Below are 42310 nucleotides of genomic sequence, written 5' to 3' on the forward strand. Positions count from 1 at the left end.
AGGCCCAGGCCCAGGCCCATGACCTTGGGTACCCCGCCCAGATCGCGGCACACTGCACCCCATTCCCGGTTCTCTGCAGTTCGCCCGCCATGCCTGTGTCCACGCCCCCGTTCTATCGCACCGCCTTGCCCGAGGATGTGCCGGCCTGCATCCGCCTGCGCGGCCTGACGCGTGAGAACGCGGTTTCCGAGCAGCGCCTGGCGGAACTCGGCATCACCGCCGAGTCCTGGTCCCAGCAGGTTCGCGAGGGCCGGCTGCCCGGCGTGGTGGCTCAGGTGGGCGGCGAGGTCGTGGGCTATTGCTTCGGCGACACCGGCAGCGGCGAGGTCGTGGTGCTGGCCTTGCTGCCCGACTTCGAGGGCCGTGGCATCGGCCGCGACCTGCTCGCCCAGGTCGTCGCCATGCTGCGCGCCCATGGCCATCGCCGCTTGTTCCTGGGCTGCTCCGACAACCCGGGATCACGCTCCTGGGGCTTCTATCGCCATCTCGGCTGGCATCCCACCGGGCGCAGGGACAGCCACGGAGATGAGGAGCTGGAGTATCTGTGTGGGGTGACGGGAAGGGGCTGAGTTGCCGCGCTGAGGCGCGACTTCAAGGCACTTGGGGCTCGCTGGCCTTGCTGGCCTGACTGGCCTCGCTACTTTGTTGAAGGCATGGTTCCGTCTTGATGACCTGGTTCCGGCCTGGCGGCCGGGTAACTTTCTTCTGAGGGCCCAGAAGAAAGTCACCAAAGAAGAGGGCCTTGAATGCGATTTGACCGAGGACCGCGCTGGGCACTGAGCCCCAGCCCGACGACCACCCGGGCCACCCCACCGCTCAGGCCTTGAGTCGCTCGCCGGGTACGGCTCGACTCCACACCGGGCCTCTTGCCAAGATGTCTGCCGATGCTTGTGGCTCCATGCCACGAACATCGGAGGTATTCGGGCCGAGCGCCGGGCCGCCCCAAGCCGGCCTATGTGGCGGTACGGGTGGCTGAATGCCGCCCGTATCGACGTCCCACCGGGGGAGAAAGTGCCGCGGCTCCAATCCCGCCTGAGCGGGATTGGACGGCACGAGCGCCACCGGCGTCTCGCCGGTGGCCAGCCAGCGTACCCGCTGCCCGAGGGGCCTACTTCAGTCCGCCACTGAGGAATGCCTTCAGGCGCTCGCTCTGCGGCCGCACCAGCACCTCGCGCGGGTTGCCTTCCTCGACGACCCGGCCCTGGTGCAGGAACATGGTGTGGCTGGAGACTTCGCGCGCGAAGCCCATCTCGTGGGTCACGACGATCATGGTGCGGCCCTCGGCGGCCAGGTCGCGCATCACCTTGAGCACCTCGCCAACCAGCTCGGGGTCCAGCGCCGACGTGGGTTCGTCGAACAGCATCACCTCGGGCTCCACGGCGAGCGCGCGCGCGATGGCCACGCGCTGCTGCTCGCCACCGGAGAGCTGAGCTGGATAGACCGACTTGCGGTGACCCACGCCCACGCGCGCCAGCAGCGCCTCGGCCTTTTCCAGGGCCTGGGCCTTGGGCACGCCCAGCACATGGATGGGGGCTTCGGTCACGTTCTCCAAGACGGTGCGATGGCCCCAGAGGTTGAAGTTCTGGAACACCATCGCGAGCCGGGCACGCCAGCGCTGAAGCTGCTTGGGATCGGCGGCGCGCAGGCTGCCGTCGCGGTCGCGCACCAGCTTGAGTTCGTCGGCGCCCAGCTTGAGGCTGCCTTCGTGCGGCTGCTCCAGCAGGTTCAGGCAGCGCAGAAATGTGCTCTTGCCGGAACCGCTGGATCCGATCAGCGTGATGACGTCGCCCGGCTTGGCGGACAGTGAAACGCCCTTGAGCACTTCGCGATCGCCATAGCGCTTGTGCAGGTTGTCGACGACCAGACTCTGAGACATCAGCGCGCTCCCAACAGCTTGCCGCTGCGCAGCACTTCGCGCCCGGCCACTTTCGCGACACGGGCGCCGGCCGTGACCATGCGCAGGTTGTCGCGGGCAAAGAACAGGCCGTCCACCGGGCTCTTCAGCTCGGTCAGCTGGCCGCTGATGGGATCAATCACATGCGCGAGCACCTCGCCGGCCGCGACGTTCTCGCCGACCTGGCGCACGAAGGTCAGCAGGCCGCCCACCGGCGCCTTGATCGGCATGCAGCCGGCCAGCGGACGGGCGTCGCCCTGCGGCTCGGGCTGCGGCGGCAGCGGGCCGTCCACGGCGCCGCGGAAGCACAGGTAGTCGAGGATGGCCTGCGCATCGGCGCTGGCCAGGCCATGTTCGACGTCGGCCTGCCCGCGCAGCTCCACGGTCACCGACAGGCAGGCCTGCGGGATGGGGAAGCGTTCGCCGAAATGGCGCGCCCATTTCCACCACACCTGCGAGCAGGCCTCGTCGAAGGGGCTGTCGCCCGAGTCTGTGGCCAGCAGGGTCACGCGCGCGCCCAGATAGCGCGCCAGCGGCTCGCACTGCGGCCAGCAGGGGCTCTCGGTGTACAGGTGCATGACCGCCTGTGCGTCGCAGTGCAGGTCCAGCACCACGTCGGCGTCGCAGGCCAGCAGCATCAGGGTCTTGCGCAGCGTCTGCAGCTCGGTCTCGGCCGGCGCGGCCTGTACCGCGGCCTTCAGCGCGGTGCGCAGCACTTGCACGTTGTGCGGCGCGTCGGTCGCGCTCAGGCGCGGCTCGGCATCGAGCGCGGCGGCGCCGATGTAGTCCGGGTAGTGTCGGTTGAAGTTCTCGCCCGACAGGCTCTCGAAGCGGCCCAGGTGCGACTGCAGCCACCATTGCGACAGGCCGATGGGGTTGGCCATGGGCACGAGGATGATCTCGCCGCGGATGGCGCCCTGGGCCTCCAGCGCGTCCAGCTTCTTGCGCAGATGCCAGGCGGTGAGCATGCCCGGCAGCTCGTCGGCATGCAGCGAGGCCTGGATGTAAATCTTGGGGCCGCGGCCCGGCGTGCCGTAGTGCAGCGAGACCAGCTCGCGCGAGGTGCCCGGCGTGGGGCTGGGCAGGGCGTGTGTCTTGGTTTGCATCGTGGATGGGGCGGTCTTCAGCGCGGCATCAGCGGTTTGAGCCAGCGCGCCTCGGCCTTGTGGAACAGGCCCACCAGCACCAGCGTCATCGCGAAATAGAAGATGGCGGCGGTGATGAAGGCTTCGAAGGGGATGTAGTAGGTGGCGTTGACGGTGCGCGCCACGCCGGTGAGGTCCATGATGGTCACGATGCTGGCCAGCGAGGTGCCGTGCAGCATGAAGATGGCCTCGTTGCTGTAGGCGGGCAGCGCGCGGCGCAGCGCCGAGGGCAGCACGATGCGGCGCAGCATCACCCAGCGGCTCATGCCCAGAGCCTTGGCGGCCTCGATCTCGCCGGCCGGCAGCGCGCGTATGCTGCCCGCGATGATCTCCACCGTGTAGGCGCAGGTGTTGAGCACGAAGCTCAGGCAGGCGCAGAACCAGGCCGAGCTGAACCAGGGCCACAGCGCGCTCTGCTGCATCCATTCGAACTGGCCCAGCCCGTAGTAAATCAGGAAGAGCTGCACCAGCATGGGCGTGCCGCGGAACACATAGGTGTAGAGCCAGATCGGCCGCGAGATCCACGGCGACGGCAGCGAGCGCAGCACCGCCAGCGGAATCGCCAGCAGCAGACCCAGCGCCAGCGAGATCAGCAGCAGCTGCGCGGTCAGCCAGGCGCCGTCCAGGTACTGCGGGAGGTTCTCCAGGATGGTGTCCAGATTCATAGCTGGTGGCCCCTGACGCCCACCGAGAAGCGCTTGTTGAGGCGGTCGAAGACCAGCTCGGACACGGTGGTGAAGGCCAGGTAGATCAGCGCCACGGCCAGATAGAAGACAAAGGGCTCGCGCGTGTTGCCGGCGGCCTGGGAGCCGCGCGTCATCAGGTCGTGCAGCCCGATCACGGAGACGATGGCGGTGCTCTTGATCAGCACCAGCCAATTGTTGGACAGCCCCGGCAGCGCATGCCGGAACATCTGCGGCAGCGTGATCCGCCAGGTGACCTGGCGCGGGCTCATGCCGAAGGCAAGCCCGGCCTCGCGCTGCCCGGGCGGCACGGCGAGAAAGGCGCCGCGGAAGGCCTCGGTCAGGTAGGCCCCGAAGATGAAGCCGATGGTGATGACGCCGGCCAGGAAGGGGTCGATGTCGATGTAGTCCTCATGCCCCAGCGAGGTCGCGATGGCATTCACCGCGACCTGGCCGCCGAAGAAGATCAGCAGCATCAGCACCAGGTCCGGTACGCCGCGGATCAGCGTGGTGTAGATCGTGGCCGGGATGCGCGCCAGCCGCCATTTCGACAGCTTGGCGAGCGCGCCCAGCAGACCCAGGGCCATGGCCAGCGCCATCGAGGCCAGCGCCACGCCCAGGGTGATCACAGCCCCCTGCAGGAGGCTGGGGAGATAGCCGTGAAGCGTCATCTTCTTCGGTGTCCGATGGGGGATGAGGCCGGGGGCTTACTTGGTCGAGATGTCGTACTCGAAGTACTTGTCGTTCAGCTTCTTGAACGTGCCGTTGGCCTTGACGGCGGCGATCGCGTCGTTGAACTTCTTGGCCAGGGTCTTCTCGTCGGCCTTGCGCATGCCCACGCCGCTGCCGACGCCGAAGTACTTCACGTCGTCGTACTTCGGACCGACGAAGGCATAGCCCTTGCCGCCTGGCGTCTTCAGGAAGCCCACGTCGGCGGCGACCATGTCGGCCAGGGTCACGTCCACGCGGCCGGACTTCAGGTCCAGGAAGGCCTGGTCCTGGGTCGCGTAGCGCACGATCTCGCTCTGCTTGAAGGTGTCGGCGGCGAACTTTTCGTGGATGGTGGCGCGCTGCACCGCGATCTTCTTGCCCTTGAGGCCGGCGGGCGTGGCGTCCAGCTGCACGCCCTGCTTGGCGGTGAAGCGGGCCGGGGTGTTGTAGTAGGGGTTGGAGAAGGCGATGACCTTCTTGCGTTCGTCGGTGACGGACATGGACGCGATGATGGCGTCGATCTTGCGCGACTGCAGCGCCGGGATCAGGCCGTCGAAGTCCTGCTGCACCAGCTGGCACTCGGCCTTCATTTCCGCGCACAGCGCCATCGCCAGGTCGATCTCGAAGCCCTTTAGCTTGCCGTCCGGCCCCACCTCGGAGAACGGAGGGTAGGCGCCTTCGACGCCGATGCGGATCTTCTTCCAGTCGGGGGCCTGGGCCAGGACGGCCGTGGCGCCCAGCAGGGCGGTCAGGGCCAGCGCGCTGCGCGCGATCAGATGGCGACGTTGCATAAGGGCTCCTTGGTGGGAAAGTGGACGATGTTGCGCCGCGGGGCTGCCGCGCTCCATCAGGGTTTGAGCGAGTTCAAAAACGCCAGAACCGGGCGCACGGTGGACTCGGGGTCTTCTTCCTGTGGCACATGCCCCAGTCCGGGAAAGACGGTCAGCTGGCTGCCGGCGATGCGGCGCTTGAACTCTTCGGCCAGCGCGGGCGGGATCAATCGGTCTTGTTCCCCCCAGAGTATCAGCGTCGGTGTGCGCAGCCGGTCCAGTTCGTCCGCATGTCGCCCGGGCTCCAGCTGGGCGAGTCGCTGAATCAGGGCTTGCCGGTTGCCTTCGCGCAGGGTCAGTTCGAAGTAGCGGTCCACCAGCGCCGCGCTGACCCGGGACGGATCGCCGAAGACGCTTTGCACGCTGCGCTGCACCAGCGGGCGCGGCAAAAAGCTGCCGGCCAGCGTCTGCAGCCAGGGCGAACGCGCCACCTGGAAGCCGGGAGGCACCGATTCGCTCTGGAACACGAGGCCGCTGGCGTCGACCAGCACCAGCCCGCGCACGCGGCCGGGCCAGCGCGCGGCGAACTGCCAGGCAATTTGCCCGCCCAGTGAATTGCCGCCGATCACGACCGGCCCCAGCTTGAGCCGGTCAAGCAAGGCCGCGACGAAGTCCACGTAGGCTGCGTCGCGGTAGTCGCCCGAAGCCGACGGGCCGGTGAGCCCGAAGCCGGGCAGGTCCACGCTGATGACGCGATGCTCGCGGCTGAGTTGGCGCACCCAGCCTTCCCAGGTGTGCAGGCTGGCGGCGGTGCCATGCAGCAGGACCAGCGGCGGGCGTTCGCTGCGCGGCCCCTGGTCGCGCAGATGCACCAGCTGCGTGCTGCCGCCAGGCAGGGCCAGTTCGATGAATTCGGACGGCGGCGGGGCCCAGCGCGCCACCAGGCTTTCCAGCGATCGATCCGGCGCTCGAAAGGCCATGGCCAGCAGCGCCAGCGCCAGCACCGCGAAGCCCAGCAGCTTCAGCAGGACCGCGGTCGGGGATCGACGCTCACTCATGCGCCGGGCGTCCTTCGCGCACCGCGGGCAGGGGCCGGATGCGGCGCCCGTGCGGCGCGGCCGACGGGCTGGGGGCGGACGTTGTCGAAAACCTGGGGCATGGCGCCGGGAACATCCCGCAAGGCCTCAAGGGCGCGGGTCAGTACGGAAGCCGCGCATTGTAGGGCGGTTGGCGCACACGAATGGACAGCCACCGCCCGCCGCTCACGGCTTGTTGCGAACTGGCGCCGGCGCGCTGCAGATCTCGGTGTGGCCGGGGCTGTGGACGAACCAGCCGCCGCGGTAGCGGCGCGCGTCCAGCAAGGCCTTCCAGGCCTCGCCATCGGTGCGCAGCACCTGCAGCGCGGGCCGCTGCTCGGCCGGCAGCGTCGCGGCCAGCTGCACCGAGCGGATGGCCAGGCGCTGTTCCGGCTTGTCGTAGAAGCCCATGTTCTGCCCGCCGCGCGGCAGCGCGGCCAGGTGCTCCATGCCGCGCAGCACGCGGCCAACGACGGTGATGTTCAGGTCCAGTCCGCGCGGCGCATGGCCGATCACGGCGTAGAGCTCGGCGCCGGTGCTGGAGTCGACCGCGTCGCCGCGGCCCGCGCCCACCATGCCGTAGCAGTGCGCCAGCCAGGCCTGGCCGGTCTTGGGGTCGGCGGCCACGGGGAAGCCCTCGACATGGCCGCTGCGCGGCGCCCAGCCGTCCACGTCGGGCAACGCGTTCAGCGGCAGGCCCTTCAGCGCGACCGAGAACTCGGCCGGGAGTCTGGCCTGGGCGCCGGCCGGGAAGGCGCGCGCCTTGTCCGGCGTATCGGCGTCGGGATCGCCCCATTGGGTGACGAAGTTGTCCTGCACGCGGACGATGGCCAGCCCGTCGTAATAGCCGCCGCGCGCCAGCGCGCGGATGTTCTGCGCATGGCGCGGAGCGAAGCGCGGTGCCAGCTCGATCAGCACCTGGCCCTGGGGCAGGGTCATCAGCAGCAGGTTCTCGGGGTCCACGTCGCGCCAGTCGGCGGCGCTGGTGGCGGCGAGGATCTCGGCACTGCTGCGCGCCGGCTTGGCCGGCGGCTTCTGCGCCAAGGGTTGCGCGGGCTTCTGGGCCAGCGCGGCCGAGCAGAGCAGGCCAAGGGCCAGCAGGGACAGGGCGGGAAGCTTCATGGCAAGGTCGTCCGGGCCGTAGGCAATGAAAGCGCGCAGCATAGCGGCAGCTCCCCCGGAGCGACCTTGGGTCATCCCTACAATTCGCCCATGACGTTTGTTCACCTGCGCACCCATACCGAGTTCTCCGTCGTCGACGGTACCCTGCGAATCGACGACGCCGCCAAGGCGGCGGCCAAGGATGGCCAGGTGGCGCTGGCGATCACCGACCTGGCCAATATGTTCGGCGCGGTGAAGTTCTACAACGCCTGCCGCAAGAAGGGCGTCAAGCCCATCCTGGGCGCGGACGTCTGGCTGGAGCCCGAGGCCGCGGACAAGCCGCCCAGCCGCGTGCTGCTGCTGGTGCAAAGCACGCAGGGCTATCTGAACCTGTCCGAGCTGCTGTCGCGCGGCTGGATCCAGAACGTGCAGCGCAACCAGGCGCTGCTGAAGCAGGAGTGGATGCAGGAGCTGTCCGAGGGGCTGATCTGTCTGTCGGGCATGCAGTTCGGCCCGCTGGGTCAGGCGCTGGCTGCCGGCGACCGGCCGCGGGCGCTGGAGTGGGCGCAGCGCCTGTCGGCGATCTATCCGGGGCGCTTCTACGTGGAGCTTCAGCGCGCCGGGCTGGCCGGCCAGGAGGCGCTGGTGCGCCAGCTGGTGCCGCTGGCCGCCGAACTGCAGCTGCCGGTGGTGGCCACGCATCCCATCCAGTTCTTGTCCGAGGAAGACTTCGACGCGCACGAGGCCCGCGTCTGCATCGCCGAAGGCGAAACCCTGGCCAATCCCAAGCGGGTCAAGCGCTTCCTGCCGGGACAGTATTTCAAGACACAGGCCGAGATGGAGGCGCTGTTCGCCGACATCCCCAGCGCGATCGCCAACACGGTGGAGATCGCCCGCCGCTGCAGCCTGACCCTGGTGCTGGGCAAGCCGCGCCTGCCCGACTTCCCGACCCCCATCCAGGACGACGGCACGCCGATGCCGATGGACCTGTACTTCCGCCAGCTCTCGTTCGAGGGCCTGGAGCAGCGGCTGCAGCTGCTCTATCCCGACCCCGCCAAGCGCGAGGCCGAGCGCGCGCGCTATGTGGAGCGGCTGGAGTTCGAGCTGGGCACCATCATCAAGATGGGCTTCCCGGGCTACTTCCTCATCGTGTCGGACTTCATCCGCTGGGCCAAGGCCAACGGCTGCCCGGTGGGGCCGGGCCGGGGCTCGGGCGCGGGCTCGCTGGTCGCCTATGTGCTCTCGATCACGGACCTGGACCCGCTGCAATACAACCTGCTGTTCGAGCGCTTCCTGAACCCGGAGCGGGTCTCCATGCCCGACTTCGACGTGGACTTCTGCCAGGGCAACCGCGACCGCGTCATCGAATACGTCAAGGACAAGTACGGCCGTCCCGCGGTGAGTCAGATCGCCACCTTCGGCACCATGGCGGCCAAGGCCGCGCTGCGCGACATCGGGCGCGTGCTGGGCATGGGCTTTGGCCATGTGGATTCGATCGCCAAGTTGATCCCCGCGCCGCCGGGCAAGACGGTGACGCTGGCGCCGGTGCCCGCTGATCCGGACGGCGGCATCATCTACGCGCGCAAAGAAGCCCCCGAGCTGGAGGAGCGCGAGAAGGCCGACGAGGAGGTGGCCGAACTGCTGAAGCTGGCCACCCGTGTCGAGGGCATGGTGCGCAACATCGGCATGCATGCCGGCGGCGTGCTGATCGCGCCGGGCAAGATCACCGACTTCTGCCCGATGTACCAGCAGCCCGGCTCCACCAGCGCGGTCAGCCAGTACGACAAGGACGACGTGGAGGCGATCGGCCTGGTGAAGTTCGACTTCTTGGGCCTGGCCACGCTGACCATCCTGGAGCAGGCCAAGGACTTCATCGTCGAGCGCCATCCGGACCAGAAGGACTTCGCCTTCGAGACCATCCCGCTGGACGACTCGGCGGTGTACAAGCTCTTCTCCGCGGGCCTCACCGAAGCGGTGTTCCAGTTTGAATCGCGCGGCATGCAGGGCATGTTGCGCGACGCCAAGCCCTCGCGGCTGGAGGACCTGATCGCACTGAACGCGCTCTACCGCCCGGGACCGATGGACCTGATCCCCACCTTTGTCGCGCGCAAGCACGGCAAGGAGGTGGTGGAGTATCCGCATCCGCTCACCGAGCCCGTGCTGGCCGAGACCTACGGCATCATGGTCTACCAGGAGCAGGTGATGCAGACCGCGCAGGTGCTGGGCGGCTACAGCCTCGGCGGCGCGGACATGCTGCGCCGCGCGATGGGCAAGAAGAAGCCCGAGGAGATGGCCAAGCACCGCGAGATCTTCCGCAAGGGCGCGGCCGAGAAGGGCATCGACGAGGCCAAGGCGGACGAGGTCTTCGACCTGATGGAGAAGTTCGCGGGCTACGGCTTCAACAAGTCGCACGCGGCCGCGTATTCGCTGCTGGCCTATCACACGGCCTGGCTCAAGGTGCATTACACGGCGGAGTTCTTCGCCGCGAACATGACCTTGGAAATGGATGACACGGACAAGCTCAAGGTCCTGCTCGCCGACGCCAAGCAGTTCAAGATCGAGTTCCTGCCGCCCTGCGTGAACCGCGGCGTGTACCGCTTCATTCCGCTCGAAGACAAGCTGATCAGCTACGGCCTGGGCGCGATCAAGGGCACGGGCCAGGGCGCGATCGAGGCCATCGTCGCGGCACGCGAAGAGGGCGGTCCCTTCAAGAGCTTCTTCGACTTCTGCGTGCGCGTGGACCGCAAGTCGGTGAACAAGCGCGTCGTGGAGGCGCTGATCAAGGCCGGCGCCTTTGACCTGCTGGAGCCCGACCGCGCGCGACTGCTGGCCAGCGTGGCGCTGGGCTACACCTATGCCGACACGCAGGACCAGAACGCCAACCAGGGCGGGCTGTTCGACTTCGATGACACGCATGGGTCGTCCACCGCCGAGCCCGACCTGGTGGAGGCCGCGCCCTGGGGCGTGAAGGAGAAGCTGAGTCTGGAGAAGACGGCCATCGGCTACTACCTCTCCGGCCACCTCTACGACCAGGCGGAGGCCGAGCTGCGCCGCATGGTGCGGCGGCGCATCGTCGACCTGCAGGACAGCCGGGAGCCGGTGCTGGTCAGCGGCATCGTCAGCGAGCTGCGCATCATCAATGGCCAGCGTGGCCGGGTCGCGATCTTCAAGCTGGACGACAAGAGCGACGTGATCGAAGCCGTGGCCAACGAGGAGCTGATCAATGCGAACAAGGACGTGCTGGCCGAGGACGAGCTGATCATCGTCAGCGGCAAGGTGCAGCCCGACCGCTTCTCCGGCGGCCTGCGCCTGAACGTCCAGCAGATCTGGGATCTGCCGGCCGCGCGCGCCCGGCTCGGGCGCTTCATCCGTACCGCGCCGAACTGCCCGCCGGCGACCCTGCAGTCCCTGGTCAAGACCTGGCCCCCCCGCCAGGTGGAGGGCGAGCAGGGGCCCATGGTGCAGGGGCTGGAGCTGCGCGTGCCGATACGCCGCGACGGTGCGGTGGCCGAGCTGGTGCTGGGCAGTGCGGGCAAGTTCTGGCCCTGCGACGAAGCGCTGGCGCGGCTCGCGCCGGCCGAGATTGTTTACGAATCGGGGGGCTGAATGTCCGACAAGCTCATCGTGGTCACGCCGGCGGGCCGCGAACACTATCTGGAGCTGCTCGCTCACTACGTGCTGCGCGATCCTGCGGTGCAGGAGTGGCAGTTGTGGGACAACTGCCGGCGCGAGAGCGACCGCGCCTACCTGCAGAGGCTGGCACAGCGCGACGCACGCATACGCGTCGTCACCATCGCGAACCCCGATGGCACGAACAAGAGCGTGAACCGCTTCTACCGCTACTGCGACGACGCGCAGGCCTTCTACATCAAGGTCGACGACGACGTGGTCTTCATCGAGGATGGCGCGCTCGGCCGGCTGCACCAGGCGGCGCTGGCCCAGCGCAGCGCGGCACAGGCGCAGGGGCTGCCGGGGCCGCTGTGGTGGTCGGCCATGGTGGTGAACAACGCCGTCTGCGCCTGGCTGCTGAAGTACCACAGCCAGGTCGAACTGCCCGAGGAGCTGAGCTGCCAGGCCGCCCACGCGGTGGGCTGGGGCAGCCCCTTCTTCGCGCAGCGGCTGCACGAGCGCTTCCTGGCCCATGCGGCCGACGGCCGGCTGTCGGCCTTCAAGGTGCCGGACTTCCCGGTCTCGCTGTCGCGCTTCTCGATCAACTGCCTGGGCTATTTCGGCGCGGACGTGATCGCGCTGGGTGAGCGCTTCTGTCCGCCGGAGGTGGACGACGAGGAATGGCTGTCGGCCGTGCTGCCGTCGCTGACCGGGCGCAGCGGCGCCATCGTCGGCGATGCGCTGGTCAGCCATTTCGCCTTCTACACGCAGGAGCAGGACCTGTTGCGCAACGGCGTCCTGGAGCGCTACTACGCGCTGGCGGGCCTGCGCACGCCGGCCTACCCGGTCAAGCCCTTGAGTCTGCGGCGCAAGGTCAAGCGCTGGTGGCAGAGCCGCAACGGCGCCGACCCCCGCGTTTGACGGGGTCGGGCCGCTGCTCAAGGGCGGGCGGCGGTCGTAAGCTGCGCCCATGGCGCATCTGCTCTCCGCCGTCCCGTCCCCCGCGCGCACCGGTCTGATCCTGACCGGGGGCGGCGCGCGCGCGGCCTATCAGGTCGGGGTGCTGGCGGCCATCGCGCAGCTGCGCCGCGATGCCGGCATCAGTGGCGGCAACCCCTTCCCGGTGATCTCCGGCACCTCGGCCGGTGCCATCAATGCGGCGACGCTGGCCTGCCAGGCCGACGACTTCTGCTCCGCCGCCGATGGCTTGATGTACATCTGGCAGAACATCCATGTGGAGCAGGTGTACACGGCCGATGCCTTCGGCGTCATACGCACCGGCGCGCGCTGGATGACCATGATGAGCCTCGGCTGGGCGCTGGCGCGCTGGAAGCGCAGCCGGCCGCGCAGCCTGCTGGACAACGCGCCGCTGCGCGCGCTGCTGCAGCGCTGGATACGCATGGAGCGGCTGGAGGAGATGCTGCGCGGCGGTCATCTGGAGGCGCTGGCGGTCAGCGGCTCCAGCTACAGCAGCGGCCAGCACGTGACCTTCTACCAGACGCTGAAGCCGCACGCGCCCTGGTTGCGCTCGCAGCGCATCGCCGTGCCCGCGCGCATCGGCGTGGAACATTTGCTGGCCTCGTCGGCCATTCCCTTCATCTTTCCGGCTGAGCAACTGGAGCTGCAGGGCCGCCCGGAATGGTTCGGCGACGGCACCATGCGCCAGAGCGCGCCGATCTCGCCCGCGGTTCACCTGGGCGCGGACCGCGTGCTGGTCGTCGGCGCCGGCCGCATGCACGAGCCGGGGCAGGTGGCGCACCAGGAGGGTGGCGGGCTGCAGGCGCCGTCGCTGGCGCAGATTGCCGGCCATGCGCTGTCCAATATCTTCCTGGATGCGCTGGCGGTCGATGTGGAGCGGCTGCAGCGCATCAACCAGACCCTGAACCTGCTGACGCCGGAGGCGCGCCAGGCCACGCCGCTGCGCCCCATCGACGTGCTGGTGATCGCGCCCAGCCGCCGCCTGGACGATCTGGCCGCGGAACACCAGGGCAGCCTGCCGCCACCGGTGCGCGCGATGCTGCGCAGCGTTGGCGTCAGCGGCGAGGGCCGCCAGGCAAGCGGCTCGGCCTTGTCCAGCTACCTGCTCTTCGAGCCGTCCTACACCAACGAACTGATCATGCTGGGCATGTCGGACACGCTGGCGCGGCGCAGCGAGATCCAGCGCTTCTTCGGCTGGCCGGCGCAGGCCCCCAAGGCCGACCCGGCGAGCATGCGCCGCCGCGCCGGCGGCTTTGCGGTGCAGGGGCCGGGCGAGCGGCGGCTGCAGTCGGTGGCCTGAGTCCGGCACCTGGCCGCGCCGGAGCGGCTTCAGTGGTTTCAGTGGCTCTGGCCCACCATGCCGGCATAGCTGCCGCCGGCCGCCAGCAGTTCCTCGTGGGTGCCCGATTCGGCCACCTGGCCCTGGTTCAGCACCAGGATGCGGTCGGCACGGCGGATGGTGGACAAGCGGTGGGCGATGACCAGCAGGGTCTTGTGGCCCTGCCATTGCTCCAGGGCTTGCTGCACGGCGCGTTCGCTTTCGGTGTCCAGCGCCGAGGTGGCCTCGTCGAAGATCCACACCGGCGCGTCCTTGTACAGCGCGCGCGCGATCGCCAGGCGTTGGCGCTGGCCACCGCTGAGCTTGCTGCCATTGGCACCCACCGGGGTGTCCAGCCCCTGGGGCAGGGTCTGTACGAAGTCCCACAGCGCGGCGGCGCGCAGCACCTGCTCCAGCCGGGCGTCGTCGCGCAGCTGGGCATAGGCAATGTTGTCGGCGACCGAGGCGTCGAACAGCACGATGTCTTGCGAAACCACGGCGAACTGGCGGCGCAGGTTGGCCTTGGTCAGGTCCTCCAGCGGCACGCCGTCGAGCAGCACGCGGCCTGCGTCCTGCCGCTCGAAGCCCAGCAGCAGGTTGACCACCGAGCTCTTGCCCGCGCCGGACGATCCCACCAGCGCGGTGGTGCGGCCCGGTTCGATCAACAGGCTGAGCCCATCCAGCGCCGGCCGTGTGGCCCCCGGATAGCGCAGCACCACCTGGTCCAGTTCGATGCGGCCGCTGAACTGGCTCAGCTCGGTATGGCCGTGGTCGGGCTCGCGCGGCAGGTCCATCAGTTCCAGGCAACCGCGCGCGACCACCAGTGCATTGGTGATGGGCTGGGCCACGTCGGTGAGGTGGCGCAGCCGCGAGGTCATCAGCAGCAGCGCGGCGACGAAGGCGGCGAACTCACCGACGCCGGCCTGGTTGTGCCGCGCCTGCAGCAGCGCCAGCGCGACGATGAGCGAGATGCCCACGCTGGCCACCAACTGCGACAGCGGCTGCGCCAGCGCGTTGGCGGCCGAGGTCTTCAGCGCGCTGCGCTGCACCTCGCGGGATTGATCGGCGAAGCGCTGGCGTTCATGGTCGGCGGCGTCGAAGCTGCGCACCACGCGCCAGGCGCGGGTGACGTCCTCGACGACCGAGACCAGGCGCAGGTTGGCGTCATAAGCCCAGGTGCCCATGCGTCGAACGCGCTTGTTGACCAGGCGCATCACCGTGGCCATCACCGGCACGGTGACCATGGACAGCAGGGTCAACTGCCAGTTGAGCCAGAACAGATAGCCCAGCATGGCCAGCGCCGGCAGGCCGTCGCGCAGGATGGTGATGACCGAGCCGCCGAGCAAGGTGATCACATGCTGGGGGTCGTTGACCACCTTGGTGACCGCGGTGGCCGGCTGCAGGCTGCTGTAGACGCGCGCATCGGCCCGCAGCAGGCTTTGCAGCAGCGCGGCGCGTATGTCCATCACGGTGCGCGTGATGGTCCGGTGCAGCAGGTACTGGCCCAGGAAGCCGAACAGGCCGCGCATCGCGAACAGGCCGATCAGCACCAGCGGCACCATCCACAGCGAGAAGGGCGCCTCGGCCGGCAGACCCGGCGTGAGCTGGCTGCTCTTGTGGGTGTACTGCGTGAAGCCTTCGCCCAACGCATAGCCCAGCAGCTGGGGAATCATCGGTTCGGTGCAGGCCGCGCCGATGTAGGCCACCAGCGTCAGGAAGAGGCCACCGCGGTGCGGGGCCACATAGCTCATCAGCCGCTTCGCGGTGGGTCTCAGGCTGTCGTCCGGGGAAGGGGTGCTCATGACTGGGGCAGGGGATCAGCGCGCCGCGGCGCGGCGCTGGGTGCGGCGGTAGCGGCGCCTACCGTTGAGGCGACGCAACGCCAGCTTGAGGCGCAGCCACCAGGGCGCCGCATGGCGCGAGACGACGCTGTTGAGTTGGTACTTGCCGGTGAAGCGCCGGCCCTCCAGCCCGTACTCCTGCAGCAGGCGCTCCTCGTCGCGGCGCGGATCCATCTCGGGATTGTTGCGGTAGAGATCGCCGCCCAGCGGTCGGGTGTGCTTGACCGGCGTGGCGTCGATGATCGCGATCGCGTCCGGGCGACCGCGGCCGGCCAGCGTGGGCCAGACCCAGTCCAGGCCCCAGCCGCTGCGGCTCTTCGAGAAGGTCCCGACGCAGGCACGCAGCGCGCTGCGCTCGAACAGCGGCGCCATGACCTCGACGAAGGCCACATGGCGGACCAGGAACTCGGGCCGCTGCAGCAGGGTGTCCCAGCTGTAATAGGAATCGGGGGTCAGCGCCGGCTGCGCGAGTGCGAGGTTCAGGCCGTGGAAGAGCGCGAACATGCGGTTCAGCGACTCGGTGGTTGCGGCCAGGTCGTCGTCGGGGAACCAGAAGGCCTCGTAACGGTCCAGCAGCGCGGGGTTCTCGGCCAGCAGTTCGGCGATGCAGGACCACTTGGGCCCGGGGCGATGCTCGTAGTAGTCGGCCTCCGCCTCGTGCGTACCCGGCTGCTTGCCGTAGTAGCTGATCAGCAGGTCGAAATCGCGGTTGGGCTCGGCGATCCAGCCGCGGTGCAGCGAGCCGTCGCCGGCGCGCAGGATCACCAGGTTCTTGCGCGTGTGCGTCGGCGATTTGCTCAGGCGGCTCACCGGGCGGCCTCCGGGGCGGCGCCGGTCTGCAGCAGGTCCTCCGCCGTCTTCAGCGCGGTGGCCACGATCTGGTCCATGTTGTAGTAGCGGTACTGGGCCAGGCGGCCGACGAAGGTCACGCCGGGGGTGGCCTCGGCGAGCGCCTGGTAGCGCTTGTACAGCGCCTCGTTCTCGGGCCGGGGCACCGGGTAATAGGGATCGCCCTCGGCCTGCGGGTACTCGCGCACGATGGAGGTGCCGGCATGGGTTTCGCCGGTCAGGTGCTTGAACTCGGTGATGCGCGTGTAGTCGTGGTCGTTGGGGTAGTTGACCGTGCCCACCGGTTGGAACTGCTCGGTGCCGGCCAGGTGCTCGTGCGCGAAGCTCAGGCTGCGGTAGGGCAGGGCGCCATGGCAGTGGTCGAAGAAGGCGTCGATCGGCCCCGTGTAGATGATGTGCACGCCCGGGAACTGCTCGCGCACGGCGCGGAAATCGGTGCCGGTCTGCACGGTGATGCCGGGATGGTCGAGCATGCGCTCGAACATGCGCGTGTAGCCCTCGGCGGGCATGAACTGGAAGCTGTCGCCGAAGTAGCGGTCGTCGTCATTGCAGCGCGTCGGGATGCGCGCGGCCACACCGGCCGAGAGCTGGGACAGGTCCAGCCCCCATTGCTTGCGCGTGTAGCCGCGGAAGAACTTGTCGCACAGGTCGCGGCCCACCGAGTTCAGCACCACGTCCTCGCTGGTCTGCAGCGGCTCACGCGGCTCGCGCACCGAGTCCAGGTAGGGCTGGACCTCGTCCTCGCCGAGGTTCAGGCCGTAGAGCTGGTTGATGGTGCTGCGGTTGATCGGGATGGGCAGCAGGCGGCCATCGACCTGAGCCAGCACGCGGTGTTCGTAGAAGCGCCAGGTGGTGAAGCGCGACAGGTACTCGAAGACCTTCTTGCTGTTGGTGTGAAAGATGTGCGGGCCGTAGGGGTGGATCAACACCCCATGCGCATCGCGCTGGTCGTAGGCGTTGCCACCGATGTGCTCGCGCTTGTCGATCAGGTGCACGCGACGCCCGGCCTCGGCGAGCACGCGGGCGCAGACGGAGCCGGCAAAGCCGGCGCCGACGATCAGGTAGTCAGGCTTCATAGGCGGTCAGGATCCAGTTCAGGGAAGGGATCGCCCTGGCGCGCGAGGCGCAGGTTCTCCCAGGCATTACGAAAGTTATAGGCCCATTGTCCCCTGGCCTTGCGCCAGCGGCGCGCCCACCAGGATCCATGCGCACGCTGGCCTATGCTGGAAGTGAAGGACTCCTCGCCCAGGCTGATGGGATAGGGGCGCAGGCCATAGAGGCGCAGGCCCGACTCCCACCAGTGGCGCAGGTCCACGTCGATGGGACGGTGGAACGGTTGATGGGTTCGCAGCAGCTTGACCGCGCCCTCCTTGCTGACCAGATACGCGCCGGTCAGGCTGGGAGGCCGTCGATAGCGGATCAGCGAACTTGCCTGGGCGGGCGGTGGCAAGCGCCATGCCCGCAAGCTGCGTTCATGGTCGCGTCCCACGAGCTTGATCATGTCCCACTGCGGCGCCAACTCGTCCATCGCGGCGAGGACCGCCGGCAGTTGCGGCAGCAGCTCCACGTCGTCCTCCAGCACGAGGGCATGGGCATGCGGGCTCGCCGCCAGGTCCTGCCAGACGCGCAGATGGCTGGCATAGCAGCCGATTTCGCCCGGCGTCATGATCTGGTGGTAGCTGCGGCGGTTGCGCGCCTCGTCGTACAGCGAGGCCCGCTCCGCGGCGCCGAGGTCCTTGCCGTACACCGCATCCATGCGCCGGAAGGGAAGCTGCATCGCGTCCAACTGCTGCTGCATCACGCGCAGCCGCTGCTCGTCGCGGGGCAGGTTGATCAGATAGATGGGGCAGCTCATGGGGCCGGCGCTCCAATCACGCGTTCGAAGAGCTCTTCATAGGCTCTCAAAGTCTGGTCCAGCCGGAAGTGTTCCAGGGCCTGCTGTCGGCCACGTGCGGCCATCTCGGCTGCCACCTGCGGGTCTCGCAGCAGCCGAGCCAGCGCGTCGGCCCAGGCCTGAGGGTCGCGGTGCGGCACCAGCCAGCCCGTCTCCTGGTGACGCAGCATTTCGCGCACGCCGGGAACGTCGCTGCCCAGCACCGCGCATCCTGCGGCCATGCCCTCCACCAGCGACAGAGGCATGCCTTCGTAGTGAGTGCACAGCACGGAGAACTGGTGCTCCAGCAGCAATTGGGGCAGCCGCGGATGGTGGCCGAGGAAGCTCACCTGTTCCTGCAGTCCCAGCCGTTTGACCAGGCGCTCGGCCGCGTGCCGAGACAGCGCCGAGCCGCCGCCGGCCAGCAGCAACGGCGGGCGCAATCCATGCTGGTCGCGCAGCAGGGCCAGTGCCTGGATCAGGGTCAGATGGTCTTTCTGGTGCGCGAAACGGGCCGCCATGACCAGGCCCGCCTTGCGCGCGGCAAAGGGATGCTCGGGCGCGCTGACGAAGGGCTCGACGCGTATGCCATTGGAAATCGCGATGCAACGCTCGGCCGGCATGCCCAGGCGCAGCAGGCTTTGGCGCACGCCCTCGGAGCAGCCGACGATGGCATCGGTGCGCCGTGCCAGGCGCCGTGCCTGGAACAAGCGCCAGCGGGTGTAGCGTTCGCGGGTGTTGTGTTCGACGTGGATCATGTGGGGCACGCCCGCCCACAAGCCGGCCCAGCGCGCCAGCAGATGCTCGGGAAAGCCATGGGCGACCAGCAGCTCCGGCTGCCAGCGCCGGCACAGAGAGGCCAGCGACGCGATGGTGGCGAGATGGCTCCAGCCCGGCAGCAGTTGGACGTCCAGGCCTTCGTCGCGCAAGGCCTGGATGCGTGAGGGCGCGGTCTGGCGCTTGCGCCGCAGTGCGATGCCGACCTCGAAGCGGCCCTGCGCACGCCCGGCCCGTGCCAGGTCCAGCGCCACTTGCGTGGCCCCGGAAAAGCCTCCGGTCACGACATGGAGCACGCGGGGACGCTGGGCTTGGGCGTCCGGGCTCATTCCCGCCAATGCTCCGCGATCCATGGCGCCGGCAGCGGCCGGCGCCAGTTGCCATTGCTGCGGCCTTCCAGCGCGTCGGGCGGGTTCACCACGCCGTGGAAGATCAGGATGCGGGCGCCCGCGGGGATGGAGGGCTGGCGGACGTAGTTCAGCGGCCAGCGCGGGATGCAGTGGTACTTGTAGCTGGCGCACCAGCGCGCGTCCCAGTAGCGCAGCTGGCCTTTCTTGTGGATCTCGTCCGACAGATAGGCCTGCTCGTTGCGGAAACGGCGCCGTATGGTCTCGAACTCGGCACGGAATTTGGCCAGCACATCGGCATGCTGGCCGAGTTCGAAGCGGTAGACCGAGGAGTTGCCGGTGATGCGCCAGGGGCGCTTCCAGTCATGAATGATGAGGAACTCGCCCGGCACCTCGAAGAAGGGCGTGATGTCGTCGACGATCACCACGTCCAGGTCCAGGAACAGCGCGGTGCCGCGCAGGCCGTGCAGGTCGGCTTCGAAGGTGGTCAGCTTGGTCCAGCCGCGCTCGGGAATGCCCTCGGGCAGCGCCAGGTCAGGGATGGGCAGGCATTGCACCTCGGCGCGTATGCCCTCGCTGCGGTCGGTCAGGCAGACGAAGCGGAACTCGCCACGCAGATGGCGGGCCACCATCGCATAGAGGCGGTTGACGTATTCGGGGCCGTACTTGGTCCCCCACTTCATGCAGAGAATGGTGCGCATGGGATCGCGGCTCACAGCTCCTCCACCTGGCGGGGCGGGTAGCTTTCCCAGCTGAGACAGCCGGGGCACTGCCAGAAGTAGTGCTGCGACTCGAAGCCGCAGGCGGCGCAGCGGTAGCGCTGCAGCGGCCGCACCGCGCGCTGCAGCGCGGCGCCGACCAGCGGCGCCTCTTCATCGCTCAGACGGGCCTGCGCATGTTGCAGCAACTGCGAGGCCGCGCTCAGCGAGGGCTCCACGCGCAGATGCTCGGCCAGGCGCGCGCGCTGAGCCTCGGGTGCCGGCTCTAGCAGCGCGATCGCGCTCAGCAGGGCCATGCTGGGATGGCGGCGGTACTGGGCCTCCAGCAGCGCCAGCGCCTGAGGCACTTTGCCGGCCGCCAGGGCGGACTGGGCATGGCCACGCGCGGCGAGGTTGAACGCATCGGGGTTGGCCTTGAGCAGTTCGGCGTAGGCCGACATCGCGGCCTCGTGCTGGCCCTTGAGGGCCAGCATCTGGCCCAGCAGCACATGGGCACGCGCACTTTGCGGGGCGCGCTGGCGCGCGCGGTCCAGCCAGCGCCGTGCCTCGTCGTCGTCCTGGCGGGATTGCGCCTCCAGTGCGAGCTCGCAGCTGTAGTTGGCGATGCGCGACGCGAAGGATCCGGCACCGCGCGCCTCCAGGCCTTCGGCGACCTCGGCGGCCTTGCGCCATTCGCGTGAGCGCTCGTACAGCGACAGCAGGGCCAGCATGGCGTCCTGCTCGAAGGTCGTGCCCTTGAGCGCGGCATAGGCGGCTTCGGCACGGTCGAACAGACCGGCCTTGAAGAAGTCCTGCGCCAGCGCATGCTGGGCACGGTCGCGCTCGCTCTTGGGCAGGTCGCCGCGCGACAGCAGGTGCTCGTGCACGCGCACGGCTCGCTCGTACTCGCCACGGCGGCGGAACAGATTGCCCAGCGCGAAGTGCAACTCGGAGGTGTCGGGGTCGGCCTGGACGGCTTCGATGAAGGCGTCGATGGCCTTGTCCTGCTGTTCGTTGAGCAGCAGGTTCAAGCCCTTGAAGTAGGCGCGCGGGGCGTCGCGCTGCTCGCGTTTCCACTGGCGCGAGTCCAGTTTGGAGGCCAGCCAGCCCAACCCGAAGGCGAGCGGCAACGCAATCAGCAGCCAGCGGAAATCAAAGTCCATCGGGCGGAGTCGGAGGGGTGTGTGCGTCAGGCGCGGCCGGTGGATTCGACATGGCCGGCTGTGCGCGTCCGGCGTTGCGGCGGTGCCTCCACCAGGTCGGCAGCATGGCCAGCACGCCCAGCGCGCAGCCCAGGCCGAACACGATCAGCACGACGATCACCAGCGGCGCGCGCCAGCTCTGGCCGAAGAACCAATGAACCACCACCTCCTGGCTGTTGTTGAGCGCGAACGCGAACAGCGTGAAGAAGAGGAAGGCACGGAAGAGCCAGACCAGCACTCGCATGCGGCGATTCTAGGTTCAGTTCGTCGCGTCTTCGGCGACAGGCAGGCGGGTGTCCACGGCCTCGCGCAAGGCCTTGCCGGGCTTGAAATGGGGCACGAGCTTTTCCGGGATCAGCACCTGTTCGCCGCTGCGCGGATTGCGGCCCATGCGGGGCGGGCGGCGGTTGATGGAGAAGCTGCCGAAGCCGCGGATCTCGATGCGGTGGCCACGGGCCAGCGCGTCGGACATCGCGTCCAGGATGGTCTTGACCGCGAACTCGGTGTCGCGCTGGGTGAGCTGGGCGAAGCGCTCGGACAGATGGGTCACCAGGTCGGATCGGGTCATAGTGTTCTTGAATTGAAACAGGCCCGCCGCGGAGACGGCGGGCCTGCCGGTTTCAGCGCCGGACCCAGACTAGCGCAGTCGGGGTCGGGCCAGAACAGGGAATGCCACAGTTGCCGGGGCACGGGCCCCGGCCGCCGGACATCAGCCGTTGTTCTGGTTGTCCAGCTTGGCGCGCAGCAGGGCGCCCAGGCTGGTCGTGCCGGCGTTTTCGCGCTCGTTGGACTGCGACAGGCGCTGCATGGCTTCTTGCTGGTCGGCGCTGTCCTTGGCCTTGATGGACAGCTGGATGCCGCGGGTCTTGCGATCGACGTTGATGATGATCGCGGTGACTTCGTCGCCTTCCTTCAGCACGTTGCGGGCGTCTTCCACGCGGTCGCGGGAGATTTCCGAAGCGCGCAGGTAGCCGGTGACGTCGTCGCCCAGCTCGATCTCGGCGCCGCGGGCATCGACCGTCTTGACCTTGCCGGTCACGGTCTGGCCACGGTCATTGACCGAGACATAGGTGGAGAAGGGGTCCCCATCCAGCTGCTTGATGCCCAGCGAGATGCGCTCGCGCTCCACATCCACGGCCAGCACGACGGCTTCGACTTCCTGGCCCTTCTTGTAGTTGCGCACGGCGGTCTCGCCCGGCTCGTTCCAGCTCAGATCGGACAGGTGCACCAGGCCGTCGATGCCCTGGGCCAGGCCCACGAACACGCCGAAGTCGGTGATGGACTTGATCGGGCCCTTGACCTTGTCGCCGCGCTTGACGTTCTCGGCGAACTCTTCCCACGGGTTGGCGCGGCACTGCTTCATGCCCAGCGAGATGCGACGCTTGTCTTCGTCGATCTCCAGGACCATGACTTCCACTTCGTCGCCCAGCGAGACGACCTTGGAAGGAGCCACGTTCTTGTTGGTCCAGTCCATTTCGGAGACGTGCACCAGGCCTTCGATGCCCGGCTCGATCTCGACGAACGCGCCGTAGTCGGCGATGTTGGTGACCTTGCCGAACAGGCGGGTGTTGGCCGGGTAGCGGCGCGACACGCCGAACCAGGGATCGTCGCCCAGCTGCTTCAGGCCCAGCGAAACGCGGTTCTTCTCGGCGTCGAACTTCAGGACCTTGGCGGTCAGTTCCTGGCCGACCTGCACCACTTCGCTCGGGTGGCGGACACGGCGCCAGGCCATGTCGGTGATGTGCAGCAGGCCGTCGATGCCGCCCAGGTCCACGAACGCACCGTACTCGGTGATGTTCTTGACCACGCCGTTGACGATGGCGCCTTCGGTCAGCGTCTCCAGCAGCTTGGCGCGCTCTTCGCCCATCGAAGCCTCGACCACAGCACGGCGCGACAGCACGACGTTGTTGCGCTTGCGGTCCAGCTTGATGACCTTGAACTCCATGGTCTTGCCCTCGAACGGGCTCATGTCCTTGACCGGACGGGTGTCCAGCAGGGAGCCGGGCAGGAAGGCGCGGATGCCGTTGACCAGCACGGTCAGGCCGCCCTTGACCTTGCCGGAGACGGTGCCGGTCACGAACTCGCCGGACTCCAGCGCGTTTTCCAGGCTCAGCCACGAGGCCAGGCGCTTGGCCTTGTCGCGCGACAGGATGGTGTCGCCGTAGCCGTTCTCGATGGCGTCGATGGCCACCGAGATGAAGTCGCCGACCTGGACTTCGATCTCGCCCTGGTCGTTCTTGAATTCCTCGACGGGCACGTAGGCTTCAGACTTGAGGCCGGCGTTCACCACCACGAAGTTGTGTTCGATGCGCACCACTTCGGCCGAGATGACTTCGCCGGTGCGCATGTTGGCGCGTTGCAGCGATTCCTCGAACAGGGCGGCAAAAGATTCGCCACCGGTGGCGGTTTGGATTTGGGACATGGTCATTCCTGAGCCTGGGCCTCAGCAGGGCGGTGCGAGCGGAAGTCCGGGCGATGTGTGCAAGCAGGCTTGCGGGTTAGGTTGTCGAAACCGCAGCCCCCAGTGGACTGACGTCCGAGGGGAGGGGCTGCGCTCCAGATGGGCTTCTCAGGCCCGGGGCCCCGCGGTGCCTGGCCCTCGCGGGAGTCCCGGGAGGATTCAAGCGCCGAACGGCCTGCGCTGCTGCCACCAGTCCAGCACCAGATCCTTCGATTGCTCGATGGTCTGGGCCGAGTTGTCCAGCTCCAGCGCGTCTGCGGCGGCCATCAGGGGCGAGGCGCTGCGACCTTTGTCGCGGGCATCTCGTGCCTCCAAATCTGCACGCAAGCTCTCAATATTAGCCGAAATCCCTTTGGAAATCAATTGCTTATGACGGCGCTCGGCGCGCGTGGCCGCGCTCGCCGTCAGGAAGACCTTCAGCGGCGCGTCGGGGAAGATGGCCGTGCCCATGTCGCGGCCGTCGGCCACCAGACCGGGCAGGCGGCGGAAGTTCAGCTGCAACTGATGCAGCGCGCGGCGCACGGCGCCATGCGCCGCGACCTGGGAGGCCATCAGCCCTGTGGCCTCGGCGCGCAGCCGGGCGCTGACGTTCTCGTCGCCCAGCCAGACCTCGCCCTCCGCGAAACGCAGCCGGAGCCGCGGCACGAGCGCGGCGACGGCCTCGCCGTCGTCCAGGTCCAGCCCCTCGCGCCGGGCGGCCAGCCCGGTCACGCGGTACAGCGCGCCGGAGTCCAGCACATGAAAGCCCAGCGCCTTGGCGACCTCGTCGGCCAGCGTGCCTTTGCCGGACGCGGTGGGTCCGTCGATGGTGATCACCGGGATGTCCTCGGGGCGGGCTTGGACGACGTCGAACAAGGTCTCGAAGTAGTCCGGGAAGGTCTTGGCCACGCACTGTGGGTCGAGGATGCGCAGCGGCACCGGTTCGCCCTCCAGCCGATCGCCCATCAGCGGATGGAAGGCGGCGAGCGAAAAGCACATCGCGACGCGGTGGTCGTCATAGGTGTGAATGGCCGCCGGCTGCCAGCGGTGCAGCGGATGGATGCGCAGCCAGTCCGGGCCTTCCTCCACCGTGGCGCCCAGCTTGCGCAGCTCGGTGGCCATCGCGGCGATGCGGTCGGTTTCCTTCACGCGCCAGGAGGCGATGTTGCGCAGCCGGGTCGGGCCGTCGGCATAGAGCGCCATCACGGCCAGGGTCATGGCCGCGTCGGGGATGTGGTTGCAGTCCAGGTCCAGCGCCTTCAGCGGCCAGGCGCCGCGGCGCACCTCCAGCCAGTTGGCGCCCATCGCCACTTGCGCGCCCATGGCCTGCGCAGCCTCGACGAAGCGCACGTCGCCCTGCACCGAGGCCGAGCCCACGCCTTCAATGCGCAGCGGCGCCTCGGTGGCGGCGAGCGCGCCGAGCGCGACGAAGTAGGAGGCCGACGAGGCATCGCCTTCCACCGGCAGTTCGCCCGGCGAGCGGTAGCGGCTGCCGGCCGGGATCACGAAGCGCTGCCAATCGGCGTCGCGCTGCACCGACACGCCGAAGCGCGCGAGCAGCTCCAGCGTGATGTGGATGTAGGGCTTGGAGATCAGTTCGCCGATCACCTCGATGACGATCTCGCGCTCGGCCACCAGCGGCAGCGCCAGCAGCAGCGCGGTGAGAAACTGGCTGGACACGTCGCCGCGCACGCGCACCGGCGCATCCAGGCGCAGCGGCGAGGGGCCGGACAGGCGCAGCGGCGGATAGCCTTCCTGTCCCAGGCAGTCCACGGCGCAGCCCAGGCCGCGCAGCGCGTCGACCAGGTCGCCGATCGGCCGTTCGTGCATGCGCGGCACGCCGGAGAGTTCGAACTGCCCGCCCTGGGTGGCGGCCAGCAGCGCCAGTGCCGCGGTCAGCGGCCGCATCGCGGTGCCGGCGTTGCCGAGGAAGAGCCGAGCCTGGCGCTGGCTCAGCCGTCCGCCCAGGCCATTCACGCGCAGCGCACCGTCGGGCAGGGTTTCCAGCCCGCAGCCCAGCTCGCGCAGTGCGGCCAGCATCACGCGGGTGTCGTCGGAGTCCAGCAGGTCGCGCACCACGGTCTGGCCTTCGGACAGGCCGGCCAGCAGCAGCACGCGGTTGGAGATGCTCTTGGAGCCCGGCAGGGTCACGGTGCCGGCCGCGCCGCGCAGCGGCGGCAGGTCGAGGAAGGGAATCTTGTACATGGAAAGAGAGGAGAGGCTACTTGCTCTTGCCCGACATCTGCCATTGCGAGCGGCCTTCGGAGGCCTGGCGCAGCAGGGTGTCCAGCGCGGTGGCGTCGCCGCGCGCGATGACCTGTTCCATCAGGTCCAGCATGTCGCGGAAGCGGCGCGACTGCTCCAGCACATCGGTCTTGTTGGCGAGCAGGATGTCGCGCCAGACCTCCGGGTCGCTGGCGGCGATGCGGGTGAAGTCGCGGAAGCCGGGGCCGGCCAGGCTCAGATAGTCGCGGCCCAGCGGCTGCTTGGCGATCGCGCTGAAGTAGGCGAAGGCGAGCAGATGGGGCAGGTGGCTGACGGCGGCGAAGGCGGTGTCATGGTGATGCGGCGCCATCTTCAGCACCTGGCAGCCGATCGCGGACCAGACGTCGGTGGCCTTCTGGACCAGCTCGGGGCGGGTCTGGGGCAGCGGCGTCAGGATGACCTGGCGGCCCTGGTACAGCGTCGCATCGGCATGCTGCACGCCGGCATTTTCCTTGCCGGCGATCGGGTGTGCGGGCACGAAGGCAGCGATCTGCTTGCCCAGCACACGCTGCGCGGCCTCGACGACATCGCCCTTGGTCGAGCCCACGTCCATCAGCAGCACCGCGGGATCGACCAGGTGGCGTATCGCCTTCAGTGTCGCCTCGGTCGCCGACACCGGCACTGCGAGCAGAACGATGTCCGAGCCGGACACGGCCAGCAGCGCAGATTCGGCCGCGATGTCGATGACGCCCAGACGGCGCGCGGCTTCGGTCGTGGAGGGCGACTTGCTGTAGCCCACCACCCGCTTGACCAGTCCGGCCTTCTTGAGCGCCAGTGCGAACGAGCCGCCCATCAGGCCGCAGCCGATCACACCCAGTTGGTTGAACATGCGCTCCGCCTATGACTTCAGAGGGTAGGCGCCGATGACCTTGTAGAACGCGCAGAGCTCGCGCAACTCCGCCAGTGCCGCGGCGACATGGGGCTGCGAAGGGTGGCCGTCCAGGTCGATGTAGAAGTAGTACTCCCACTGGCCGGTCCGTGCCGGCCGTGACTCCAGCCGCGTCATCGAGACGCCATGCTTTTTCAACGGTACCAGAAGGTCGTGCATCGCGCCGGGCCGGTTGGGCACCGAGACGATCAGGCTGGTGCAGTCGCGTCCGGTGGCGGGTGGCGTGGCCATGGTCTGCGGCAGGCAGATGACGGCGAAGCGCGTGCGGTTGTAGGCCTCGTCCTGCACCGCGTGGGCGACGATGTGCAGACCAAACAGCGTCGCCGCGCGTTCGCTGGCGATCGCCGCATAGGCCGGATTCTGCGCCGCCAGGCGTGCGCCTTCGGCATTGCTGGAGACCGCGCGCCGCTCGGCATCCGGCAGGTGCTTGTTGAGCCAGTTCTGGCATTGCGCCAGCGCCTGCGGATGGGCCAGCACGGCCTCGATGCCGTGCAGCGAGCCCTCCTTGCGCAGCAGGTTGTGGCGGATCAGCAGGCTGACCTCGCCGATCACATGCGTGGGAGTGTGCAGGAACAGGTCCAGCGAGCGCGTCACCACGCCCTCGGTCATGTTCTCGACGCCCACCACGCCGTACTGGGCGCTGCCGCTGGCCGTGGCGTGGAAGACCTCGTCGAAGCTCGTGCAGTAGATCAGATCGGCGGCGCCGCCGAAGTACTCGATCGCCGCCTGCTCGCAAAAGGTACCCACCGGGCCCAGCACCGCCACGCGTTGCGGTGATTCCAGTGCCAGGCAGGCGGACATGATCTCGCGCCAGACCGCGGCCACATGCTCGTCCTTCAGTGGGCCGGCATTGGCCTGCTGGATCTTGGCGATCACCTGAGCGACGCGATCCGGGCGGAAGAAGGGCGTGCCTTCACGCCGCTTGAGTTCACCGACGGCCTCGGCGACGCGGGCGCGTCGGTTGAGCAGGTCCAGCAACTGCTGGTCCAGCGCGTCGATCTGGTCGCGCAGCACCAGCAGTTCGGGATTGGCGACGGGGGAGGGGGTGGGCGGGGAGCCCTCAGCCATGGTGTGCCTCAAAGTCCTTCAGGTATGCCACCAGGGCTTGCACGCCCTCCAGTGGCATCGCGTTGTAGATGGATGCACGCATGCCTCCCACCGACTTGTGGCCTTTGAGTTGCAGCAGTCCGCGCTCCCGGGCTCCGGCCAGGAAGGCGTCGTTCAGTTGCGGCGTGTCGTATTCGCCGCGCAGGAAGAAGGGCACGTTCATGCGCGAGCGGCAATGCGCCGCGACGCGGTTCTCGAACAGCGCCGACTGGTCCAGGGTCTCGTAGAGCAGGCGCGCCTTGTCGATGTTGCGTTGCTCGATGGCCGCCAGGCCCGTGAGCCCCGCATAGCGGAAGTGCTTCAGCCACTGGAACACCAGGCCAGCCACATAGATGCCGAAGGTGGGCGGCGTGTTGTACATCGAGTGCGCCTCGGCCACGGTCTTGTAGTCGAAGGCCGAGGGGCAGATGGGCAACGCATGGCCCAGCAGGTCCTCGCGCACGATCACCAGCGTCAGCCCCGCCGGACCGATGTTCTTTTGCGCGCCACCAAAGGCCAGGCCCACGCGGCTCCAGTCCACCGGGCGCGAGGCCACGTGGGACGAGAAATCGATCACCAGCGGCGCTCGGCTGCCCAGCGCCTGCAGGTCGGGCAGTTCCTGGAACTCGACGCCGTCAATGGTCTCGTTGCTGCACAGGTGGACATAGGCCGCATCGGGCCGCAGGCGCCAGTTCTGCGGCGCGGGCAGGCTCTGGTAGTGGCCTTGAGCGTTGGCGCCATTGGCGGCGATCTGTACGTCGGCGTAGCGGCGGGCCTCGGCCGCGCTTTTGCTGGACCATGAGCCGGTCACCACCATGTCGACCTGGCCACTGCCGCCGCGCCCGGCCAGGTTCATCGGCACGATGGCGTTCTCGGCCAGGCCGCCGCCCTGCATGAAGAGGATGCGGAACTGCGCTGGAACCTGCAGCAGCTCGCGCAGGTCCGCCTCGGCGGCCTCGGCGATGGAGATGAACTCCTTGCCGCGGTGGCTCATCTCCATCACGCTCATGCCGCTGCCATGCCAGTCCAGCATCTCGGCGGACACCTGACTCAGCACCTCCTCGGGCAGGGCGGCCGGGCCAGCCGAGAAGTTGTAGGGGCGGTGTGCGTTCGGCGGGTTCATCGGAGGCGGATCAGCAGGGCAGGGCGGAGGGGCGGGATTACTTCTTGCCGTTGTCCGGCTTGGAGGCGGACGGAGGCGGCGTCAGTCCCAGGTGCTTGCCCACGTTGTTCTGCAGGCCGAGGAAGCGTTCGTCCATGGTCTTGCCCGCGTCGGCGAGCAGCTTCTCGGCCAGGGCCTTCTGCATCTCCGGTGCCACCTGAGAGAACTTCCGGTTCAGCGGCGATTCGATCCAGGCCACGAGCTGGCGCAGTTCGTCTTCGGTGAACTTCTCCTCCAGCACCGGCCCCAGCACCGCGGGAGCCAGTTTGTTGGCGCGCTCTTTCAGGAACTTGTCGTTCTCATCGAGGAAGCGGCGCACGTCGGCGTCGATCGCCTTGGCCGCCGCTTCACGCTTGTCGGCGGGCAGCTGTTGCAGCGCCAGACCGGCGCGTTGCATCAGCTGGCCCACGGGTTGCTGCAGGATGCCGCGTGCGACGGTCTCGATCCCGCCCTGCTGGAGCTGGACCACCTTGGCCGCGAGCTCCTTCTTGGTCTGGGCCAGGGCCGTCGTTGCGGATGCCGCCATCAGCAGGGCGGCGAAAAGAGGTGCGAGCTTCAAGGCTTATTCCTTCGTGGTCGTGTCGTCGGCGCTGCCCTCGTCGGTGGGCAGTTCGGAGGCCTCGTTGGCATCGTTCTCGACGATGCGCTGCAGGCCCGAGAGCTTGGCCCCTTCGTCCAGGGCGATCAGGGTGACGCCCTGGGTGGCGCGACCCAGCTCGCGGATCTCGGCAACCCGCGTGCGCACCAGCACGCCGGTGTCGGTGATCAGCATGATCTCGTCTTCCGGACGCACCAGGGTCGCGGCGACGACCTTGCCGTTGCGCTCGCTCTGCTGGATCGCGATCATGCCTTTGGTGCCGCGGCCGTGGCGGGTGTACTCGACGATGGAGGTGCGCTTGCCATAGCCGTTCTCGGTGGCCGTGAGCACGCTCTGCGTCTCGTCCTCGGCCACCAGCATCGCGATCAGGCGCTGGTCGGGTTCCAGCATCATGCCGCGCACGCCGCGAGCCTGGCGGCCCATCGGACGCACATCGTCCTCATCGAAGCGCACCGCCTTGCCGCCATCGCTGAACAGCATCACGTCGTGCTTGCCGTCGGTCAGCGCCGCGCCGATCAGGTAGTCGCCCTCGTCCAGGTCGACGGCGATGATGCCGGCCTTGCGCGGGTTGCTGAAGTCCTTCAGCGAGGTCTTCTTCACCGTGCCCAGCGCGGTGGCCATGAAGATGAAGTGGTCCTCCGGGAAGCTGCGGAACTCGCCGGTCAGCGGCAGGATGACGTTGATCTTCTCTTCCGGCTGCAGCGGGAACATGTTGACGATGGGCTTGCCGCGTGAATTGCGGCTGCCCTGCGGCACCTCCCAGACCTTGAGCCAATAGACGCGGCCACGGTTGCTGAAGCACAGCATCCAGTCATGCGTGTTGGCGATGAAGAGCTGGTCGATCCAGTCGTCTTCCTTGGTGGCCGTGGCCTGCTTGCCGCGCCCGCCGCGGCGCTGCGCGCGGTACTCGCTCAGCGCCTGGCTCTTGATGTAACCGGTGTGTGAAAGCGTCACCACCATGTCGGTGGGCGTGATCAGGTCCTCGGTGCCCAGTTCCTGCGCGTTGTGCTCGATCACGCTGCGGCGCGCGCCGAGCTTGGTCTGGCCGAACTCCTGGCGCACTTGGATCAGCTCTTCGCTGATGATGGTGGTCACGCGCTCGGGCTTGGCGAGGATGTCCAGCAGATCGGCGATCTGCGCCATCACGTCGCGGTACTCGCCGACGATCTTGTCCTGCTCCAGGCCGGTCAGGCGCTGCAGGCGCATCTGCAGAATTTCGCCAGCCTGGTCTTCGGAGAGGCGGTACAGCCCGTCCGCCTGCATGCCGTACTGCGGCGCCAGCCCTTCGGGCCGGTAGGCATTGCGGCCGCCGGGCGTGTCCGCCTCGGCGCGGGACAGCATCTCGCGCACCAGCGACGAATCCCAGGAACGCGTCATCAGCTCGGCCTTGGCGACGGGGGGCGTCGGCGAGTTCTTGATGATCGCGATGAACTCGTCGATGTTGGCCAGGGCCACTGCCAGGCCTTCCAACACATGGCCGCGCTCGCGAGCCTTGCGAAGCTCATACACGGTACGCCGGGTCACCACCTCGCGGCGATGCTCCAGGAAGACCGTGACCATGTCCTTCAGATTGCACAGCTTGGGCTGACCGTCGACCAGCGCCACCATGTTGATGCCGAAGCTGTCCTGCAGCTGGGTCTGCTTGTACAGATTGTTCAGCACGACCTCGGGCACCTCGCCGCGCTTGAGCTCGATCACAACGCGCATCCCGGACTTGTCCGACTCGTCCTGGATGTGGCTGATGCCTTCGATCTTCTTCTCGTGCACCAGCTCGGCGATGCGCTCCAGCAGCGTCTTCTTGTTGACCTGGTAGGGGATCTCGTCAACGATGATCGCCTGGCGCTGGCCGCGGTCGATGTCCTCGAAATGCACTTTCGCGCGCATCACGACCTTGCCGCGGCCGGTGCGATAGCCGTCGCGCACACCCGACAGGCCATAAATGATGCCCGCGGTGGGGAAGTCCGGCGCGGGAATGATCTCCATCAGCTCGTCAATTGAGCAGTCGGGGTTCTTCAGCGCATGCAGACAGGCGTCAACCACCTCGTTGAGGTTGTGCGGCGGAATGTTGGTGGCCATACCCACCGCGATGCCCGCCGATCCGTTGACCAGCAGGTTGGGCAGCCGGGTCGGCAATACCAGCGGCTCTTTCTCGCTGCCGTCGTAGTTGGGTCCGTAGTCGACGGTTTCCTTGTCGATATCGGCCAGCATTTCATGGGCGATTTTCGACAGGCGGATTTCCGTGTAACGCATCGCCGCCGCGTTATCGCCGTCGACCGAGCCGAAATTGCCCTGGCCATCGACCAGCATGTGGCGCAACGAGAAATCCTGGGCCATGCGCACGATGGTGTCGTACACCGCGCTGTCGCCGTGCGGGTGGTACTTACCGATGACGTCGCCGACGATACGGGCCGACTTCTTGTAGGGTCTGTTCCAGTCGTTGTTCAACTCGTGCATCGCGAACAGCACGCGCCGGTGCACCGGCTTGAGGCCGTCGCGGGCGTCGGGGAGGGCGCGTCCGACGATCACGCTCATCGCGTAATCGAGATACGAGCGGCGCATCTCCTCTTCGAGGCTGATCGGCAGGGTTTCCTTGGCGAACTGGGTCATGCGCGGGACGTGGGCGCGCGAGGCGGCCCAAGGTCATGTGACAGAAATGCGCGATTCTAGTTCCTCGGCCTTGTCGTGCATGCGCAACATCCTCGTCGCACTCACCGCGCCGGGCCGCCACAATGCGTTCGTCTCGTTGCCCTATGGCACAATCGGTGCGTCCCTAGGAAGAAACCCTAATATCGGGCATACTCCTAAGGTTTGCAATCCGGCATTCATTGGACATATCGCAGGGCAGCTGCGGCTTTCCTTGAGAGGAGAATCATGAAGAAACTGAACCGCGTGGCGTCGCTCTTCGCAGTCGCCGCTGTGGCCACTTCGGGCGTGTTCGCCCAGACCGTGGACAACTGGCGTGCGACCGACGGCACCGTCTGGAAGAACGGCACGAACGAACTGTGCTGGCGCGATGCCAACTGGACCCCTGCCACTGCGGCCAAGGACTGTGACGGCGCCCTGAAGCCGGAACCCAAGGTCGAGGCCCCCAAGGTGGTCGCGCCCCCGCCCGCTCCGGTGGCTCCTCCGGCTCCCTCGGCTCCTCCGAAGCCCACCAGCGAGAAGGTGACCTACGCTGCTGACGCCTTCTTCGACTTCGACAAGTCGGTGCTGAAGCCCGAAGCCAAGGCCAAGCTGGATGACCTGGTCTCCAAGACCGGCGGCATCAACCTGGAAGTGATCATCGCCGTCGGCCACACCGACAGCGTGGGCACGGACGCCTACAACCAGAAGCTGTCGGTGCGTCGCGCCGAGGCCGTGAAGGCCTATCTGGTGAGCAAGGGTCTGGAAAAGAACCGCGTGTACACCGAAGGCAAGGGCGAGAAGCAGCCCGTGGCGGACAATAAGACCGCCGAAGGCCGCGCCAAGAACCGCCGCGTCGAAATCGAAGTGGTCGGCACCCGCGCCGTCAAGTAATCGCGAGCGTTCCGGGTGGATTCCACCCGGCTGCGATCAACCCGCAAGGCGAAAGCCCTGCGGGTTTTTTCATGCTCGGCGCACACGCTGGGCTACCATTGCGCCCCATGGCAAATGTCGATGTCAACGAGCTCGCGAAGTTCAGCGAGCTGGCCCACCGCTGGTGGGATACCGAAAGCGAATTCAAGCCGCTGCATCAGATCAATCCGCTGCGGCTGGAGTGGATCAATGGCCTGTGCCCCCTGTCCGGGCTGAAGGTGGTGGATGTGGGCTGCGGCGGCGGGATCCTCGCCGATGCGATGGCCCGCAAGGGCGCCCAGGTGCTGGGCGTGGACCTGGCCACCAAGTCGCTGCGCGTGGCCCAGCTGCATGCACTGGAGGCTGGCACGGACAAGGTCGAGTATGAGGAAATCGCCGTCGAGGACCTTGCCGCGCGCCAGCCGGCTTCGTTCGATGCGGTCACCTGCATGGAGATGCTGGAGCACGTTCCCGACCCGGCTTCCGTGCTGCGCGCGTTGGGGCAACTGGTCAAGCCGGGTGGCTGGGTCTTCGTGTCCACGCTGAACCGCAGTTTCAAGAGTTTCCTGTTTGCCATCGTGGGCGCTGAGTACGTGCTGAAGCTGCTGCCAGCCGGCACCCATGAATATGCGCGTTTCATCCGTCCTTCCGAGCTGGCGCGCATGGCCCGCGAGGCCGGCCTGGAGCTGCACAGCGCCAAGGGGCTGACCTACAACCCGCTGACCCAGCGTTACAGCCTGGGCATGGACACGGGCGTGAACTACCTGCTGGCCCTGCGCCGTCCTGCATGAGCGCCATGGCACGGCCGGCCGAGGCGCGCGCTCCGCTGCGCGCGGTACTGTTCGACCTGGACGGTACGCTGGTGGACAGTGCCCCGGACCTGGCCGGTGCCACCAACGACATGCTGCGGGCACGCGGTCTGCCCGCGCTGGCGCTTGAGCGGCTGCGCCCCATGGTGGGGGCCGGTGCGCGGGGCATGATGGGCATTGCATTCGGCGCATCGCCTCAGGATGAGCGGTTTCCCGCCCTGAAGGCCGAGTTCTTTGACCGCTACGAGGCGCGTTTGCTGCGCGAAACCCGGCCCTTCGATGGCGTGGACCGGCTGCTCGATGGGCTGGTCGAGCGCGGGCTGCCATGGGGGATCGTCACCAACAAGTCGGAACGTTTCGCCTTCCCACTCACCCAGGGCCTGGGATGGGCGACGGCGGCCGCGGCGGTCGTCGGTGGCGACACGACGGCGCATGCCAAGCCGCATCCCGAGCCTTTGCTGGAAGCCGCCCGACGCGTCGGTGTGGCGCCCGAACATTGCCTTTATGTGGGGGACGACGCCCGAGACATCGTCGCCGGCCGCGCCGCCGGCATGCGCACCGTGGCCGTGCGTTGGGGCTATCTGGGCGAGGGCGAGCCGATCGAAGTCTGGGGCGCCGACCGCATCGTCGATGATCCCGCCGCACTGCTGCACTGGCTGAGCCAGGAATTTCTGATGCCGCAGGCCAACTCGCCTCTTGAAACCGCGGCAGCTGGCATAATCTAATACTTCTCTCTCTGGGGCCGACCTGGTTTCGACGTGGGTGCGGAGTCGGAGTAGGGCATGCCGAGCACCAGTTCGCTCGTAAATCCACTGGAACAAACTAACTGCGAACGACGAACGTTTCGCCCTCGCCGCTTAATACCGGTGAGCCTCGCAACAGTCGGCCCATGGGCTGGGGTGGCAACACCTGCGAGGTCATTCTCATGGGCTGGTCCTGAGCCGGGTCACACGACCCAGGACGAGATCTAGTGACTGGCGTCTACGGTAGCGTGCTGCTGCGCGACCGGGGCGTAAGAATCAAATCAGACAGCTAAGCATGTAGAACTGCCCGATGATGGCTTGCGGACGCGGGTTCAATTCCCGCCGGCTCCACCATCCAACGCTCTCGGGCCGTCCCAGACGGCCACGAGACCTCCGAAAGGCCTAAGTGGACTCAACACTTAGGCCTTTTTCTTTGGCGGCGTGAATCGCCGACCAGCCTACAGGCCGCTTTCCCGGCGCCACAAGGCCCACAGCTGCTGCCATCCCTGGGCCAGCAGGCTGCGTGACTCTCCTTGCAGCCACACGTGTCCGACCAGCTCGCTGCCCAGGGCCCGTGGCTCGCATTGCGTGAGTCGCGCCCGGTAGGTGGCGGTCAGGGGACGCAGTTCCCCGCCTTGCTGCACGCTGCTGATGGGGCCGCCGTAGACGCTGGCCAGAGCGGGCTGAGGCAGGCTGCGCAGGTTGACCGATTCCAGCTGCAGCGCGTCGCAGCGCAAGCTGCCGAACTCCGGCAAATTGGCCACGAAGCGCGATGTGTTGGTTGGATGCTGGCGCAACGCCGCCACCTGCGCCTCGCTGACAAAGGCTTCCACCTTGAGGCTGTCGGGCCGCCCGACGATCTGGAACAGCTTCTCCCCGCGCGTGAACCAGGCCTGGTCGGCCAGCATGGGGTGGGCGGTGACCACCGTGCCGGCAAAGGGTGCGCGCAACTCCAGCTGCTCGCGCTGGCGCTGCAGTCCGGCCACTTCCTCTCGGGCGGCCTGCCAGCGCCTGTGCAGGGCCTGGCCTTCCTGCTGCAGGCGCTGGTCCAGAGGCTGCTGCTCCACCTGCCAGCGCAGCAGAGATTCCTGGTGCTCCGCCAGGCGCAGGCGCTGCTCCAGCTCCGGCGAAGCCAGGCGCAGCAGAACCTGGCCCTCGCTGACCGTCGCACCCTCGGCCACTGCGGGACCTTGCTGCTGCGCCGTCTCGACCGCGTACAGCGCCTGGTTCTCGCGGTGGCTGAGCACGGCCGGCGCCTGCACGCCGCTGCGCCAGGGCAGGCCGACCCACAGCAGCAGGCCAGCGAGCAGCACGGCGCTGCGTCGTGTTCGACGGTTCCAGTGCACGTCCGGGCGGCGGCGCCACCACACGCGCAGCTCACGCCAGATGGGCAGCGCGATGAACCAGCCCAGTTCCACGGCCAGCAGCAGCAGGCCCAAAGCCTTGAAGAACAGGTGGTAGACCAACAGTGCAATGCCGAAGAAAAGCACCAGCCGGTAGAGCCAGGTGGCGAAGGCGAAGGCGATGAGAAAGCGGCGCCGGGCCGGCGGCAGCACTTCCGGCACCGGATCGTCAAAGCCATAGAGCTGCTCGCGCAGCCACCAGCGTCCCATGGCAAAGGCGCGCTCATGCAGATTGGGCATGTTCAGCGCATCGGCCAGCAGGAAGTAGCCGTCGAAACGCATGAAGGGGCTGGCGTTGATGCCCAGGGTGATGAGCCAGCTGCTGGTGGCCAGCATGAAGGCGCCGGCCCGCAGCGGTCCCTCGGGCAGGAAGGTCCAAGCCAGGGTGGCGCAGGCGGCCAGCGCCAGCTCCGCCAGCATGCCCGCCGAGGCGATGCGCAGGCGCTGTTCGCGGCGGGTGAGCTTCCAGGCCTCGTTGGTGTCGGTGTAGAGCACTGGCCACATCACCAGGAAGGCCACGCCCATGGTGGGCACGCGGCAGCCGTAGCGATGGGCCGTGATGGCGTGTCCCAGCTCGTGCAGCAGCTTGGCCAGGCTCAGCGCGAGGCCGAGCCCCAGCAAGCCGGCCAGTGTGCTGTAGGCCGAAAAGGTGTGGGTGAACTCGTCCCAGCGCCGCGAAACCAGGAACAGCCCCAGCACGGCGGCGCCGGCCACGGCCCACCAGAATCCGGGCCGGAACAGCCATTGCGTGTAAGGGGCGATGGCGCGCAGAAAGGGCTCGGGCCGTAGCAAGGGCACGCGGAAAAACAGGTAGTGCTTGAGCAGCCACATCGCGTGGCTGCTGCGGCCGGCCTGGGCCGCGCGTGTCAGCCGGGCGCTGTGCTCCGGGCTGTGCGGCTGCAGCAGATGGTGCTGTGCCAGAAAGTTCAGCAGTGCGTCCAGGTCCTGCCGGCCCAGGCGCAAAGTGGTTTCGCGGGCCACGGCATCCAGCACCGCCTCGGCGCTGCCCAAGGACCAGCGCGAAATCAGTTCGAAGGCGGGCCAGGAGATTTCGTAGAAACGGTGCGCGGCGGGATCGTGCAGGGTCCACGTGGGGGCCCCGCTGGCATCGGCGGGGCCGGGATGCAAGCTGAGGTCCTGACGCAGTGCGGGCAACATGGTGCCGGCGCTCACCAGCCCACCCATTGGCGCAGTGCCGCGATGGGGCGCCGCAGCGCGTAATAGGCAAAGGGCACCCAGCGCCCCGAGAGCCGCGCCGTGCCGCGCAGGCCGAGGCGGGGCAGGGGCTGGCCGGCCACGAACTCGGCGCGCACCCGATAGGCCAGCACGCCTTGATCCGTGGGCTCGGCGCTGTAGGACATGCGGACGATGCGGGCCTCGTAGGCCTCCGTGGGGCTGGCATCGGGATAGAAGCTCACCGTCTGGCCCACCTGCAGCTGGATCTGCTCGGCGGCCGGCATGCGCGCCAGCAGTTCCACTTGCCCGGGGTTTGCCAACAGCAGGACCTTCTCGCCCACGGTCACGGCCTTGCCCTGCCAGTCGTTCACGTCGCCGAACACCGCCACTCCCGCGCGCTCGGCCTTCACCTGCACCCGCTCCAGCTGCTGGGACAGATATTCCAGTTCCAGCGCGCGCTGCTCCAGCTCTCCCCGCACCTGCCCCATCTTGAGGCGGCCCTTGTCGTCGGTGACGGCCAGTTGGGCGGACTGCCGGTATTCCTCCAGGGCGGTGTCGTGCGCGCGCCGGGCCACGGCGCGCCGGGTTTGCAGGGCGGCGGTGTCCAGGTCGAAGAGCGGGCTGCCGGCCTCCACGGCCTGGTCGGGCTGCACATGGAAGCGGCCGATGATGCCGTCCAGTGGCGCCCGCACCAGGAAGGGCTCGCGCGGGCTGACCTCGGCCGGCGCCAGCACGCTCAGGCGCACCGGTACCAGGCTGACCAGCAGCAGGCCCAGCAGCGCGCGGCGCTGGGTGCGGCCGGGCTTGAGCAGGGACTGAAGCCGGGACAGGACATGCTCGCGCGGCCGGAAGGCGGCCAGCGCATGACCGTAGCTGCCCGCCAGCTCCGCCAACAGGGCACGCTCATGTTCGTTGAAGGCCTGATCGCGCGCGAGCAGCAGGCCGCCCTCCAGTTCACCCTGGCGGGCTTTCAGCGGCAGCCACAGGGCATGGGGCGGCAGCCAGTCGGCCCACTCGGCCTGGCTGTCGGCTGGCGCGCTGCCGGCGTCCAGCGGCGTGATGCCGGGGCTGGAAGCCAGGGCCCGGCAGAGCCGGTTCAGCCATTGGAGATAGGGCGCGTTGGGGTCGACCTGGGGCAGGCCTGAAACCGCCGTCACCGCGCCCAGACCGGCCGCGCTCCACAGCGCGGCCTGGCGGTAGGGCAGCAGGTTCAGGGTCTCGTTGACGATGACGAAGCCCAGGCCTTCGAGATCCGGCGCCTCGCGGGCTCGCCGGGCCTGCTGCAGCAGGCCCATCAAGGCCTGCAGGGCGGGATCGGCGCTCACTGCGCGCCGGGGAAGGTGGCCCAGCCGCTCATGCCGGGCTGCAGGGCTGGATGGTTGCCGCTGATCTGCCCGGTGATGGAGACGGACTGGCTGACCGGGTCGATGCGAGCACCCACGCGTATCACCTTGGCGGGAAAGCTCTGGCCGAGCTCGTCCACACTGACGGTGAAGGGGCTGCCCGGCTTGAGGCGGGCCAGCCAGCGCGAAGGCACGATCAGTTGCAGCTCGGGCGGGCCGCCATCGACGATTTCCAGCAGGGGGCGGCCCGGGGTGGCGAACTCCGAGTTGGCCGCCAGGCGCTTGGCAACCCTGCCCGAGAAGGGCGCGGCGATCACGCACTTGCTCACCGTGGCGCGCATGTAGGCCGCCTCGGCCGCGCTTTCCTTGACGCGCGCCTCGGCCTGTTCGACGTCGAGCCGGCTGGCCGAGTTGAGTTCGGCCAGGCGCTGGTTCACCGCCAGGGTCTTGCGCGCGGCTTCGTTGCTGGCTTCCGCCTTGTGCAACTGGGCCTCGAACAGTGCGCAGTCGAAGGCCACCAGGGTCTGGCCGGCCTTGAAGCTGTCGCCCTCCTTGAGTGGCAGGCGAGCGATCTTGGCGTTCAACTCACCCGCCACCACGGCGGTTTCGCGCGCACTCAGCTGGGTGCGGATGCGGCCGTCGCGGTCGGGTTCGGCGAAGTTCTTGCTGCCCTGGCTGGCGGTCTGGGCGGCACACAGGCCGGTGCTCAAGACAGCCAGCAGGGCCAGGGTCGATGCATGGGGACGCAGGCTCATGAGGGTCAGGGCGCTTTCCGGGCGGCCTCCTGCAACTCGAGCTCGCGCTGGGCGAAAGCTGCGCGCAGAGTGGGCAGATCATGCGAGGGCAGGGCGTCGGGCAAGGGGTCCAGCCCCAGGGTCAGCAGCATCTGGCCATAGGCGTTCTGCAGCGCGCCATAGCTTTGGTAGAGGCGCAGTTCGGACATGACGGCGCTGGCCTGGGCACGAATCTCCACCAGCTTGCCTTGCGCGTTGGCGCTCGTGGCATTGCGGGTGTGGTTGAGGATGCTCTGATCGACCTGGTTCATGTCCTCGGCCAGCTCGAACTGACGTTGACGTCCCTGCAGGTCGCGGTAGGCCACATGCACCTGGGTCAGCACGGCCATGCTCAGGGCCAGGCGCTGCTGGCGGGCGATGTCGTACTGGGCCTGCGCGGCGTCGCGGATCTGGCCGTAGCTCAGCAGGTTGATCAGGTTCCAGCTCACGCGCAGGCCCACGTCGCCCCAGCTGTTGTGGACCAGGTAGCTGTCGTTGTCGTACTTGGCCCCCAGATCGATGCTCACGCCAGGCAGCACGCGGGCGAGGGCGCGTTTGGTCTCCAGCAGGCCGATACGCTCCTGGTAGCTGGCCTCGACCAGCTCCGGGCGTTGCAGCAGCGCCGCTTCTTCCATGGCGTCGACGGCGACGGGCAGGCGGGGCAGGTTCAGTGCACCCGGTGCGGCCAGGCTGAAGTTCTGGCCAGGGGCCACATTCATCAGCGCGGCCAGGCGCGGCTTGGCCTGGGCCAGTTCATCGCGGATGGCCTCCAACTGGCGCACCAGATCCAGCAGCTGGCGCTGGTAGTTCAGGCTGTCCAGCGGCGGCTGCAGCTTTTCGCGCTCGATGCGGCGCGAATCCGCCAGCGCACTGCGGCTGAGTTCCAGCAGCGGCACGATCTTGGCCTCTAGCTGCTGGGCGCCAACGGCCTGCCAGTAGGCCTGGCGCAGTTGCTGCATCAGCTGGTGGATGACCTTGCGGCGGCGCTCCTGCATCACCAGCACGCGGTCAGCCTGCTGCTTGGCGCCGTAATAGCTGACGCCGAAGTCCAGCACGTTCCAGGACAGGGTCAGCCCCGCGGTGTCATGCTCGCGCTCCGAGGAGATGGAGGGCACGAGGGACTGCTTGCCGGTCGCCAGATCGCGCGAGGACGCCGCACGCTCGTTGCTGCGCCAGGCATAGCCAGCATCGGCGACCAGCTTGGGCAGCAGGTCGAAGCTGGACAGCCCCAGCTGGCGTTGCGACAGCGCCTCTTCCATCAGCTTGATGCGATGGTCCAGGTTGTACTTGAGGGTGCGGGCGGCCGCTTCCTCCAGGGTCAGCGGCCCCTCCAGGGCGGGCTGGTCGGCAAAGATGCTGCTGCGCTGCTGGGCCAGGCCAGCCTTGGCTTCCTCGCGGCTGATGGGCACGGGTTGGATGGCACAGCCTGCCAGCAGGCCGGCAGCGGTCAGCGCAGCCAGGGGGCGAAGGGCGAGGCGCGGGCGGTGGATTCTCAACGCGGTCTCCTTGATCCGGATGATGTTCTGTGAAGTCAGGCGGCTTGGCCGTGACGGGTGTCGTGTTGCTTGGCCTGCTCCTGCAGGTGATGCAGCAGCTGTGCGGCCTCTTGCTGGCGAGCGTGGCGTCCAAACTGGTCGAACTGGGCGGCGAGCGAGGGCTTGCCGGGCGCGGCGAGCTGGGACGGACGATCGGCCGTGGCGGCATCGGGGATGAGCCACATCTCCGAGCGCTGGTCCTTCGTGGACTGGATGTCCAGCTTCAGCTGCGTCTTGACCTCGTTGCCGTCGGCATCCCGGGCCTGCACATCGATCAGGAGATCGCTGCTCACACCGGGAGGCACCTGACCACTCAGCGTGCCCGTGGTCGGGTCGAAGCTGAGCCAGGCGGGCAGCGGGCGGCCATTGGCCAGGCGCGCGCTCAGCACCAGGGGGGCGCCACTGTCGGGCATGCTGAAGGCATTGGCCGGCAGGGCGATGCTGAAGCGCTGGCCCGCGTTGACGGCCATGCTGCCCAGGTCGGGCATCGCGCTCAGAGTGCGTGGCGGCGGGGCCGTGGTGAGCAGGTTGACGCTGTTCTCGTAAAGCGGACGTTCCCGAAGGACTTCCGGAGAGGCCGCGGCGCTGAAGCCCGAGTTGCCGGGCGCGCCGCCGCTCAGATTGGCCATGGGCGCCGGGGTCGGCCTGGGGGCCACGCTGATGAGCGGGTTGCTCGGCGGCAGGCTGTAGGTATAGATGCCTGAGGCGCCCGTGGCCATCTGGCCGCCGCTGTCGGTCGGGATGGTGTACAGCGGCGCGATGGGCTGGGTGAGCGGGCCGGCGGGCGGCGCCGGAACCCGGCTTGGGGCGGGCTCTGGCGGCAGGACCGGCGCAGCCACCGCGTTCACCACGATCTGGCGGCCATCGGTGGCCGGCAAACTGGTTTGCAGGGCGTTGCCCACGGCGTCTCGCAGCACGGCGCCGCGTGCCTCGAATCCGGCCAGCGTGATGCCATCCGGCGCGCGCTGGCCGTCTTGCACCACATAGCGGAAATTCAAGGTATCACCGCTGCTGGACAGATAGTCGGCGTAGACCGTGCTGCCGTTCTCCAGCATAAACGCGAGTCGGGGCGTGCCCTGGCTGGTGTCGACCTGGACGGGCTCGCTCAGGCGCAGGCTGAAGTCCAGCACGGCTCCGGCGCCATAGGTTCCGGCCGCCGGCAGATGGACGGCAGTCACGCCGGGCGCGTCGCGATCCACCGCATAGGCCTCACCGCTGAAGCCGGCGCCCAGCGGATTGCCGGCGGCGTCGCTGATGCCGGTGCCCGAGCCCTTGAGCGCCAGCTGCAGATTGCCGGTGCCGCTGATTTGATCAATCAGCACGCTGTAGGTGCTGGCGTCAATCTGGATCACCGAGGCCACTCTGCCGCTGGCAGTCCCGCTGCTGCTGAGCAAGAGGTCACCGGCATCAAGGCCGTTGACCGCCTCGCTGAACTTCAGCGTGTAGTGCAAGGTGCTGGCATTGCTGGGTGAGGCGTCTGCCCGCTGCAGGCTGCTGACGTCGGGATTCCGCGCATCGATGGCGTAGTTGCCGGAGCGGGCCGTGCCGCTGGCGGCGTTGCCGGCCAGGTCGGTGTAGCGGCTGCCGTCCAGGCTGATGAGGTTGGCGGTCGACTCGACGCCGGCCGTGGGCGTGAGGGTGGCGGTCCAGGTGAGGCCGCCATTGCTGCTGCTCAGGCCGCC

The 42310-nt window shown here is 68.1% G+C and carries 35 protein-coding genes and 1 other RNA gene; 8 read left to right on the top strand and 28 right to left on the bottom strand.

Annotation, left to right across the window (positions count from 1 at the left end):
• The first annotated feature begins 89 nt into the window (after window positions 1–89).
• Entirely contained in the window at window positions 90–569 is a 480-nt protein-coding gene (locus tag LZ017_RS17410; protein ID WP_241398162.1) for a GNAT family N-acetyltransferase, read from the top strand.
• A gap of 539 nt (window positions 570–1108) precedes the next feature.
• On the opposite strand, the gene LZ017_RS17415 is transcribed toward LZ017_RS17410, so the two are convergent.
• From LZ017_RS17415 to LZ017_RS17445, 7 genes are all read right to left on the bottom strand, one after another.
• On the bottom strand, window positions 1109–1876 hold the full coding sequence (locus LZ017_RS17415; RefSeq protein WP_241398163.1) for an ABC transporter ATP-binding protein: 768 nt from the start codon (window positions 1874–1876) through the stop codon (window positions 1109–1111).
• Window positions 1876–3000: a succinylglutamate desuccinylase/aspartoacylase family protein gene (locus tag LZ017_RS17420; protein WP_241398164.1), complete on the bottom strand. Its 1125-nt coding sequence runs from the start codon at window positions 2998–3000 to the stop codon at window positions 1876–1878. The genes LZ017_RS17415 and LZ017_RS17420 overlap by 1 nt, the downstream gene beginning before the upstream one ends.
• Window positions 3001–3017: 17 nt before the next feature.
• Window positions 3018–3704: an ABC transporter permease gene (locus tag LZ017_RS17425; RefSeq protein ID WP_241398165.1), complete on the bottom strand. Its 687-nt coding sequence runs from the start codon at window positions 3702–3704 to the stop codon at window positions 3018–3020.
• Window positions 3701–4393, bottom strand: coding sequence for an ABC transporter permease (locus LZ017_RS17430; protein ID WP_241398166.1), 693 nt, complete (start codon window positions 4391–4393; stop codon window positions 3701–3703). Before LZ017_RS17430 ends, LZ017_RS17425 begins: the two co-directional genes overlap by 4 nt.
• 36 nt (window positions 4394–4429) lie before the next feature.
• Entirely contained in the window at window positions 4430–5224 is a 795-nt protein-coding gene (locus tag LZ017_RS17435; protein ID WP_241398167.1) for an ABC transporter substrate-binding protein, read from the bottom strand.
• Window positions 5225–5280: 56 nt separating this feature from the next.
• Complete coding sequence (locus LZ017_RS17440; protein WP_241398168.1) at window positions 5281–6261, bottom strand: alpha/beta fold hydrolase; 981 nt, start codon at window positions 6259–6261, stop codon at window positions 5281–5283.
• A gap of 204 nt (window positions 6262–6465) precedes the next feature.
• Entirely contained in the window at window positions 6466–7401 is a 936-nt protein-coding gene (locus LZ017_RS17445) for a peptidylprolyl isomerase (protein WP_241398169.1), read from the bottom strand.
• A 90-nt stretch (window positions 7402–7491) separates the two neighbouring features.
• Between LZ017_RS17445 and dnaE the strand changes: the two genes are divergently transcribed.
• Genes dnaE through LZ017_RS17460 form a run of 3 tightly spaced genes read left to right on the top strand, consistent with a single transcriptional unit; the run spans window position 7492 to window position 13267 of the window.
• Window positions 7492–10986 carry a DNA polymerase III subunit alpha gene (gene dnaE, locus LZ017_RS17450; RefSeq protein WP_241398170.1) on the top strand — a complete coding sequence of 1165 codons (3495 nt, stop codon included), beginning with the start codon at window positions 7492–7494 and terminating at the stop codon, window positions 10984–10986.
• The gene (locus LZ017_RS17455) at window positions 10987–11910 is read left to right on the top strand and encodes a hypothetical protein (RefSeq protein ID WP_241398171.1); all 924 of its coding nucleotides are present in this window, start codon (window positions 10987–10989) and stop codon (window positions 11908–11910) included.
• Between the two features lie 49 nt (window positions 11911–11959).
• Window positions 11960–13267 carry a patatin-like phospholipase family protein gene (locus LZ017_RS17460; RefSeq protein WP_241398172.1) on the top strand — a complete coding sequence of 436 codons (1308 nt, stop codon included), beginning with the start codon at window positions 11960–11962 and terminating at the stop codon, window positions 13265–13267.
• A 38-nt stretch (window positions 13268–13305) separates the two neighbouring features.
• Here LZ017_RS17460 and msbA read toward each other — a convergent pair whose 3' ends face one another.
• The 16 genes from msbA to gyrA form a co-directional block, all read right to left on the bottom strand.
• Window positions 13306–15087, bottom strand: coding sequence for a lipid A export permease/ATP-binding protein MsbA (gene msbA / locus LZ017_RS17465; RefSeq protein WP_241398173.1), 1782 nt, complete (start codon window positions 15085–15087; stop codon window positions 13306–13308).
• 15 nt (window positions 15088–15102) lie between these two features.
• The gene (locus tag LZ017_RS17470; protein ID WP_241398174.1) at window positions 15103–15936 is read right to left on the bottom strand and encodes a hypothetical protein; all 834 of its coding nucleotides are present in this window, start codon (window positions 15934–15936) and stop codon (window positions 15103–15105) included.
• Window positions 15933–17051 (bottom strand): UDP-galactopyranose mutase, encoded by a 1119-nt coding sequence (glf, locus tag LZ017_RS17475; RefSeq protein WP_241398175.1) that lies wholly within the window; start codon window positions 17049–17051, stop codon window positions 15933–15935. Before glf ends, LZ017_RS17470 begins: the two co-directional genes overlap by 4 nt.
• Window positions 17048–17830, bottom strand: a complete 783-nt coding sequence (locus LZ017_RS17480; protein ID WP_241398176.1) for a glycosyltransferase family 25 protein — start codon at window positions 17828–17830, stop codon at window positions 17048–17050. The genes glf and LZ017_RS17480 overlap by 4 nt, the downstream gene beginning before the upstream one ends.
• Window positions 17827–18954: a glycosyltransferase gene (locus tag LZ017_RS17485; protein WP_241398177.1), complete on the bottom strand. Its 1128-nt coding sequence runs from the start codon at window positions 18952–18954 to the stop codon at window positions 17827–17829. Before LZ017_RS17485 ends, LZ017_RS17480 begins: the two co-directional genes overlap by 4 nt.
• The gene (locus tag LZ017_RS17490) at window positions 18951–19673 is read right to left on the bottom strand and encodes a glycosyltransferase (protein WP_241398178.1); all 723 of its coding nucleotides are present in this window, start codon (window positions 19671–19673) and stop codon (window positions 18951–18953) included. The genes LZ017_RS17485 and LZ017_RS17490 overlap by 4 nt, the downstream gene beginning before the upstream one ends.
• An 11-nt stretch (window positions 19674–19684) precedes the next feature.
• Window positions 19685–20833 (bottom strand): lipopolysaccharide assembly protein LapB, encoded by a 1149-nt coding sequence (lapB, locus tag LZ017_RS17495; protein WP_241398179.1) that lies wholly within the window; start codon window positions 20831–20833, stop codon window positions 19685–19687.
• Window positions 20823–21116, bottom strand: a complete 294-nt coding sequence (locus tag LZ017_RS17500; RefSeq protein WP_241398180.1) for a LapA family protein — start codon at window positions 21114–21116, stop codon at window positions 20823–20825. The genes lapB and LZ017_RS17500 overlap by 11 nt, the downstream gene beginning before the upstream one ends.
• Before the next feature lie 15 nt (window positions 21117–21131).
• Window positions 21132–21461, bottom strand: coding sequence for an integration host factor subunit beta (locus tag LZ017_RS17505; RefSeq protein WP_277604762.1), 330 nt, complete (start codon window positions 21459–21461; stop codon window positions 21132–21134).
• A gap of 120 nt (window positions 21462–21581) precedes the next feature.
• The gene (gene rpsA / locus LZ017_RS17510; RefSeq protein WP_374109943.1) at window positions 21582–23294 is read right to left on the bottom strand and encodes a 30S ribosomal protein S1; all 1713 of its coding nucleotides are present in this window, start codon (window positions 23292–23294) and stop codon (window positions 21582–21584) included.
• Between the two features lie 198 nt (window positions 23295–23492).
• Window positions 23493–25517, bottom strand: a complete 2025-nt coding sequence (locus LZ017_RS17515; protein WP_241398183.1) for a bifunctional 3-phosphoshikimate 1-carboxyvinyltransferase/cytidylate kinase — start codon at window positions 25515–25517, stop codon at window positions 23493–23495.
• A gap of 16 nt (window positions 25518–25533) precedes the next feature.
• Window positions 25534–26406: a prephenate dehydrogenase/arogenate dehydrogenase family protein gene (locus tag LZ017_RS17520; RefSeq protein ID WP_241398184.1), complete on the bottom strand. Its 873-nt coding sequence runs from the start codon at window positions 26404–26406 to the stop codon at window positions 25534–25536.
• Between the two features lie 9 nt (window positions 26407–26415).
• A complete protein-coding gene (pheA, locus tag LZ017_RS17525; RefSeq protein WP_241398185.1) occupies window positions 26416–27534 on the bottom strand; it encodes a prephenate dehydratase in 1119 nt (372 codons plus the stop codon).
• A complete protein-coding gene (gene serC / locus LZ017_RS17530; protein WP_241398186.1) occupies window positions 27527–28675 on the bottom strand; it encodes a 3-phosphoserine/phosphohydroxythreonine transaminase in 1149 nt (382 codons plus the stop codon). Before serC ends, pheA begins: the two co-directional genes overlap by 8 nt.
• A gap of 37 nt (window positions 28676–28712) precedes the next feature.
• Entirely contained in the window at window positions 28713–29273 is a 561-nt protein-coding gene (locus LZ017_RS17535) for a DUF2059 domain-containing protein (protein WP_241398187.1), read from the bottom strand.
• Window positions 29274–29276: 3 nt separating this feature from the next.
• A complete protein-coding gene (gene gyrA, locus LZ017_RS17540; RefSeq protein WP_241398188.1) occupies window positions 29277–31919 on the bottom strand; it encodes a DNA gyrase subunit A in 2643 nt (880 codons plus the stop codon).
• Between the two features lie 264 nt (window positions 31920–32183).
• Between gyrA and ompA the strand changes: the two genes are divergently transcribed.
• From ompA to ssrA, 4 genes are all read left to right on the top strand, one after another.
• Entirely contained in the window at window positions 32184–32828 is a 645-nt protein-coding gene (gene ompA / locus LZ017_RS17545; protein WP_241398189.1) for an outer membrane protein OmpA, read from the top strand.
• A gap of 107 nt (window positions 32829–32935) precedes the next feature.
• On the top strand, window positions 32936–33637 hold the full coding sequence (gene ubiG, locus LZ017_RS17550; protein ID WP_241398190.1) for a bifunctional 2-polyprenyl-6-hydroxyphenol methylase/3-demethylubiquinol 3-O-methyltransferase UbiG: 702 nt from the start codon (window positions 32936–32938) through the stop codon (window positions 33635–33637).
• Window positions 33634–34380 carry a phosphoglycolate phosphatase gene (gph, locus tag LZ017_RS17555; RefSeq protein ID WP_241398191.1) on the top strand — a complete coding sequence of 249 codons (747 nt, stop codon included), beginning with the start codon at window positions 33634–33636 and terminating at the stop codon, window positions 34378–34380. The genes ubiG and gph overlap by 4 nt, the downstream gene beginning before the upstream one ends.
• A 13-nt stretch (window positions 34381–34393) precedes the next feature.
• Window positions 34394–34752, top strand: a transfer-messenger RNA (tmRNA) gene (gene ssrA, locus LZ017_RS17560).
• A 104-nt stretch (window positions 34753–34856) separates the two neighbouring features.
• Here ssrA and LZ017_RS17565 read toward each other — a convergent pair.
• The 5 genes from LZ017_RS17565 to LZ017_RS17585 form a co-directional block, all read right to left on the bottom strand.
• A complete protein-coding gene (locus LZ017_RS17565) occupies window positions 34857–36959 on the bottom strand; it encodes a site-2 protease family protein (protein WP_241398192.1) in 2103 nt (700 codons plus the stop codon).
• A gap of 11 nt (window positions 36960–36970) precedes the next feature.
• Window positions 36971–38302 carry an efflux RND transporter periplasmic adaptor subunit gene (locus LZ017_RS17570; RefSeq protein ID WP_241398193.1) on the bottom strand — a complete coding sequence of 444 codons (1332 nt, stop codon included), beginning with the start codon at window positions 38300–38302 and terminating at the stop codon, window positions 36971–36973.
• Window positions 38299–39075, bottom strand: a complete 777-nt coding sequence (locus LZ017_RS17575; RefSeq protein ID WP_241398194.1) for an efflux RND transporter periplasmic adaptor subunit — start codon at window positions 39073–39075, stop codon at window positions 38299–38301. The genes LZ017_RS17570 and LZ017_RS17575 overlap by 4 nt, the downstream gene beginning before the upstream one ends.
• Before the next feature lie 5 nt (window positions 39076–39080).
• On the bottom strand, window positions 39081–40589 hold the full coding sequence (locus LZ017_RS17580) for a TolC family protein (RefSeq protein ID WP_241398195.1): 1509 nt from the start codon (window positions 40587–40589) through the stop codon (window positions 39081–39083).
• Window positions 40590–40624: 35 nt separating this feature from the next.
• The coding region (locus LZ017_RS17585; RefSeq protein ID WP_241398196.1) for an Ig-like domain-containing protein at window positions 40625–42310 on the bottom strand (1686 nt) is incomplete at its 5' end.

The sequence above is a fragment of the Pelomonas sp. CA6 genome (genome assembly GCF_022549225.1).
Taxonomy (GTDB): domain Bacteria; phylum Pseudomonadota; class Gammaproteobacteria; order Burkholderiales; family Burkholderiaceae_C; genus Roseateles.

What these genes read in the sequence shown, in the direction of transcription:
- LZ017_RS17410 (WP_241398162.1), top strand. Translation starts at nt 90, where the DNA reads ATGCCTGTGTCCACGCCCCCGTTCTATCGCACCGCCTTGCCCGAGGAT.
- LZ017_RS17415 (WP_241398163.1), bottom strand. Translation starts at nt 1,876, where the DNA reads ATGTCTCAGAGTCTGGTCGTCGACAACCTGCACAAGCGCTATGGCGAT.
- LZ017_RS17420 (WP_241398164.1), bottom strand. Translation starts at nt 3,000, where the DNA reads ATGCAAACCAAGACACACGCCCTGCCCAGCCCCACGCCGGGCACCTCG.
- LZ017_RS17425 (WP_241398165.1), bottom strand. Translation starts at nt 3,704, where the DNA reads ATGAATCTGGACACCATCCTGGAGAACCTCCCGCAGTACCTGGACGGC.
- LZ017_RS17430 (WP_241398166.1), bottom strand. Translation starts at nt 4,393, where the DNA reads ATGACGCTTCACGGCTATCTCCCCAGCCTCCTGCAGGGGGCTGTGATC.
- LZ017_RS17435 (WP_241398167.1), bottom strand. Translation starts at nt 5,224, where the DNA reads ATGCAACGTCGCCATCTGATCGCGCGCAGCGCGCTGGCCCTGACCGCC.
- LZ017_RS17440 (WP_241398168.1), bottom strand. Translation starts at nt 6,261, where the DNA reads ATGAGTGAGCGTCGATCCCCGACCGCGGTCCTGCTGAAGCTGCTGGGC.
- LZ017_RS17445 (WP_241398169.1), bottom strand. Translation starts at nt 7,401, where the DNA reads ATGAAGCTTCCCGCCCTGTCCCTGCTGGCCCTTGGCCTGCTCTGCTCG.
- dnaE (WP_241398170.1), top strand. Translation starts at nt 7,492, where the DNA reads ATGACGTTTGTTCACCTGCGCACCCATACCGAGTTCTCCGTCGTCGAC.
- LZ017_RS17455 (WP_241398171.1), top strand. Translation starts at nt 10,987, where the DNA reads ATGTCCGACAAGCTCATCGTGGTCACGCCGGCGGGCCGCGAACACTAT.
- LZ017_RS17460 (WP_241398172.1), top strand. Translation starts at nt 11,960, where the DNA reads ATGGCGCATCTGCTCTCCGCCGTCCCGTCCCCCGCGCGCACCGGTCTG.
- msbA (WP_241398173.1), bottom strand. Translation starts at nt 15,087, where the DNA reads ATGAGCACCCCTTCCCCGGACGACAGCCTGAGACCCACCGCGAAGCGG.
- glf (WP_241398175.1), bottom strand. Translation starts at nt 17,051, where the DNA reads ATGAAGCCTGACTACCTGATCGTCGGCGCCGGCTTTGCCGGCTCCGTC.
- LZ017_RS17480 (WP_241398176.1), bottom strand. Translation starts at nt 17,830, where the DNA reads ATGAGCTGCCCCATCTATCTGATCAACCTGCCCCGCGACGAGCAGCGG.
- LZ017_RS17485 (WP_241398177.1), bottom strand. Translation starts at nt 18,954, where the DNA reads ATGAGCCCGGACGCCCAAGCCCAGCGTCCCCGCGTGCTCCATGTCGTG.
- LZ017_RS17490 (WP_241398178.1), bottom strand. Translation starts at nt 19,673, where the DNA reads ATGCGCACCATTCTCTGCATGAAGTGGGGGACCAAGTACGGCCCCGAA.
- lapB (WP_241398179.1), bottom strand. Translation starts at nt 20,833, where the DNA reads ATGGACTTTGATTTCCGCTGGCTGCTGATTGCGTTGCCGCTCGCCTTC.
- LZ017_RS17500 (WP_241398180.1), bottom strand. Translation starts at nt 21,116, where the DNA reads ATGCGAGTGCTGGTCTGGCTCTTCCGTGCCTTCCTCTTCTTCACGCTG.
- rpsA (WP_374109943.1), bottom strand. Translation starts at nt 23,294, where the DNA reads ATGTCCCAAATCCAAACCGCCACCGGTGGCGAATCTTTTGCCGCCCTG.
- LZ017_RS17515 (WP_241398183.1), bottom strand. Translation starts at nt 25,517, where the DNA reads ATGTACAAGATTCCCTTCCTCGACCTGCCGCCGCTGCGCGGCGCGGCC.
- LZ017_RS17520 (WP_241398184.1), bottom strand. Translation starts at nt 26,406, where the DNA reads ATGTTCAACCAACTGGGTGTGATCGGCTGCGGCCTGATGGGCGGCTCG.
- pheA (WP_241398185.1), bottom strand. Translation starts at nt 27,534, where the DNA reads ATGGCTGAGGGCTCCCCGCCCACCCCCTCCCCCGTCGCCAATCCCGAA.
- serC (WP_241398186.1), bottom strand. Translation starts at nt 28,675, where the DNA reads ATGAACCCGCCGAACGCACACCGCCCCTACAACTTCTCGGCTGGCCCG.
- gyrA (WP_241398188.1), bottom strand. Translation starts at nt 31,919, where the DNA reads ATGACCCAGTTCGCCAAGGAAACCCTGCCGATCAGCCTCGAAGAGGAG.
- ompA (WP_241398189.1), top strand. Translation starts at nt 32,184, where the DNA reads ATGAAGAAACTGAACCGCGTGGCGTCGCTCTTCGCAGTCGCCGCTGTG.
- ubiG (WP_241398190.1), top strand. Translation starts at nt 32,936, where the DNA reads ATGGCAAATGTCGATGTCAACGAGCTCGCGAAGTTCAGCGAGCTGGCC.
- gph (WP_241398191.1), top strand. Translation starts at nt 33,634, where the DNA reads ATGAGCGCCATGGCACGGCCGGCCGAGGCGCGCGCTCCGCTGCGCGCG.
- LZ017_RS17565 (WP_241398192.1), bottom strand. Translation starts at nt 36,959, where the DNA reads ATGTTGCCCGCACTGCGTCAGGACCTCAGCTTGCATCCCGGCCCCGCC.
- LZ017_RS17575 (WP_241398194.1), bottom strand. Translation starts at nt 39,075, where the DNA reads ATGAGCCTGCGTCCCCATGCATCGACCCTGGCCCTGCTGGCTGTCTTG.